This window comes from Shewanella xiamenensis (genome assembly GCF_014647135.1).
GTDB lineage: Bacteria > Pseudomonadota > Gammaproteobacteria > Enterobacterales > Shewanellaceae > Shewanella > Shewanella xiamenensis.
The window spans coordinates 57,672-108,123 of sequence record NZ_BMOP01000014.1 but is presented as its reverse complement, the minus strand read 5'-3'; the positions used below and the strand labels follow the sequence as shown (position 1 = coordinate 108,123).

At 45.2% G+C, this 50,452-nt stretch carries 49 protein-coding genes, 1 tRNA gene and 1 pseudogene (1 of these 51 running past the window's edge); 17 read left to right on the top strand and 34 right to left on the bottom strand.

All coding sequences use genetic code 11. The features are described from left to right. Positions 1 to 266: 266 nt before the first annotated feature. Positions 267 to 935, top strand: a complete 669-nt coding sequence (locus IEY09_RS13390; RefSeq protein ID WP_188871425.1) for a hypothetical protein — start codon at positions 267 to 269, stop codon at positions 933 to 935. 253 nt (positions 936 to 1,188) lie between these two features. On the opposite strand, the pseudogene IEY09_RS20240 reads toward IEY09_RS13390, so the two are convergent. Further along, positions 1,189 to 1,350: pseudogene (locus IEY09_RS20240) on the bottom strand (IS91 family transposase); the annotation flags it as partial. Between IEY09_RS20240 and IEY09_RS13385 the strand changes: the two are divergent. Next, positions 1,316 to 1,762, top strand: a complete 447-nt coding sequence (locus tag IEY09_RS13385) for a site-specific integrase (RefSeq protein ID WP_229777913.1) — start codon at positions 1,316 to 1,318, stop codon at positions 1,760 to 1,762. The pseudogene IEY09_RS20240 and the gene IEY09_RS13385 overlap by 35 nt on opposite strands. Before the next feature lie 157 nt (positions 1,763 to 1,919). Here IEY09_RS13385 and IEY09_RS13380 read toward each other — a convergent pair. Beyond that, positions 1,920 to 1,996 (bottom strand) — tRNA-Pro (locus IEY09_RS13380). A 196-nt stretch (positions 1,997 to 2,192) separates the two neighbouring features. Then, positions 2,193 to 3,668 carry an alpha/beta hydrolase gene (locus tag IEY09_RS13375; protein ID WP_188871423.1) on the bottom strand — a complete coding sequence of 492 codons (1,476 nt, stop codon included), beginning with the start codon at positions 3,666 to 3,668 and terminating at the stop codon, positions 2,193 to 2,195. Positions 3,669 to 3,840: 172 nt separating this feature from the next. Here IEY09_RS13375 and IEY09_RS13370 point away from each other — a divergent pair, with 172 nt between their 5' ends. Beyond that, positions 3,841 to 4,365, top strand: a complete 525-nt coding sequence (locus IEY09_RS13370; protein WP_172589720.1) for a DUF6942 family protein — start codon at positions 3,841 to 3,843, stop codon at positions 4,363 to 4,365. A gap of 89 nt (positions 4,366 to 4,454) precedes the next feature. Here the strand turns inward: IEY09_RS13370 and nadE are convergent, their stop codons facing one another. The 15 genes from nadE to IEY09_RS13300 form a co-directional block, all read right to left on the bottom strand. Then, positions 4,455 to 5,285, bottom strand: a complete 831-nt coding sequence (nadE, locus tag IEY09_RS13365) for an NAD(+) synthase (protein ID WP_037425381.1) — start codon at positions 5,283 to 5,285, stop codon at positions 4,455 to 4,457. 136 nt (positions 5,286 to 5,421) lie between these two features. After that, the gene (locus tag IEY09_RS13360; RefSeq protein WP_088585710.1) at positions 5,422 to 6,726 is read right to left on the bottom strand and encodes an inosine/guanosine kinase; all 1,305 of its coding nucleotides are present in this window, start codon (positions 6,724 to 6,726) and stop codon (positions 5,422 to 5,424) included. Positions 6,727 to 6,916: 190 nt separating this feature from the next. Continuing rightward, positions 6,917 to 7,963, bottom strand: a complete 1,047-nt coding sequence (gene hemH, locus IEY09_RS13355) for a ferrochelatase (protein WP_055647122.1) — start codon at positions 7,961 to 7,963, stop codon at positions 6,917 to 6,919. An 80-nt stretch (positions 7,964 to 8,043) separates the two neighbouring features. Continuing rightward, positions 8,044 to 8,688, bottom strand: coding sequence for an adenylate kinase (gene adk / locus IEY09_RS13350; protein ID WP_037417813.1), 645 nt, complete (start codon positions 8,686 to 8,688; stop codon positions 8,044 to 8,046). 141 nt (positions 8,689 to 8,829) lie between these two features. Next, positions 8,830 to 9,693 (bottom strand): co-chaperone YbbN, encoded by an 864-nt coding sequence (locus IEY09_RS13345; protein ID WP_188871421.1) that lies wholly within the window; start codon positions 9,691 to 9,693, stop codon positions 8,830 to 8,832. Positions 9,694 to 9,810: 117 nt separating this feature from the next. Continuing rightward, entirely contained in the window at positions 9,811 to 11,724 is a 1,914-nt protein-coding gene (gene htpG / locus IEY09_RS13340) for a molecular chaperone HtpG (protein WP_188871419.1), read from the bottom strand. Positions 11,725 to 12,003: 279 nt separating this feature from the next. Next, positions 12,004 to 12,603 (bottom strand): recombination mediator RecR, encoded by a 600-nt coding sequence (gene recR, locus IEY09_RS13335; protein ID WP_055647120.1) that lies wholly within the window; start codon positions 12,601 to 12,603, stop codon positions 12,004 to 12,006. A gap of 12 nt (positions 12,604 to 12,615) precedes the next feature. Continuing rightward, positions 12,616 to 12,945 (bottom strand): YbaB/EbfC family nucleoid-associated protein, encoded by a 330-nt coding sequence (locus IEY09_RS13330; RefSeq protein ID WP_007648738.1) that lies wholly within the window; start codon positions 12,943 to 12,945, stop codon positions 12,616 to 12,618. 169 nt (positions 12,946 to 13,114) lie between these two features. Then, on the bottom strand, positions 13,115 to 16,183 hold the full coding sequence (gene dnaX / locus IEY09_RS13325; RefSeq protein ID WP_188871417.1) for a DNA polymerase III subunit gamma/tau: 3,069 nt from the start codon (positions 16,181 to 16,183) through the stop codon (positions 13,115 to 13,117). 129 nt (positions 16,184 to 16,312) lie between these two features. Beyond that, on the bottom strand, positions 16,313 to 16,864 hold the full coding sequence (gene apt, locus IEY09_RS13320) for an adenine phosphoribosyltransferase (RefSeq protein ID WP_055647118.1): 552 nt from the start codon (positions 16,862 to 16,864) through the stop codon (positions 16,313 to 16,315). 180 nt (positions 16,865 to 17,044) lie between these two features. Continuing rightward, a complete protein-coding gene (locus tag IEY09_RS13315; protein WP_055647117.1) occupies positions 17,045 to 17,413 on the bottom strand; it encodes a YbaN family protein in 369 nt (122 codons plus the stop codon). A 117-nt stretch (positions 17,414 to 17,530) separates the two neighbouring features. Next, positions 17,531 to 17,653 carry a hypothetical protein gene (locus tag IEY09_RS20315; protein ID WP_011072094.1) on the bottom strand — a complete coding sequence of 41 codons (123 nt, stop codon included), beginning with the start codon at positions 17,651 to 17,653 and terminating at the stop codon, positions 17,531 to 17,533. A gap of 157 nt (positions 17,654 to 17,810) precedes the next feature. Beyond that, positions 17,811 to 18,551: an HvfC family RiPP maturation protein gene (locus IEY09_RS13310; protein WP_188871415.1), complete on the bottom strand. Its 741-nt coding sequence runs from the start codon at positions 18,549 to 18,551 to the stop codon at positions 17,811 to 17,813. Further along, positions 18,551 to 19,390 (bottom strand): HvfB family MNIO-type RiPP peptide maturase, encoded by an 840-nt coding sequence (locus IEY09_RS13305; RefSeq protein WP_188871413.1) that lies wholly within the window; start codon positions 19,388 to 19,390, stop codon positions 18,551 to 18,553. The genes IEY09_RS13310 and IEY09_RS13305 overlap by 1 nt, the downstream gene beginning before the upstream one ends. A gap of 92 nt (positions 19,391 to 19,482) precedes the next feature. Then, a complete protein-coding gene (locus tag IEY09_RS13300; RefSeq protein WP_037417772.1) occupies positions 19,483 to 19,911 on the bottom strand; it encodes an HvfA family oxazolone/thioamide-modified RiPP metallophore in 429 nt (142 codons plus the stop codon). A 266-nt stretch (positions 19,912 to 20,177) separates the two neighbouring features. Between IEY09_RS13300 and IEY09_RS13295 the strand changes: the two genes are divergently transcribed. Next, positions 20,178 to 21,125 (top strand): tRNA-dihydrouridine synthase, encoded by a 948-nt coding sequence (locus tag IEY09_RS13295; RefSeq protein WP_037425279.1) that lies wholly within the window; start codon positions 20,178 to 20,180, stop codon positions 21,123 to 21,125. Positions 21,126 to 21,266: 141 nt separating this feature from the next. Continuing rightward, positions 21,267 to 21,626 (top strand): TraR/DksA C4-type zinc finger protein, encoded by a 360-nt coding sequence (locus IEY09_RS13290; protein WP_188871411.1) that lies wholly within the window; start codon positions 21,267 to 21,269, stop codon positions 21,624 to 21,626. Between the two features lie 74 nt (positions 21,627 to 21,700). Here IEY09_RS13290 and IEY09_RS13285 read toward each other — a convergent pair whose 3' ends face one another. From IEY09_RS13285 to IEY09_RS13270, 4 genes are all read right to left on the bottom strand, one after another. Further along, entirely contained in the window at positions 21,701 to 24,358 is a 2,658-nt protein-coding gene (locus IEY09_RS13285; protein ID WP_188871409.1) for a TonB-dependent receptor, read from the bottom strand. A 426-nt stretch (positions 24,359 to 24,784) separates the two neighbouring features. Further along, on the bottom strand, positions 24,785 to 26,494 hold the full coding sequence (gene ushA / locus IEY09_RS13280) for a bifunctional UDP-sugar hydrolase/5'-nucleotidase UshA (RefSeq protein ID WP_069454797.1): 1,710 nt from the start codon (positions 26,492 to 26,494) through the stop codon (positions 24,785 to 24,787). 363 nt (positions 26,495 to 26,857) lie between these two features. Further along, positions 26,858 to 27,523: an alpha/beta hydrolase gene (locus tag IEY09_RS13275; RefSeq protein WP_188871407.1), complete on the bottom strand. Its 666-nt coding sequence runs from the start codon at positions 27,521 to 27,523 to the stop codon at positions 26,858 to 26,860. Positions 27,524 to 27,598: 75 nt separating this feature from the next. After that, positions 27,599 to 27,826, bottom strand: a complete 228-nt coding sequence (locus IEY09_RS13270) for a DUF3389 domain-containing protein (protein ID WP_037425292.1) — start codon at positions 27,824 to 27,826, stop codon at positions 27,599 to 27,601. Between the two features lie 337 nt (positions 27,827 to 28,163). Here IEY09_RS13270 and IEY09_RS13265 point away from each other — a divergent pair, with 337 nt between their 5' ends. Beyond that, complete coding sequence (locus IEY09_RS13265) at positions 28,164 to 30,092, top strand: M1 family metallopeptidase (protein ID WP_188871404.1); 1,929 nt, start codon at positions 28,164 to 28,166, stop codon at positions 30,090 to 30,092. Positions 30,093 to 30,336: 244 nt separating this feature from the next. On the opposite strand, the gene IEY09_RS13260 is transcribed toward IEY09_RS13265, so the two are convergent. Both IEY09_RS13260 and IEY09_RS13255 read right to left on the bottom strand, forming a co-directional pair. After that, positions 30,337 to 30,825 carry an FKBP-type peptidyl-prolyl cis-trans isomerase gene (locus tag IEY09_RS13260; protein WP_037425387.1) on the bottom strand — a complete coding sequence of 163 codons (489 nt, stop codon included), beginning with the start codon at positions 30,823 to 30,825 and terminating at the stop codon, positions 30,337 to 30,339. Between the two features lie 160 nt (positions 30,826 to 30,985). After that, positions 30,986 to 32,278: a lytic murein transglycosylase gene (locus IEY09_RS13255; protein WP_037425298.1), complete on the bottom strand. Its 1,293-nt coding sequence runs from the start codon at positions 32,276 to 32,278 to the stop codon at positions 30,986 to 30,988. A gap of 406 nt (positions 32,279 to 32,684) precedes the next feature. Between IEY09_RS13255 and IEY09_RS13250 the strand changes: the two genes are divergently transcribed. Next, positions 32,685 to 33,044 (top strand): DUF2750 domain-containing protein, encoded by a 360-nt coding sequence (locus tag IEY09_RS13250; protein WP_037425300.1) that lies wholly within the window; start codon positions 32,685 to 32,687, stop codon positions 33,042 to 33,044. Between the two features lie 51 nt (positions 33,045 to 33,095). Then, on the top strand, positions 33,096 to 33,737 hold the full coding sequence (locus IEY09_RS13245) for a hypothetical protein (RefSeq protein WP_144346324.1): 642 nt from the start codon (positions 33,096 to 33,098) through the stop codon (positions 33,735 to 33,737). A gap of 54 nt (positions 33,738 to 33,791) precedes the next feature. Here IEY09_RS13245 and IEY09_RS13240 read toward each other — a convergent pair whose 3' ends face one another. Both IEY09_RS13240 and IEY09_RS13235 read right to left on the bottom strand, forming a co-directional pair. Beyond that, on the bottom strand, positions 33,792 to 34,736 hold the full coding sequence (locus IEY09_RS13240; RefSeq protein WP_037417686.1) for a chemotaxis protein CheV: 945 nt from the start codon (positions 34,734 to 34,736) through the stop codon (positions 33,792 to 33,794). Between the two features lie 225 nt (positions 34,737 to 34,961). Further along, positions 34,962 to 35,576 carry a class I SAM-dependent methyltransferase gene (locus IEY09_RS13235; RefSeq protein WP_144346341.1) on the bottom strand — a complete coding sequence of 205 codons (615 nt, stop codon included), beginning with the start codon at positions 35,574 to 35,576 and terminating at the stop codon, positions 34,962 to 34,964. A 96-nt stretch (positions 35,577 to 35,672) separates the two neighbouring features. Here IEY09_RS13235 and IEY09_RS13230 point away from each other — a divergent pair, with 96 nt between their 5' ends. The 5 genes from IEY09_RS13230 (at position 35,673) to IEY09_RS13210 (ending at position 38,927) form a co-directional block, all read left to right on the top strand. Beyond that, entirely contained in the window at positions 35,673 to 36,224 is a 552-nt protein-coding gene (locus IEY09_RS13230; RefSeq protein WP_188871402.1) for an LON peptidase substrate-binding domain-containing protein, read from the top strand. 122 nt (positions 36,225 to 36,346) lie between these two features. Beyond that, positions 36,347 to 37,015: a sigma-70 family RNA polymerase sigma factor gene (locus IEY09_RS13225; RefSeq protein ID WP_169547731.1), complete on the top strand. Its 669-nt coding sequence runs from the start codon at positions 36,347 to 36,349 to the stop codon at positions 37,013 to 37,015. Continuing rightward, a complete protein-coding gene (locus tag IEY09_RS13220) occupies positions 37,008 to 37,700 on the top strand; it encodes a ChrR family anti-sigma-E factor (protein ID WP_188871400.1) in 693 nt (230 codons plus the stop codon). The genes IEY09_RS13225 and IEY09_RS13220 overlap by 8 nt, the downstream gene beginning before the upstream one ends. Before the next feature lie 522 nt (positions 37,701 to 38,222). Further along, complete coding sequence (locus tag IEY09_RS13215; RefSeq protein WP_011072074.1) at positions 38,223 to 38,396, top strand: hypothetical protein; 174 nt, start codon at positions 38,223 to 38,225, stop codon at positions 38,394 to 38,396. 270 nt (positions 38,397 to 38,666) lie between these two features. Beyond that, on the top strand, positions 38,667 to 38,927 hold the full coding sequence (locus IEY09_RS13210; protein ID WP_037417676.1) for a hypothetical protein: 261 nt from the start codon (positions 38,667 to 38,669) through the stop codon (positions 38,925 to 38,927). 157 nt (positions 38,928 to 39,084) lie between these two features. On the opposite strand, the gene IEY09_RS13205 is transcribed toward IEY09_RS13210, so the two are convergent. From IEY09_RS13205 to IEY09_RS13190, 4 genes are all read right to left on the bottom strand, one after another. Continuing rightward, complete coding sequence (locus IEY09_RS13205; RefSeq protein ID WP_229777911.1) at positions 39,085 to 40,560, bottom strand: nicotinate phosphoribosyltransferase; 1,476 nt, start codon at positions 40,558 to 40,560, stop codon at positions 39,085 to 39,087. Between the two features lie 7 nt (positions 40,561 to 40,567). Then, positions 40,568 to 41,455: a ribose-phosphate diphosphokinase gene (gene prs / locus IEY09_RS13200; protein WP_037417670.1), complete on the bottom strand. Its 888-nt coding sequence runs from the start codon at positions 41,453 to 41,455 to the stop codon at positions 40,568 to 40,570. A gap of 338 nt (positions 41,456 to 41,793) precedes the next feature. Then, positions 41,794 to 42,507 (bottom strand): NrtR DNA-binding winged helix domain-containing protein, encoded by a 714-nt coding sequence (locus IEY09_RS13195; RefSeq protein WP_144346321.1) that lies wholly within the window; start codon positions 42,505 to 42,507, stop codon positions 41,794 to 41,796. 95 nt (positions 42,508 to 42,602) lie between these two features. Next, positions 42,603 to 43,553 (bottom strand): 1-aminocyclopropane-1-carboxylate deaminase/D-cysteine desulfhydrase, encoded by a 951-nt coding sequence (locus IEY09_RS13190; RefSeq protein ID WP_188871399.1) that lies wholly within the window; start codon positions 43,551 to 43,553, stop codon positions 42,603 to 42,605. A gap of 253 nt (positions 43,554 to 43,806) precedes the next feature. Between IEY09_RS13190 and IEY09_RS13185 the strand changes: the two genes are divergently transcribed. After that, complete coding sequence (locus IEY09_RS13185) at positions 43,807 to 44,214, top strand: YccF domain-containing protein (protein WP_011072069.1); 408 nt, start codon at positions 43,807 to 43,809, stop codon at positions 44,212 to 44,214. A 121-nt stretch (positions 44,215 to 44,335) separates the two neighbouring features. Here the strand turns inward: IEY09_RS13185 and IEY09_RS13180 are convergent, their stop codons facing one another. From IEY09_RS13180 to IEY09_RS13165, 4 genes are all read right to left on the bottom strand, one after another. Further along, positions 44,336 to 44,566, bottom strand: a complete 231-nt coding sequence (locus IEY09_RS13180) for an alpha/beta fold hydrolase (protein ID WP_373290368.1) — start codon at positions 44,564 to 44,566, stop codon at positions 44,336 to 44,338. Positions 44,567 to 44,682: 116 nt separating this feature from the next. Continuing rightward, on the bottom strand, positions 44,683 to 45,435 hold the full coding sequence (locus tag IEY09_RS13175) for a substrate-binding periplasmic protein (protein ID WP_188871397.1): 753 nt from the start codon (positions 45,433 to 45,435) through the stop codon (positions 44,683 to 44,685). 314 nt (positions 45,436 to 45,749) lie between these two features. Then, positions 45,750 to 47,486, bottom strand: a complete 1,737-nt coding sequence (locus IEY09_RS13170) for an AMP-binding protein (protein ID WP_188871395.1) — start codon at positions 47,484 to 47,486, stop codon at positions 45,750 to 45,752. A 126-nt stretch (positions 47,487 to 47,612) separates the two neighbouring features. Then, entirely contained in the window at positions 47,613 to 47,993 is a 381-nt protein-coding gene (locus IEY09_RS13165; RefSeq protein WP_188871393.1) for a DUF6508 domain-containing protein, read from the bottom strand. Positions 47,994 to 48,295: 302 nt separating this feature from the next. Between IEY09_RS13165 and IEY09_RS13160 the strand changes: the two genes are divergently transcribed. The 3 genes from IEY09_RS13160 to IEY09_RS13150 all read left to right on the top strand — a co-directional run. Then, positions 48,296 to 48,757, top strand: coding sequence for an EVE domain-containing protein (locus IEY09_RS13160; protein ID WP_188871391.1), 462 nt, complete (start codon positions 48,296 to 48,298; stop codon positions 48,755 to 48,757). A 75-nt stretch (positions 48,758 to 48,832) separates the two neighbouring features. Beyond that, complete coding sequence (locus IEY09_RS13155) at positions 48,833 to 49,165, top strand: hypothetical protein (RefSeq protein ID WP_037425338.1); 333 nt, start codon at positions 48,833 to 48,835, stop codon at positions 49,163 to 49,165. 443 nt (positions 49,166 to 49,608) lie between these two features. Continuing rightward, positions 49,609 to 50,452, top strand: the 5' portion of a protein-coding gene (locus IEY09_RS13150; protein WP_144375961.1) for a lipopolysaccharide biosynthesis protein. It continues 416 nt past the right edge of the window; the window shows 844 of its 1,260 coding nt (coding positions 1–844); its start codon is at positions 49,609 to 49,611; its stop codon lies beyond the right edge, outside the window.

The following is a 50,452-nucleotide window of genomic DNA, read 5'->3' as shown; positions in this document are numbered from 1 at the left end:
GTCCATGATGATACTCCTAGGATTGCGACCGAAGCAGGTCGCGTCTAGCAAGTATTTAGGATGAGGGGCAAAAGGATGGCTTTATCTTTATCTTGTTCCTGCCGCAAAGCGGCTTCGTTCAACAAACTGTTTAAGAGTGATTCGCAACGCGTGACATTTTTACTATGCGTTGTGTTTAGTGTTTAAGGTGGTATGCGGAAGCATCGGTATTGCGTTGCTCACACCTTAACAGGGCGTTAGCCATTGAGGCTGTCATGGAGATTTAAGTGGTCAGGAAACGAAAAAAACGAATTAGGCAAAATCAAACGATCGAGCAGAAGAAACACATTCCTTGGTATAAGAAGGTGTGGGTTGTTGCTGCCGCAACAAGTGCACTTGTGTCTACGATCTTAATTCAAGGTCCTACAATGCTGAAAAATGCTCGGATACTGCCTAAAGAAATTAAAGAAACATCTGATCAGTTCCAATCATGGGTTAAAGAGGATACAGATTGGACAGGGCATTGGTCTTCTTTTCCTGAAGGTATGGTTGATATGGCAGATTTAGATTTATCTGATGTTGATTTGGAAATAACTATACATGCGACCAATGGAAATATTGACGGGACTATAGCAACGAAGAAAATATGTAAATCAATCCCTGTTTTTGACTTTGTTTTATTACGAGGTAAAGTCAACGGAAATCAAGCAGAAGTCGTAGCCTGGGATATTATTGGTGGTAAAAAAACTGACTTTGCCTCACTTACGCTAGTTCGTGATGGATACCTTATGCAAGTAATACCAAAGGAAGGTATGACTAGTTGGTTTCCTACACAGGCAAGAATTGCCAGACGGCCTACTGATTCCAAAGATCCGCAGCCAGACACTTCATATTGTGCTGAAGAGAAAAAAGAACTTTACGAGCAATTTATTGATAAACAAAAAGAACATGGCTAACAAATAAGGATAGGCCGCGCGTAGCCGCGACCTTATCCCAAGTGTTGAACAAGCCCGATGCTGGTTGTGGACACTTTATTATGCAAATAGCGGATTGAGAATGTGTACTGGCGAAGGTCTTATTTTGAAAGAGACTTTTATGCAGACATGACCCGCCCTTAGCGAACGAGCTAATATTTTTATTACCTATTCATCAAGCTGTTATCGAGTCCTCATTCTGTTTGGTTAGCCCGTTATCCTTATACTTCTCGCCTTAGGCGGTGATGTTAGCGCCTGTCGGTCGATGACGCACATGAACGCCCATAAAATGCATAGCTTGATGGCAACAAGGGCAATAGCGCACGGATAAGGCACGTTTGACCTCTGGTAATACGGGGTAAGTGGCTCCTGCGACAGCTAACATCAGTTGGATTTGTGAAGAAAAAGAGGCCAGCCATGTGGCCATACCGATTGGTGAAGTATTAAAGGCCATTATTGATAAAAGCCGCGACGGGTTACTTTGCCCTTATGTGGTTCATCGCCGACCAGACAAACTCAATAAGCAAAGTGTGGCCACAGACCACCGCTATCAGCTTGATCCTAATTACCTTAGCAGAGCCTTTTCGGCATTAAGGGATGAGTTAGGTCTGTGCGACCATTTAGAAATGAGCCAGCGCCCGACCTTCCACGAGATCCGCGCGCTATCTGCCAGATTGTTTTCTGATATGGGTGTTGACCCTCAAGGTCGGATGGCTCACACCGATGCCAAGTCCACCAAAATCAATGTGCGGGATCGCCTGCAATGGACCGAAGTACCACACGCTGAGATTAAAATTAGCCATAAATAAAACTAAGGCAACCAGCATACTTTGCCACTGTTATTTTGAAATCCGTTTCACCCCCATTTCACCACCGTTTCACCACCTCTAAGCAGTAAAATACCAAATTCCAGACACAAAAAAGCCCGCAACTAATTAAGATTGCAGGCTTTATTGTTTATGAATTTGGTCGGTATGAGAGGATTCGAACCTCCGACCCCTGACACCCCATGACAGTGCGCTACCGGGCTGCGCTACATACCGAAATTGTCAGTGTTTAATCGATTATTAAGTTAAACATTAAACACTTATTACTCAAAGTGCGATTAACTGGGGTTCACCTTAAGTGACGCAGACTTTAGCAATTGCCTCGCCTCTGTGCAAGTGCTTAGTGAACTGAGTTTGACTAACTGCTTAGTTTCTGGCCTGAATGACTCTATTTTCAAAATTTTATGCCCTTTCATTGGGCTTTGTTCGGCATATGACGTGCATAATATTGGTCAATGCGCGTCAACATGTAGGGGAAAAACGGATTCCATTTTTGGCGTAACATTTCGGATGCTGGAACACTATAAACACCACGTTCGCCACGGGATGCGGCGGCGCCTATCTGAATTCTCGTTGACTTCTCATTACTGATATTGCCATAAAGACCATCATCTTCAGCAAATGGCACTGCCACATGGGATAAGGAATACACTCCCTGTGGCCAATGCAGAGATAAGCTCTCCACCTCGGTAATGCTCTTTTCTCGAGGTATAAGCCCAAACTCACGCGCTTGAACTTGAGTTGTTTCACTATTGATATTTTCGATCAACGTCCCACGGTATTGAATCTTGTCGCTAGATGTCGGTAGTAAAGCTGGCAGCGGATCATCTGCCATCAATTTACTGTTGATCACAGTGCGGTTCATATCAAACAACACTAACTCATGGCCGTTTTCAGGCAGCACTTGGTAAAGTAGGTTCACTACCGCGGCACTTGACACCGTTGCATCAGCCACGGACTGAAAGCTTAAAATCGATGGGATTTGTTCACGCTGCAAAGGCGTTAATCCGCTTAACAAACTCTGATTACGTAATGCCAATTGGTAGACGACATCCCCGGCATTGACGGCAAAAGACATGTACTTGAAGGGATCGTATTCCATCTGAATACTATTCCATTGCAACTTATCTAAGTCGAGCAGACGACCTATCCAACTTTGCCAGCGAGCCGCGGCCGCAATTGGAGCGAGCCCAATAGCTGGCGACATAAAAATCATCCCTGCATAATCGGGCGCTTTATCTTGATTAATCAGTTCAAGTTCATGGTTAAGTGCCACTGCGGCGCCCGTTGAAAAGCCAATAACAAATAACGGCTTACCTTTAAGCTCTTGTTTCATGTGCGCCGTTGCCAAATTAACTGCGGCGGCTAAGTCTTGCCAGTACAGGCTCGTCAAACCACTAGGAATGGTGCCATGGCCTGGGAGTCTTAATCCAAGTACATGGGCTTTGCCTTTAAAATGTGCTGCCACGTTCGACATGGCATAGGGTGAATCTGACATACCATGGAGCAACAATAAGCCAAAAGGCGCATTGGCTTTAGGCCATTCAAAACTGCGATTCCCGTTTTGTGGCCATCTCGCGGGATCGGCAAGACTGTTTTTAACATAACGATTGACGGGCGATGCATCTGCCGCCGACACTTTTTTGAGTACTTTGTTATCAACCTCGGCAAAGAGCTTATCTTCTAAGGCAATGTAATCACGAAAGTTATCAAGTTTAGTGTTGTAGTGGAATTCGTGTTTTAACTCAGTCGTGTGCCAGAGGGACAGATCGGGTTTAGCATTGAGAAAATAGATTCCAGTCACTAATAAGGCAACAGCAATCCCTAAACAGCCATAAAAGGCAGCGAAAAATAAATGTTTAGTTGAGCCTATGATAATGGCTTTCATTGCTGCCCCATGGTTCCGATAAAATACGCATGCAGATTATACGGTTAGATAAAAATAAACCTCAATATTCATATTTAAGATTTGTTTTGATGGCATTTTAGTTTCGGCGGTTTACTCTATTTAGGTTAATATCCGCTCTACTTTTATTCGATATTCGCAAATTTTACTTATTATGCATATTGGTCCAGCCACAGCGTCCTATGCGTTTTATCTCCCCAATCCCCCACTTATACCTGCATATTGGCATTGGGAGCAGGATAACGCGATAGCAGAACTCATCGCCTTAAACGGTAACCACTGGCGTAAGATCTTCACCATTATGGCCAAAATTTGCGCCCCCAGTGAAGATTGGCGCAATTATCGCGACAACTTATTACTCAAAAAACACCAAATGCTCTTGATAGGTGCTAGTGCCCTATCGCCCCATGCCAATATTCATATTGTGTGTGGGCAAGCTGCCGCGAAGCCTTTGGGATTGAGTGCTGAGCAGTTCAATAAACCACTATCAAACCGGCAAACTGCCTATCAACCGCTGATGCATGCGTCACAGGGTAAGCTGCAAGATGTCACTGAAATAATGCAAACTTCCTCAGTACAGAAGAAACAAGTGCTACTCACGCCCTACTTAGATTACCGCCAATACTCTAATGCCCTGATTGCGCTTACGCGCTCGCATATACAAAACGTATCTGCTTGATAAAATTTCATAAAAAAGCACCCGGATAGGCCGAGTGCTTTAAAAGAAAACCTAGACAGCATTGCCTATGCCAAGGTTAGTGGTAAAAATCAGTCGTAGATGGTTGGAATGGGCTGGCGCTTATGTTGGGTGGCCTTATAGATATTGATAAGCTTCTCTTCGACAGCCTTATCAACGACTTTCCCTTCGAGGAAATCATCAATTTGCTCATAGGTCAGCCCGAGCGCGACTTCATCTTCGAGTAGCGGTTTGTTGTCCTCTAAATCCGCCGTTGGTGCCTTGTAAACTAATGACTCAGGAGCACCGAGGTAGGCCGCTAATTGGCGCACTTGGCGTTTATTGAGGCCAAATAAAGGCGCGAGATCACAGGCACCATCGCCCCATTTGGTATAAAAACCGGTAATGTTTTCGGCGCTATGATCAGTCCCCACCACTAAGCCGCCGACTAATCCCGCTAACTCATACTGGGCAATCATGCGCATCCGCGCTTTAACATTGCCCTTCACAAAATCCACTTTCGCCTCATCCGGCATACTCAGTCCCGCCTCAACAAACGCACTTAAGGTGGCTTGATGCACGCCATCAACACCTTGATGCACATTTACTGTGACTAATTTGGATGGCTGAATAAATTGGCACGCTTGCTGAGCTTCATGCTCATCTTTTTGGATTTGATAGGGTAAACGCACCGCAATAAACTGATAACCGCCCTCGGGATGTTCACTATTGAGGCTATCAACGGCCAACTGGCATAAACGCCCCGCCGTCGATGAATCCACGCCACCGCTGATCCCTAATACCAACGCCTTACTGCGGGCCTCTTTGAGCTTGGTTTTAATAAACGCCACGCGGCGCTGCACTTCAAACTCAGGCTCAATCGCCTTGAGTACCTTCATTTCTCTTAAGATCTGCGCTTTCACCGAAAATTCCACCTTAAATATTCGCTGTTATTGGGAGCGGTAAACCGCCTAACGTTATCATTTATTTGCGCCTAAAAACAACAAGGGCAATAACGGTTTGCCGCTATTGCCCTTATTAACTGAAACCTATGCTGGTTTATCTTTCCCAGTATGATTCTTCTAAGCTGTCTTCACGCTCGGGTAACCCACGGGACAAACGCGGACTGTGCTGCGCTAATACCTCATAGGCCACGCGGTTAGCGTACTTACAAATTTGTGAGAAGGATGAATAACATAAGCCATCACGCTTATGCTTACTTGAGCCTGGCACGTTGGTCTTATGGAAGGTATTGGCCGCCAAGTCGTGCAATAATGCTGACAGCGCGCCATCACCCGCACCATTGGTATTACCTATTTTCTCCGGTCCACCCATGTAAGGGGAAATATGGGCATAGACTTTAATCGGATTTTCACAGTCACTCTTGAGCTTTGGACGTGAGAACTCATAACGGTTAAATTCAGGGATAGCACCTGGCAGCAGCGTATGAGTGGTCTCGCGCTTTTCGGCATCATCGGTATAACCTGCGGTATAAAGCCCGATTGGGCCAGCGGTGGTTAACACCATATCGCACCACTCGAGGGCTCTTTCGCTGGCAAGCAGCGGATCGCGAAACCCAGTTAACGCCTCGCCTTCATCTTCGTTCATCGCCAAAATGGTCACATGCTCTTGGATAAAGTTTTGCCACCAAACCGGATCTTCTTCGATTAAGAAGCGTGTGCCTAAGGTCAATACCACAGGGACTTCGGCTGCTTTGGCATATTCAATCGCGCACATGGCCGCATCGGTGATCCTGTCGCCGCCGCTGGCACGCATTAAATAGGCGGTTAATACCAAGGCAGAGCTGCCCTGTACTACGTCTTTATCAATGTATTCTGGGGTTAACTTATCCATCGCCCCTTTACTGATCGCGAAGGTACGCTCACCGCAATCAGAAATCAGCGTAAAACAACGACCTATGGGGCCATCGACGGGTTGCAGGAAGTTAAGGTCTACTTTAGAGGAGGTGTTGCAAAGATAACGGTAGGCGTAACTGCCGACTTCGATATTTTGGCTCATCACCCCAAACAACACAGAGCGGTCATCGGCCAAAATTGAATAATTGTGCACTGTGTTACCAATAGTGCCGCCCGCAAACTCATCGCTGATCAAACCGTTTTGTTTCAGCTCGGTATACAGGGCGTGCGCTTGCTCATCATTGATAAGCGTCGAATTCCCCTTGGGTAAACCATAACGGCCGAGCAACTCATCCTCTACCTTGGCTTCGATATCCACTAAGGTTTGATCGATACCGCTGATATAAGTCGCAAAAGGTTGAGGTTGCTGCGTTAATTGCTCAAGCAATGGGTCACGGGTTTTGACCGGAAAATAATGTTTCGATTTGCGCTGACCGGGAAACTTCATAGTGGCTCTCTTTTCCTGGCATCCATGCTAATGGGCATTACAACGAGCGTTGGCTCATTGTGTCCTAAAAATAATGAGTCTAGGCTAGAGAGATAAAAAATCCACTCCCGAGCCACAAAGGGCGCAGATTCTACCATAAAATCAGCATGAAACTAGGCCGTGTTTAGGTTTCAACGGGAGAAATTTACCGTCACTCTGCGCGTATCCAAGGTTGAGCTTGTTCTTGTACCAATTGCCTGAGCAGCTCGATATGGAGCTCATCATCATTTAAACAGGGAATAAAGTGATAGGCCTCACCACCCGCATGCAGGAAAGTCTCTTTACCACCAATCGAAATTTCCTCTAAGGTTTCGAGGCAATCAGTGGCAAAGGCTGGGCAAATTATATCAACGCTTTTCACGCCTTGGCGGGGTAAATCGGCCAGCAGTTCATCAGCATAAGGGGTTAACCACTCTTCTTTGCCGAAGCGGGATTGGAAACACACCTGCCATTGTCCATCGGTTAATCCCAGAGCCTGTGCCAGTAACTTGGCGGTAGTGCGACACTGCTCAGGATAGGGATCGCCTTCAGTGGCATACCGCAGCGGAATACCGTGGAAGGATAAAATCAACTTGTCGGCCTGGCCATGGGTTTTCCAATGGCGCTTAACCGAATGCGCTAAAGCCGCGATATAGGCTTCATGGTCAAAATACTGTTTGCTAAAGCGCAGCTCAGGAATATCGCGCACTTTAGCAAAATACTGCGCCACCGCATCGAACACGCTGGCGACAGTTGAGCAGGAATATTGCGGATATAACGGCAGTACGACGATACGCTCGGCGCCTTGGGCTTTGAGTTTGGCAAAGCCGCTATCAATCGAAGGATTGCCATAGCTCATGCCGAGTTCAACGGGAATAGTTTGATTAAAGGTCGCGCTCAGATCCGTGGCTAACTTTTGTGCCTGCTGCTCACTTATCACCATCAGCGGCGAGCCCTGCTCTGTCCACACACTCTGATATAGTTTGGCCACCTTGGCGGGTCGGGTATTAAGGATTATCCCCTGCAAAATCGGCTGCCACAGCCAAGGGGACAAATCGACGACCCGAGGATCACTTAAAAACTGTTTGAGGAATCGCTTAACCGCTTTGGGAGTGGGTTCATCGGGCGTGCCGAGATTGACCAATAACACGCCAAACGCAGGAGAGGGAGAAGTCAATGTGTTACCTTTTATCAGCCTAATACCTCGGCAGGCTAACATTCAGTTGCCAATAAAAAAAGCCTGCAATAGCAGGCTTTTTCTTAATATGAGAACTTGTTCTCGAATTTAGTGAATGATGCTTATTTCAGCACGCTGGCTAACTGTTCACTCACAGCCGCAACCGACTGAGTACCATCAAATTTATGGTATTGAGTGTGACCCGCCGCAGCCACTTTGCCATAGTATTCAACCAATGGCTTAGTTTGTTCGTGGTAAATGCCTAAACGCTTACGCACTGTGGCTTCTTCGTCATCTGGACGAATAGCTAAGTCTTCGCCAGTCACATCGTCTTTGCCTTCCACTTTAGGTGGATTGAATACCACGTGGTAAACACGGCCAGAACCTGGGTGAACGCGACGGCCGCTCATACGCTTAACGATTTCTTCGTCTGGCACATCGATTTCAATCACGTGATCAATGCTGATACCGTTTGCCGCCATCGCATCCGCTTGCGGGATAGTGCGTGGGAAACCGTCTAACAGGAAACCTTTAGCACAGTCGTCCTGTGCGATACGCTCTTTAACCAGTCCAATGATCAGATCATCAGAAACCAGTTGGCCTGCATCCATCACTTTCTTCGCTTCTAAACCCAGCGGAGTACCGGCTTTAACAGCTGCACGTAACATATCGCCAGTAGAAATTTGTGGGATACCATACTGTTCCATAATGAACTGGGCCTGGGTACCTTTACCGGCACCTGGGGCGCCCAATAGGATAATGCGCATCTCAAGAGTCCTCTTTTTCGCATTGATATTCTTCTTAGGGCGGCGATCTTCGCACATCTGACCGCCATTGAGAAGGCTTTTAGCTTCGACTTTAGCCTCAGAAACCGCAAATAAATCGCCGTTTTGTGGCAAATTTTATCCTTAGTAGAGCAAGGTATACAGCTTGCGACGGTACTGGTTAGCAAGACTATTACCTTGACCAAGGGCGGTTAAAATCTCCATAAAGACTTGTTTTACTTTGCCATTTTCGGCATTCAAGTCTTTAGATAACACACCGTATAAATGCGCAAGTGCTTCTTCATCGCGGTGAGCCGAATGCAAGGCTTTACAAAGTTCGAGTAATAACACTAAATCTTGCGGATTATGCTCAAACTTCTGCTGTAAATCACGAATTTCAGGCGTGTCTGCCGCATCCAAGGCAAGGGTTAATTTCGCCTTTAAGCTCTGGTAATAACTGTCTTGATCAGCAAGGCCAATCTGTTCGAGTAAAGTCTGCGCTTGAGCCAGTTCACCCTGCATCAAATACACATCGGCGAGCACCAAACTCACCTCAGCAGCATGATTTGAGGCGCTATAGGCGTCTTTCAGCAACACGGCCGCAGTGGTTAAATCCTCCGCCGATACTTGGCTTAAGGCTAACAGGGCTTTGGCTTGCTCAAGCTGCAATTGCCATAACGGAGGCAAGTGTTTCTCCAGCATAGCGCTCACCTGCGCCGCCTCCTGCATGCCCGCAAAGCCATCGATTGGTTGGCCCTTATCGAGCACTAAGGTGGTCGGCAGTGCTTGAATGCGGAAATAGTTCGCGATTTCCAGCTCAGTTTCACAGTTCACTTTCGCCAGCACAAAACGGCCAGCATGCTGGGTGGCAAGTTGCTCGAGTGTTTGCACCATGGCAACACTCTGCGGCTGTGGCTGGGCCCAAAACACCATCACCACCAGTTGCTGCATTGAAGCATCAACCACTTGCTGAATATTGTCTTTGGTTAGATCGAGGATATTGTCCATGGTTTTCCTTCCTCCCAAACTGGCACCTCTACGGGGAAATGCCCTAGGGTAATGCGACTCTTGGTGCCTAAAAGTGAATCGGGGCACTTGTGTCTTAACCCAAGTGCCCCGAATGTGTTACTTCAGACTTGCCAATAACATTTGGTTCATCAGCTTAATAAAGGCCGATGGGTCTGCTAGGCTGCCCTTCTCCGACAATTGCGCCTGTTGCAATAACAGATTCGACCAATCGGCGAAGGCGGCTTCATCCTGAAGATCATTAAGGCGCGACACTAATGGGTGCGCAGGGTTGATCTCAAACGTCGGCTTGACCTCTGGCACTGGCTGGCCGGCAGCCTGCATCAGTTTGATCATTTGCGTCGACATTTCACCTTCACCCGTGACCACACAGGCTGGGGTATCGGTTAAGCGTGAAGTCACCTTCACATCGGCCACGCTAGCGCCTAATGCCGCTTTAATGCGTTCAATCAGTGGTGCAGACTCTTCGGCGAGTTTCTCCTGCGCTTCCTTCTCGGCCGCATCTTCCAGCTCACCTAATTCCAGCTCGCCACGGGTGACTGAGTGCAATTGTTTTTCTTTGTACTCAGTTAAGTGGTTGATTAACCACTCGTCGATACGTTCTGACATCAGCAACACTTCGATGCCTTTTTTACGCAGCAGTTCTAAGTGTGGGCTGTTAGCCGCGGCTTCGTGGCTATCTGCAACGATATAGTAAATCTTGGTTTGGCCTTCCTTCATGCGGCTAATATAGTCATCGAGTGACACAGTTGGCGCCGCGCTGCCTGTATGGGTAGACGCAAAGCGCAGTAAGCCTGCAATACGCTCACGGTTTGCAAAGTCTTCCGCTGGACCTTCCTTCAACACTTGACCAAATTCGGCCCAGAATTTTTGGTATTTTTCCGCATCGTCTTTTGCCAGTTTTTCCAACATACCCAGCACACGCTTAGTGATACCGGTGCGCATCGCTTTGGTGATGTGGTTGTCCTGCAAAATCTCGCGAGACACGTTTAGCGGCAGATCGTTTGAGTCAATCAAACCCTGCACAAAACGCAGGTAAGATGGCATAAACTGCTCAGCGTCATCCATAATAAACACGCGCTGAACAAAGAGTTTCAGGCCATGCTTACGGTCGCGGTTCCACAGATCCCACGGCGCTTTTGAAGGGATATACAACAGGTTAGTGTATTCCTGTTTACCTTCAACGCGGTTATGACTCCACAGCAGAGCGTCTGTGTAGTCGTGGGAAATATGCTTATAAAATTCTTGGTATTCTTCGTCAGTGATCTCAGACTTATTACGCATCCACAGCGCAGTCGCCTTGTTCATGACCTTCCAATAGCCTTCGGTTGCAGGAATTTTTTCACCGTCTGGGCCATCGCGCTCAGGGGTGCCTTCCTGCCACATTTCTACTGGGATTGAAATATGGTCTGAGTATTTAGTGATGATGGAACGTAGGCGCCACTCATCGGCAAACTCTTTCTCTTCATCACGCAGGTGCAGGGTAATTTCAGTACCACGGCTCGCCTTGGTACTGGTTTCAACGGTGAAGCTACCCTCACCTTCCGATTCCCACAATACGGCTTCATCGGCCTTATGGCCGGCAGCACGGGTACGAACGGTGACTTTTTTCGCTACGATAAAGGCGGAATAGAAGCCCACACCGAATTGACCGATTAGCTGCGAATCCTTTGAGGCTTCACCAGAGAGGTTTTTAAAGAATTCAGCGGTGCCCGATTTGGCGATCGTACCTAAATGCTCAATCACGCCATCGCGGGTCATACCCACGCCGTTGTCTTCGATGGTGACAGTGCCTTTTTCTTTGTCTGCGCTGATACGCACACGTAGCTCACCGTCACCTTCGTATAACGCGTCGTTGGTTAACGCAAGGTAACGCAGCTTATCGGCCGCATCCGCAGCGTTAGAGACCAGTTCACGCAAGAAAATTTCTTTGTTGGAATACAAAGAATGGATCATCAAATGCAACAGCTGTTTGACTTCAGTTTGAAAACCATGAGTTTCTTGTTGTGACATGAAATTTTCCTTATTTGTTACGCAATTTGGTTAAAGCAAACGCTCAGTGTTTTATAAAATGGGGCTGCAAATCCACTTTTCAAGGGGGGAGATAAAATCACAGATCAAATGGCGAAAAATAAGGCAGTATCAAACCGAAATTACGCTATCCCTATGTCAGAATGAAGAAAGGAATGTTAGACCTAGACACGCTAGGGCGTGTTCGCTAAACAAATACAGCCATAAAATAAAAACCCGCGAGCACAGAGCCAGCGGGTTTATTCTTTAGGCCATCACAGGCTACAGCGGGATACGCCCATTGAAGGACAGCGCTAAGGTGGTGCTGTCGACATATTCCAGTTCACCACCCACGGGCACGCCGTGGGCGATGCGGCTGATCAGCACCTTGTGGCGCCTTGCCATATCGGCGATAAAGTGGGCTGTGGCCTCACCTTCAACCGTTGGATTGGTCGCTAAAATCAGCTCAGCAACATCGCCAGAGGCTAAGTGACGCTCTAATAGCGCCAAACCTAACTCTTCAGGCCCCACGCCATCGAGGGGAGATAAATGGCCCAGCAAAACAAAATAGCGACCCGTAAAATGTCCACCTGCTTCAATGGCTAACACATCGGCTGGCGTTTCGACCACACAAATGGTCGAAGACGAGCCGCGCTTATGACTAGCACAAATCGGACATAACGTTTCTTCAGTGTAGGTTCGGCAAGACTGACAATGACCGATATCACTCATGGCACTCGACAGGGCAGAGGCTAATTTAAGCCCCGCTTTCCTGTCTCGCTCAAGTAATTGAAACGCCATACGTTGCGCCGATTTAGGCCCAACCCCTGGTAAACAACGTAGGGACTGAATTAACTCGTCTAGCAGTGGACTAAATTTCATTGTCTATCTCAATTAAAATGGCATTTTCATGCCTGGTGGTAATTGCATACCGCCAGTCACTTCGGCCATTTTAGCTTTTTGATTCTCTTCGATACGACGTGCTGCATCGTTACAGGCTGCCGCGATCAAATCTTCCAGCATTTCTTTGTCGTCTTCCATCAAGCTTGGGTCGATTTCGACTTTACGCACTGTGTGTGCGCCTGTCATGGTCACTTTAACCAGACCTGCACCTGACTCACCGACCATTTCCATGCGGGCAATTTCTTCCTGCATTTTTGCCATTTTTTCTTGCATCATCTGGGCTTGTTTCATCAGATTGCCCATACCGCCTTTTCCAAACATAGTCATTTCTCTTCTATTAGGGTTAGTCGCAAGCTTTTAAGCTGGCTAATCTTACTGAAATAAATGGGATTGGCAATCAATGCCGCGATCCCATCGATAAACTTATGATCTTGATAGCGCGTTTTTAACAAACTCTGCCATTCCACGCAGCATATACATAGAGGAAATATTACTCGGGCTCAGGTAACGCAGGAATAAGCCCGCTGCGCTGATTTAACAGTTCAGGCGGATAGAGCAAGCTATCCTTCTCAAGCTCAGCCCCAAAGCGGTTAACCAGCCATTGCACATTGTCATCCATTATTAGCGACTGCTGCGCCTGTTGCAGTAACTCTTGGTGAAAACGTTTACGCATCTCTAAGGGCGTCTCCCGTGTAGGATCGGTTCCTATGACCACCTCAACTTGCCTTGGGTTCCCAAGGGCTGCGGTTAAGGCTTGCTCGAGCTGCTCAACGGCCACCTGCGCCGCCAAGTGTTTCTGATCGGGTTTTAACAGTAATGGCAAAGGGTTAGCCTGCTGCTGACAAATCGAATTGACCGCTAACTGACGCACACGGCCGCCAATATCGAGGCTCGCCATTAACTTGTACCAATGCAAATCGAGCGGATGACCAGTAATCGATTGCGCCAGTGCTAATGCGGTGGATGACGCCGATGAAACCGTCTCGCTTGGCGGTGACTGTTGGGTCCGTTGCTGCGTCTGTGATAATTCCTGTGTCTGAGACGGTTGCAGCACGGTATTTGCTTCAGTGCGTTGCAGATCAGTCTTAATCTCTTCCACTTCGGTATCGATTGTCGAGGTTTGAGCCGAAGCATGCCCAGATACTGCCGCACCAACTGATTTTTGCGGCGCGCTCACACCACTTTGTAGGTGTGAGCTAGCAGCCAATGGGCTTGCCTCATCCATTGCCACGACAGGCACCTCTTCCCATGGAGGGCGATCGTTTGGATCAAACTGCGGAGTCTGCGTGACATTGGATAGTGACTCAAGATGGAACTCGGCCTCGAAATCGTCGTCAAAGGGCAGCTCAAAGTCGTTATCGGACTCATTAATGACAACTTGCGGCTCGATAGAAGCATCAACTGAAGGCGTTTTATGTGTTGGCGCGTGAGAGACTGGAGCAGTATGCGCACTCTGGCTCGGGGTGTTAACCTTAACTTCCGCTGCCAGCTTTTTTCCATCACCTTCCTTGGTGCTGAGCGCATCAAGATCGGATAACAAAGAGTCGCGCGCCGCTAATACCGCCGATAAAATATCGTCATCATCGAGGGATACTGTAGTTGAAGCCGGAGGAGTTGTTGAAGCCAGAGGGCTTGTTGAAGCAGAGCTTTCGGCAATAGACTGCGACTTTTGCGCTGGTGTCGCAGACGCTTGAGCGGCATGTCCATGAACAGCGGACTCATGCACAACATGACTATGATCAATAGACTGAGCACTGTCGCGATTAAACGAATTATCTTCTATATCAGAGAATGCGCCCTGCTCCTCAGATATAAATTGCGCATAATCATCTTGATATGCATCCAGCGGCGCGGCGGCATAATCGTATTGCCCGTAAGACTCAGCTGAATAAGCATCAAGCGTTAACTTATCTACACTTTCGTTAACACTCGTTTGAGTTTCTTCCTCGACATCATTTTCATTAGATAATGCCACTGTAGGTTCTGTTAACTGGTTGGCGTAAGGCTTAAGGTTAACACTAGCGGTATCAACAACCGCGGCTTGATGATGTTCAGCATCAGTATTTGATGCAGGCATAGAAACAGCACTTACTTCTGTCTCAGTATTCGATACAACATCCACATTTGCGCCAAAGCCCTGACTTTGGGCTTGACTTAAAATCACTTGCTGCTCGGCAATCAATGCGGCATTGAGCACTAACGCTTCATCATCCTCATCGACAGCTAAAACATCCTCATCGGATAAAGCTTGTTGCGATGCTTCAACGAGTGAAGCCGTAGCAAGCGCAGACGTTGCTGCAACTTGTGACAAAGCTAGGGAATCAACGGCGGAAGTTAGCGAAGTTTTTTTTTCAGCCACAGCCTGATTAACCGTCTGTTCTACCGCGGGCATATTTGATGTGGGCGAAGCAGACATTGGCTGCTGAGAAGGCAAACTTACCTTAGCTGGGTCTTCGACTTGCCAACGTTTTACTGGCTTTTCGGGAACAAATGCCACCGCTCGCAGCAGCGCCATTTCGAGGCCCGATTTAGGATCCGGCGCATGGGGTAAGTCTTTACGGCCAGTCAGTAAAATCTGGTAATACAGCTGCACTTGTTCCGGCGCTAACTGCTCAGCAAAGGCCTGAATTTGCGCACTGTAAAGGGATTGCTGCGCGGCGGCTGGCGCAAATTGTGTCAAGGTAATCTGATGCAGTAATTCCAGTAAACTGCGCAGCACTTCTTGGGCGTCCGCGCCATAGGCGAGCACCTGGGCGCAGCTTTGCATCAATACGCCAATATCGGCATCGGTTAAGGCTTTGAGTAAGCCCAGCACATGCTGCTCATCGATGCTGCCCAGCATAGATTGCACTTGGTTAAGCATTACCGTGCCGCCACCGAAGGCAATGGCCTGATCGGTCAAACTTAAAGCATCACGCATGCTGCCATTGGCCGCTTTGGCGAGCAGAGTTAGGGCTTCGTGCTCAAAGGGCAATTGCTCTTGGGTTAAAATATGCTGTAGCTGAGAGCCAATTTCCTGCTGGGTTAAACTCTTTAAGTTAAATTGCAGGCAGCGGGATAACACAGTCACTGGCAGCTTTTGCGGATCAGTGGTCGCCAGCAAAAACTTCACATGCTCAGGCGGTTCTTCAAGGGTTTTTAGCAGCGCATTAAAACTGCTGCGGGAAAGCATGTGTACTTCGTCGATCAGATAAACCTTAAAACGGCCTCGGGTCGGACGATATTGCACATTGTCTAAGAGTTCACGAGTGTCATCGACTTTGGTACGCGAGGCGGCATCGACTTCAATTAAGTCAACAAAACGGCCTTGGGCAATTTCGACACAGCTGCCACACACACCACAGGGGGAAGCCGTTACGCCCTTCTCACAGTTAAGACCTTTGGCAAAGAGACGCGCCAAACTGGTCTTGCCCACTCCGCGCGTGCCAGTAAAAAGATACGCATGGTGTAAACGTTGCTGGGTTAACGCATTGGTTAATGCGTGCAACACATGACTTTGGCCGACCATCTGTTCGAATGTGGCAGGGCGCCATTTTCTGGCTAACACCTGATATGACATGGAACTCCCCAATGTGCATGACAAGAATGTTGGTACAAAAAAGGGGATCGCGCCCCGAGATAGTTGCAAGATAACATGTCAATTAACGACATGCCATTAAACTATCCCTAGGCGCCTTTGGCTGAAGAATTATTCGCCTTCAAACTCACAAAGTTTAACCAACTCAAGACCTAAGGCTGTTAAACGAGCCTCACCACCTAAATCAGGTAACGAAATCACAAAGGCGGCATCTTGCACTTCACCACCGAGTTGGCGGATAAGTTTTACCGTGGCTTCGATAGTACCGCCCGTGGCCAGCAAGTCGTCAACCACTAGCACTTTGTCGTTAGCGGTAATCGCATCGGTATGGATTTCAAGGCTATCGTGGCCATATTCCAGCTCATAGCTTTGGCTAATCGTCGCGCGTGGCAGTTTACCTGGCTTACGAACTGGCACAAAACCAATACCTAATTCCAACGCCAAAGGTGCACCAAACAGAAAACCACGGGCTTCGGTACCCACAATCTTGGTAAAGCCTTTGTTGCGGTAATGCTCAACTAATAAATCAATAGTCGCTTTATAGGCTGCAGCATTTTCCAGCAGACTGGTCACATCGCGAAATAGAATCCCTTCCTTAGGATAATTAGGAATGGTTTTAATGCTTTTCTTTATCAAGGATAAGGTTTCTGTATTCATAGCCATTTAATTTAACTTAATCGTTTCGCCACGCTTATTGCTGGCAGTAAAAACAAAACGTCCACAGCGAGTGTGGACGAGCTTTAATAATTCGCACAAAGCTTATGCCGCTTTGGTTTGAGTTGCAACTAGCAGCGTATTCAAGTGACGAATTGGTTATCAATTTGTGCCTTAGATCAAATGTACTTAGGATTCGATTTCAGGAATCGTTTTCAGATACCAGAGAAGCCCGATTGCCATGGTTAACAGCAACAATTTTACCCATAGGATTGGCACAACAAGAATACTGACACTAAAACTGAGGCCAGAGAGTAGCATAGCTCTGCGTTTAAGGCCTGGGCGCATGGCTCGGTGCTCTTGCCACTGGGTGAGCGCATCAGCAAACCAAGGGTGTGTCATTAACCACTGATGTAAACGAGTGCTTGAACGGGCGAAGCAAAAAGCGGCGAGTAAAATAAACGGCACCGTCGGTAACAGTGGCACGATAATACCTAGCAGTCCAAGACCCAGCGCAAGGCAGCCTATCAATAAAAACAAACCGCGTTTCAATATCATAGCGTGTAAATAATCATAGTTTGTAAATAATCATAGTGTGTAAATGCCTCGAACCTCAAAAACAAAAGCCACTCTCAGAGTGGCCAGTAGTATACTCAATTTGAGATTAAAACCTGCTTAAATTAAGCCTAATTGCTTTAACCAAGTCAGGCTTGCTGGTAGTGTCGGCAACAGTAAGACTAAAATAAAACCAATAAAATACATAACGTTAAATGGGTCTTTAAATGGCTGACTGCTCATTACAGCTCCTCAAATGTGTGCGTAGATAAGTGCGCGGGAATCATACAGTGATTAAGATCACAAAACGGGCGTCATTGTAGCGGTTTGCCACACCAACAAAAACCCTTTTTCTGTATGGTTATTACAATTATTTTGCGTACTTAAGCACCATGTCTTTCTATGTTCCGCGTACGATACCTTTAGCGGTTAGTTGCTCGAGTAACTGTAAACAACCTTGAGTTAAGGTCTCTGTTAGCATTTGCGGATAAGTCGACACCAACCATTGAATCAATTCATCAAAGGTGCTCTGCCCCTTTTCGGCTAAATAACCCAGTACTTGTGCGCTTAAAGGTGTTAATTGCAAAAAGCCTACCTCACCTGCCTCATCCTGATACAGGCAAAAAAACACTGGCTGCGGCAGAGGATCTTCTGGGCGATAATCTTGCCGTATTTGCTGCACAGGATACTGGTATTGCGCCACGGTTGCCGTTGCGGCTAAACATAGATTTTGATGCGTAATTCCCTCTTTACCAATCAGGGCTTGGCGGCTATCTTGCTGCGCAGTTGCCACTCTTAGTTCAAGCCATTCATAGTGCGCAAGTTCCAACATAAAGGGCGGATCAATGTCTATTGGAGAATATTGAAACTGCAGGAACTGTAAAAACTCCCCAGCAATATCGATAAAAATCGGTGATTTACAATCATGTCGACTAAAAAAAGCCTGCACTAAGGTTTGCCACTGCGCATCAGTGTATAAGCTTTTGAGTACGGGGAAAGCATTAGAGACAAAACCCATCACGTTATTAAAAAATAGCTCTCGGTAAACCTGCATCCGCTCAATGGGTACACCGATCGGCACGGAATTGTTAGGATCACGAATATAATCGATAAAGGATTGCTGTACTTGCTTAAAATCCATTAGGCAATCCTCTTCGCTAGATTTTTTTTGGCCTGGGCTTGGTAAGTATGAATTTGATTAATTTCATCTAATAAATGCGCCGTTGCCGGCAGATTAAAGTCACGCTCGAGCAAGGTGGGTAATACGCCATGCATGGCGTAGCAACTATCTAGGAGCGCCCATACAGGGGCGTTGATATCGCTGCCGTGGGTATCAATCAATAATTCTTCTGATTCTTTAAAATGTCCCGCGATATGCAAGTAGGCAATCCGCTCAGTTGGCATCGCCTTTAAAAATGCCGCTGCATCATATTGATGATTTATAGAGTTAACATAAATATTATTCACATCTAGCAGGAGTTTGCAGTCGGCTTCTTCTAGCACTGCCGTCAAAAACGCCAGCTCAGTCATCTGCGCACTGGGCGCCGCATAAAAGGAGACATTTTCCAAAATAAGCGGTCGTTCTAAAATATCTTCGACTTGCTTAACTCGCCGAGCGACATGCTTAACGGCGGCCTCGGTAAAAGGAATAGGCATCAGATCGTATAAATGGCCAGCTCCTGAGCAGTAACTCAAATGCTCTGAATAGACATCAATTTGATGTAAGTCCATAAAAGCTTTGATACGGCGAACAAACTCAAGATCCAACGGCTCAGGGCTACCGATTGAGAGCGACAGACCATGGAAAAAAAAGGTATGTTTTTCAGTTAATTGTCTAAATTGTTTACCGTATTTTCCACCTAGCGTCATCCAGTTTTCAGGGGCAACCTCTAAAAAATCGATAGCACTCGGCAGCGATTGGCAAAATTCACTGAGCATTTCACGCCGTAACCCTAATCCAACTAATCCACGATCTTGCATTGCTTTAACCCCTTTAATTTGGATGCTGCTAAACAAAGGCCAGCATAGGCTGGCCATGTGCTAGGGCAGTACCTCACTAAGTACAACTGAACTTATTTGACTTCCTTTTTTACGGCTTCAGTTTTAGCGTCAACTTTTTCAGCGGCTTTCTTCATATCAGCACCGCATTTACCCTCACCACATTTGCCTTCATGAGCTTTGTCTGCTGCTTTTTTCATATCGGCGCCACATTTTGCTTCACCACACTTACCTTCGTGAGCTTTGTCTGCAGCCGCTTTTTTCATATCGGCGCCACATTTTGCTTCACCGCATTTACCTTCTTTAGCTTTTTCTGCAGCCGCTTTTTTCATATCTGCACCGCATTTACCCTCACCACACTTACCTTCAGAACCAACGAGTTGATATCCTGATTCCATGGTTTCAAAACCAAATAAATTTGTTTGCGCGTTAACAGTAAACGCTGAACCAACCACCACTGTACCTAATGCCACTGCAACCGCGGTTTGCTTAACTGATTTCATATTCTTGCTTCCTTTTATTGATTAATGGTGACCAACAATAGGGTTATCGTTGGCTTACTGCAAAAGACCTGCACCGCTTTAGTTTCATTTCAAAAAATATCACCAAATCACAGAAATTATCAAAATATGCTGATAGGAAGCTGAATTTGGCCAATTAAATAGCCATAAATAGTTGTCATTGTTGCCAAGCCTCTCTGCGCACTTTGTAACAGCAAGCCAATAGGATAGAATGCACGCCCTTTGTTCCTCTATATGGGTTTGTAGCAGTGCGGGTAATTTTGGCTCCGATGGAAGGCGTGGTTGATGACTTAATGCGAGATATTTTGTCGTCGATTAACCCTTACGATTTGCTTGTCACCGAATTTGTGCGCGTCGTTGACCAACTATTACCTGAAAAGGTCTTTCTTAAACTCTGTCCAGAGCTACTGAGCGGTGGCTATACGCCATCAGGTACCCCAGTCCGCGTACAGCTTTTAGGCCAAGAACCTCATTGCATGGCTGAAAACGCCATGCGCGCAATTGAGCTTGGCTCCCACGGTGTAGATGCAAACTTTGGCTGTCCTGCCAAGATGGTCAATCGCAGTAATGGCGGCGCGGTGTTGCTGCAATACCCTAATACCATTCACGATATTGTGCGCGCCATGCGCCAAGCAGTGCCCGCTGAGCATCCGGTGACAGCCAAGATCCGTTTAGGCTACGAAGACAAATCCCTGTTTATGGAAAATGCGCTGGCCGTTTATGAAGCGGGCGCAACAGAGCTTGCTATCCATGCCCGCAGTAAGGTTGATGGTTACAAACCGCCCGCTTATTGGGAATACATCACTGAAGTGCGCAAACGTTTGCCAATACCAGTAATTGCCAACGGTGAGATTTGGAATAGTGACGACGCTAAACGTTGTATGGAAGTAACGGGGTGCGACAGTATCATGATTGGCCGAGGCGCGATCTCGCTCCCCAATCTTGCAGACACCATAAAAACCGGTGCAACGCCCTACAGTTGGGCTGACACGTTACAATTAATGCTCAGTTATACCCAAAGGGAGCTTAGTGGCCGTAAGAGTGATTATTATCCAGCGCGCATTAAGCAGTGGTTTAGTTATCTCAATCGCCAATATCCCGAGGCAGATACCCTATTTCGGGAACTTAGGATCTATAAAACTACTGAAGACATTGTGCGTGTGCTAGAACAAGCGCAACAACATCTTAGCCAGTAACCCCATACAAAAGTGGTGGTTTTTTATGTTAACCACCACGTTACCCCTAAAAATCGTACAGATACTTGATCTTTATCATAGTCGTTGGTAGTGGAACTATTAGACTGAATGCCCAGAGTCAGATAAAACAGGCGATTTTACGTGAGCACCACCCATATCAGACAAGAATTGTCAGAGCTTGAAGCTAATCTAAGGAAGGAAATCGGCGCGCTCCCTCAGTTTATTGAAATACTTGGGATGCATTGTGCCAACCTCAGCCTAGGGGAACTCATCGACCGACTGGCACAGAGCCACCTTGCCGATCACCCGCTATTTTGTCGTTTAAACCGCCTCGATGCCGCATTCTGCCAACTTGACTTAGGTCTTTATGGCCTTTGTTCCGATTGCGAAACTGAAATCGAAGCTGAACGTTTAATGCAAGATCCTACCGAACAACGTTGCAGTTGCTGCGCTGAGCATTACCAGCATGAGCATCGTCATGAACTGCGCCTGAGTCATTAAGCAGCATCTCTATATTCCACAAGCAAAAAAACCTCCGCAAGCGGAGGTTTGAGTTATCCAGGGAGAAGGATAACTTAAAACTTCTGGTTAATTCTCAAATAGTAAGTACGGCCCAACACATCATACAGTCCAACGTTTACATCACGGTAATCAGCATAGGTATAAAAGTTTGGTGCATCGGCATCAAACACATTATTCACCCCAACCGTGATTGAACCATTGTAAGCATGGTTATAGGCAAACTGGATGTTGTGTTTAAAGTAGTTTGAATAATCGACGTAAACATCGGTTTCTTCTAACTGATTGTAGTAATCAGCCGATTGACGACCAATATACACTACGGTCCAGGCCGCAGAAAAATCGTCATATTTCCAGCTGGTTGCAAAATTACCACGCCAATCAGGCGAATCAGTAAGCCCGGCATAATCAATCATTTCTGATTCGGCATTATCTTGCTTTTTAAAATCCAAAACATGGGTTAAATCGAGTCTGAAGTTGAAATCACCGATCCCCGTTTCTAGGTTATAAGCTGTGACAAAATCAATACCTGACGTTTCAACCGTCGCTAAGTTGCGCACACCCGCTTCAATATATTCAATCTTGCCATCGGAACCACGGTGAACATAAGGTGATGAACCATTTTTAATTTCATCACGCAGTATGTCGTTCACACTTATCGACTCAATTTTATTCTCGTAGGCAATCGAAAAGTAGGATAATTCGATATTCCAATTATCAGTAGCATTCCACACGCCACCTAACGTCAATGAGTTACCCTCCTCAGCCTCAAGGTCGGGATTACCACCATACCAAGTTTTGTGTTGATTACTGGTTGCACAATAAACCGCATCCACATTACCTGGCTCATTACACCAAAGCGAATCGACGGCTTTTTCAAAACTTAAAGATTGTGAAGAGAACATTTCACCCATATTGGGTGCTCGGAAGGAGTCACCGTAACTGGCACGCAGTAACAAACTATCCACGGGGCGCCAACTAATACCAAATTTAGGCACTACGGCATCAAAGGTTGATGAATTAACTACTTGCCCTTGGGCACCAGTGAGCGATCCTTCCTGTTCATAGCGCTCGTACCGAACGGCGGCCGATAACTCAACATTCGCGGGTAAGCCAACTTGGAATTCTAAATAAGCTGCACTTCGATCACGGGTTGCATCCACATCATCGCCACCCGAGCCACCTGAGATAATGCCCGAAGCAGACTCTGGATCACTGGTTTGCTTAAACTTAATCATTTCATATTCAAGCCCACCGACCATAGCAACAGAGACATCGCCATTATCAACAAGCAGCGTTGAAGCCAGTCCATCAATTTGAGTGCTTTCAAACTTACCTTGATACACGCCCGTATGAGCCGCCTTACGATACAGCTCAGTCATCTGCTGGTTCCACTGCTCATAACTCATGCCCGTGGTATTAAAAATATCGTACTGTTCAGAATCTATTCCTTGCTGAACTATCTCATCATTAATTAAATTGTAATTAAATGAATTCGTGGTTGAGCGGGAATGCTGTGCATTTAATTCCCAATCAATGCCATTGCCTAAATCCAGCGTACCAATAAAACCACCGAGAATATCGACATTATTGGTCTCAGTTAAGGTATCACGCTCGCCAATTTGGGCAGAGCGCATATAAAGCGTCATATCTTCCCCAACGGGATTGAATTTATTATCAGCACTCATTACTGGATAATTTGTTGATACAGGTGTCCCTGCGTAACGCGTTTCAGTTTCAGCTAACGAGGCCGATGCACGACCGCGAAATTGAATACCGTCGGTAATTTCATAGGTAAAATTGGATAAAAAGGAATTACGGGTCTGATCACCAAATAATTTAGTCACTCTACCTGAATCATATAAACAGCGGCCATTATTATTTCCATCGGTTGTATCGACGGTATTTTCAGTTTGGTCACAAATATCTGAATTGCTATACCAACTGCCATTACCTGTGCCATATTTACCATTTGGCACAGAGCTTAAGCCACTGTAGGTTGCGTAACTCGGATCGTCCATATTCCAAATATCACGATCCATGACGGCTTTGGTATCATAATATTCATAGGTTAAGGTAATATTGCCTTTATCCGTATTATAACCTGTCGCAATGGATAAACGATTAGCATCACCGCCTTCAACACTAGGCTGCTCTGTACTGTAATCTAATTGCAAGCCATCAAATTCTTTTTTGGTAATAATGTTGATCACACCCGCAACAGCATCTGAACCATAAACAGCAGAGGCGCCATCACGTAGGATTTCAATGCGCTCGACTATCGCCATTGGAATTGAGGATGTGTCAGCAACAGAGCCGGAGCTTGAGCTCGTACCAGGCATACGGCGGCCATCGAGCAACACCAAGGTTGCAGACGAGCCTAGCCCGCGAAGATTAACGCTGCTTGTTGAGCTTGCGCCTGAACCATAACCAGAAACGCCCCGCCATGAACCAAAACTATTGATTGCCGAGTTATTCAAAACATCAGCAACGGTTTTTTCACCCGTCATCGCAATATCAGCCGCATTAATCACAGTGACAGGGGAAACGGTTTCCATATCCACCTGTTTAATACGTGATCCAGTGACTTCAATACGTTCAACTTTGGTATTTTCTTCTGCCGCAATCGTTATTCCAGATAATAAAACACTAGCAGAACCCATAGTGATTAGACTAGCGCGCACAGCTCTAGCTGCTAACGTTAGATGATGCATATATCTCTCCTTGAGGCTTAAATGAATAAACCCGTCTTGTTGTTATTTTAGTTAATTTTCAAGTTCCCTTGACGTATCAATACTGTTAATCAAAACGAATATCGACAACAACAAATAACAACAAAAAAACAAATTGATACATACACAGCAAATAAATCTTGAGTTTAAAACGTAAAAAATCAAACCCAAACATAGCGTTAAAGGTCTTTAAGCAAATTTAAGCGATTATTGATAAACCGATACAAATAGAATCAATTGAACACCTCGCGTTACGAAATACCAATCTACTCAATTTAATATACATAGTTAGCAAAATGTATCGCTTTATTTTATGGTGATTTTAGGCTGTATCTAACGGATGGAAAAATAAACGAGCAAAATAAAAATGCCACTCAAATTGAGTGGCATTTTATTAACCGCTGTAGATTACTTAGCAGTAATCTTACAACCTTCTACACTTTCAGAGTTTTCATACACAATGTCACCTACTGGATTATAATCAGCTGCAACAATGGATTGTTTCTCTTTCAGGAAGGAATAAAGTAAATCGGCGTCTACATAACCTGTCTGGATTGGGCTCGCCAGTTTAGGATAACCGTCACCACCTGCAGCGTTAAAGCTAGGTACAGTGAATTTGTAGTTTGCTGTAGCGCTGAACTCTTTACCATTGATTTCATGAACTGTCGCTTTTTTAGCCACGCAGTCAATGGTCATCTTCACGCCGGTAATTTGCGCATAACCACCTGAACCAATTTGTAAACTACCCACAGCCCCTAAATAATCAGCAGCCGCCGCACCAGTCATTTCGTTTAAGGTTACCATGTTGCCGAAAGGTTGAACGGTGAGTACATCACGGTAAGTAATGTTACCCGCTTTAATAGAAGCGCGCACACCACCAGAGTTCATCACGCCAAAATCAGCAGATACTTTAGCACTTTGTGCCATAGCTAACATACGGCCTAAGTTGGTTTGTTTGTTACGTACGTTTGCACGCTCACCATCAAGCAGCGCATCGGTAGTCGCAATCACTTCGTCTAACTTAGCTTGACCTTTCTCTTGATAGTAAGAAAGCAGCTCTTTTAACTCTGTATCAGGCTCAATCTTTTCACCAACGAGTACTTTTTTCTTGTTACCCGCTTCATCAGTGACTTCTTTAACTAAGTTCACTGGCACTAATTTATAGCTGGCTAAGTGAAGTTCACCATTAAAGTATTCAAAGTCCGCACGACCGACATACTTACCCCATTCGTGGGCTTGCATGATCCAAGTGCCATTTTGTTGATCTGGTGCGCAGGCATCGCCCGGTTTGAATGCTGCATAGGCCTTATTACCTGGCTCCATACAGACGGGATTTTGTGAATGACCACCAATCACCACTTGAAGTTCGCCTTCCTTAAGTGAACGGGCTAACGCCACATCACCAGGGGCATTGCTACCATTTTGGCCATCTGCGTAGTGACCCATATGCGTCACAGCAAAAATGATGTCTGCCGACTTAGCATCTTTGATTTCTTTGATGACTTTGGCAACTTCAGTCTTTGGATCTCTGAACTCTAATTCACTAATGTATTCAGGGTTACCGATCTTAGCAGTATCTTCAGTGGTTAGACCGATAACAGCTATTTTGACACCATTAACATCAAATATTTTATAGGCATCGAAATAGCGAGTACCATCAGTCTTATAAATGTTAGCCGCTAACATAGGGAATTCAGCAAGACTACGTTGCATGTCCACAATGGATAATGGATTATCAAACTCATGGTTACCGACCGCCATTGCGTCGTAACCAATTTTGTTCATACCGGTAAAGTCAGGAATCGCATCTTGTAAATCGGATTCAGGCACACCAGTGTTAATATCACCACCAGAAAGCAACAATGTTTGACCACCTTTCTTGCTGACTTCAGCACGAATTTGATCAACCAAAGTTTTCTGAGCAGCTAAACCATATTCACCATCTTTGTTTTCCCAAAAACGGCCATGGTTATCGTTTGTATGTAATACCGTAAATGTTTTACAGGCAGCACCCGCTTCGGCGCAAGTTGTTGGAACTTTGTCATCATCACTATTACAACCTGCTAACGCAGCAAGCACGGCAGTGGCAATTAATCCTTTAATAAGCTTATTTGTCATTACATCAACCCCTTGATTTTAATTATTTTATCATAGATAGATTGTGCGAGTACCATCAACTCTCGCGTCACGCATAATATCAAAGAATAAAGATGAATTGTGTCATTTTTATTAATAAACGTGACTTTAATGTGGGATTTTTGGCGAGTTTTAATACAGTTTTGTTTCAAATAAAAAATAAGCTAATCGACTTATTTTCACTTTTCGAATTTAATGACAATTAAAAATATAATTGTAAATTTAAACGCTTTAATTTAAGTAGCTTACAGAAGTTTCGCAGACAGCCGCATTGTTCTTTATAAAAAACATCAAGCGGCAAAAAATTGTTTACCGCATGATGATTTTATAAGCATTTAGATTTAACTACATTTCAAAACGCTGTTGTAACCAAGCACTAATCGCTTTTAATTGCACTGGAATAACTGAATGTGGCATCGGATAGGTTTGCCATTGCACCGGATATCCACCGGCAATTAACGCCTCTTTTGCCAACAATCCGGCCGATAACGGAACGACATCATCCTGCTCGCCATGCTGCTGCAAAATCGGCGTGTCAGCATTGGCCACACTTAGTTGGCTTGGCAATACATCACCCGTTGGCAAATAGCAGGATAACGCCATAATACCGGCAAGTTTTTGAGGATAGCGTAATCCGGTAAAAAGACTCATCACTCCGCCTTGGCTAAATCCTGCCAGCACAATGCGATCACTAGGAATACCTGCGGCGATCTGTTCATCAATCAGCGTCTGAACACTTAATTCTGATGCCATCACGCCCTGCATATCCGCTCTATCATGCAAGTCCATACTTTTAATGTCATACCAAGCACGCATAATATAACCACCATTGATGGTGACCGCCTGCTCAGGTGCATGGGGAAAAATAAAGCGAATACTGTGATCCGCTGGCAACCCTAGCGCAGGTACAACGGGGGCAAAACCAGCACCAGAATCGCCTAACCCATGAAGCCAGACCACAACCGCGGTCGCCTCAACTTGGGGTTCAATCACAATACGTTCGAGCGTCATACTGATATATCCTTTCTAAATCACATTGAAAATTAAGGTTAAACGTCAAGCACATTTGGCAATAATCAAGTGTGCTTACAAATAATCAATCCCGAGGAGTGCTTGTAACGCATCGAGCTGTTCCGCGTTATCTAATTTCATGCTCCAACGCACGCCGCCACCATTGGCGATGATCATTGGAGGGTCAAGCCTAAGGCTAATATCTTCGGCACTCGCTTGAAGCACAACATTGGCCACGCTTAATCTGATCTGTACTTCAAACTCTGTTGCTATCAGCTTACCCTGTGAAAAATCCAGTACCATAGTTGTCCTGTTGTAGCTATAAGACATTGTGAACACGCGTCATGATAACAAAGTTATATCGCTGGGGATGTACTTTTACATACCCGATAACCTCAATGAGCCAAGTCGCTTTGCATCCCCCTGCAAGAGTTAAATAGCACACTCTGGCGTGCGTTTTCGTAAAAAAGTAACCTTTCCTCAACGTCAACCTCATCCCAAATTAAGTTTGATTACATTTTAGTGTCAGCTAAATAGCCCCAAACCTACTGAGTTCGAGTAAACTCACGCCCCAACGAATACAGTCGCCCGCGGCGATCGCGTTTTACACCATACAAGAATCACAACACTGGGTGGTTATATGTTTTTATCCCGTCGTACCCTCATTAGCAGTGCCCTGTTGCTACTGATGCCATTAGTACAATATGCCAATGCAACCAATAGCTTACATAATAGTAATGTTGCTAGCGTCGCCTCCAGCCAATTGCATACTGCCACCGATGAACTGACCTTTGCCAATTACCAACAAGTAAGTATTCGCCACATTGAACTCGCATTAAATGTGGATTTTGAGCTGCAACAACTTTCGGGCGACGCCATTCTCGAGCTAGATTGGCATAAAGCAGGCAAGATGCTGGTGTTAGATACCCGTGACCTGACGATTAACAGTGTCAGCATGTTAAATGCAAACGGCCAATGGCAATCCGTGCCCTTTAGTTTAGGTGCGGCCGATAAGGTCAAAGGCGCAGCGCTCACCATCAATCTGCCTCAAGAGCGAGTCGCTAAGATCAAAGTTAATTACCATACATCCAAGAATCCATCAGGCATTCAATGGCTGACTCCAGAGCAAACCCAAGGTAAGCAATGGCCATTTATGTTTAGCCAGAGCCAAGCCATCCATGCCAGGAGCTGGATCCCGCTGCAAGATACGCCCGCAGTGCGCCAAACCTACAGCGCCACAGTCACAGCCAAGCAAGGCATTAGCGTCGTGATGAGTGCAGACCGAGAGAGCGTGTCTGCAACTCAAACCCAATTCACTATGCCGCAGGCGATTCCTGCTTACTTGATTGCCATTGCCGCAGGACACCTGCAATTTGCCGCCTTAGACGACACCTCAGGCATTTGGGCCGAGCCCGAAATGCTTGCCAAGGCCAGCAAAGAATTTGCCGATACGCCGGAGATGATCGCCATCGCCGCCAAACGCTACGGCGATTACCGCTGGGGTCGATACGATTTACTGATCCTTCCGCCGAGTTTTCCCTTCGGCGGGATGGAAAACCCGCGATTATCCTTTATTACCCCCACGGTGATCGCAGGAGATAAAAGCCTAGTGAGCTTAATCGCCCACGAGCTGGCCCATTCTTGGTCGGGCAATTTAGTCACTAACGCCACCTGGCGCGATCTCTGGCTTAACGAAGGTTTTACCACTTATGTGGAAAACCGCATTATGGAAGATCTCTATGGCCGCGACCGCGCCCTGATGGAGCAAACCATTGGTTACTCTGAGCTATTGGCCGAATTAGCCGAGTTGCCCGCCGGTGATTCTGTACTGCATATTGACTTAGGCGAGCGCGATCCCGACGATGCCTTTAGCGGCGTCCCCTATGTGAAAGGACAATTATTTTTGCGCTTCCTCGAGCAAAAATTTGGCCGCGAGCGCTTCGACACCTTTGTGAAAAGCTACTTCGATCACTTTGCGTTTCAAAGCATTACCACGGAGCAGTTCCGCAATTACCTCACGCAGCAGTTATTGCAAAAATATCCCAATATCGTCAGCGAGTCCGAAGTGGATACTTGGGTGGAGGGACAAGGTTTACCTAGCTTTTTAGTGCCCCCCAACTCACACGCCTTCGATGATATCGATGCCCAGCGCCAAGCATGGTTAGAAGGCAAGCGTGCCGCCAGCGCCCTAAACACTCAGGACTGGACTGTGCATCAATGGCTACGCTTTATTAATGAAATGCCAAGGCTAAATCTCACTGAGCAACAATTAGCCGAGTTAGATAAGGCCTTTCATTTTACTGGCACCCACAATAATGAAATCGCCTTTGCTTGGTATGCCCTCGCCCTCGATAACGGATACTACAGTGTCTTACCAGCACTGAAACAACATTTAACCGAGATTGGCCGGCGCAGGCTGATTGTGCCCTTGTACCAAAAACTGGCGAGCAGCGAGCACTATGACTGGGCTAAAGCCATCTACCTTGCGGCGCGCAGCGGCTACCATCCACAGACTCAAGCCAGTTTAGATATGATGTTTAGCGATACCCCGATTGAACACGAGCATTAACCGCAAGTGAAGATTGATCTGGAGTGTGAAAACGAAGAATTAAGTCAATTCATCGCAGTAAGCGCGGTAAAGAGCGGTTTGAGGTGAATTTACCGTCACGAAATGAGGTTAAAGCAGAATTCAAATAATAACCCAACAAAAAAGCCCAAACTTAGGTTTGGGCTTTGCTTTATCATCGGCAGGTGATTGTATCGCAGCACTTAAAATGCGCTAGCAGCGCTATCAAACATCACATTCTGACCGATTAGTGGTGATGACCACCGACACCATGAGCATGACCGTGGGCGATTTCTTCATCGGTCGCATCTCGGGCGCCAACCACTTCGATATCGAAGGTTAAGTCACGGCCCGCTAATGGATGGTTAACATCCACGGTCGCCATAAATTTACCGACTTTTACGATTGTCACTTGACGTTGACCGTGGTCAGTATGAACTACCGCCGTCATACCTGGCTTCCAAACACTTGCGCCTAACAGGTGCTTTACCGATACACGTTGCTGCGCCGCTTCACCTTCAATACGTTGACCATAGGTTTCAGTGCATGGCAGCGTCACTGTGAACTTTTCACCAACCGCTTTACCATTAATCGCATTCTCAACACCAGGCATCATGTTGTCATGACCGTGTAAATAAGCGATAGGCTCGCGACCTTCGTTCGTCTCGATCACTTCGCCTTTTTCGTCGCGCAGGGTGTAATTAAACTGCACAACCATATCGTCTTTAATGTTCATCGAATATCCTTTGACTTGCTTCGATTTCAAATGTCGGCCGAGCTTAACAAAACTGGCCTTTGCACTCCACTGTTTTATCCCTACAAAACCACTGCGCCAATGGAGCGCAGTGGTTGCTTCAAGCATTGTCTGCGGGCGATGACCTATAACGAGGCGTCTATCAGAGTGAAATACCTAGGGCAGTAAAGACTTCAGGACTTGGGAAACCATCGGCAATCATATTATTACTGCGTTGGAATGCTTGGATCCCCGCAGTCGAATTGCGGCCTAACACACCATCAGGTTTACCAACATCAAAGCCGGATTCATTCAGTTTGGTTTGTAACTGTTTGATTTGCTCGCGGCTCAAACGTGGCTGCTCGGGCGGCGCGACTTTTAATGGTTCGCCGCCATTAATTCTATCAGCCAAATGGCCCACGGTAATGGCGTAAAACTCCGAGCGATTCCAACGCATAATCACATTGAAGTTTTCATAGCCTAAAAACGCAGGTCCAGTGTGACCTGAAGGCAAATATAGCGCGGCCTTCATATCAATAGCGGGCAAAGACAATCCATTCGTTTGCCGCACAGATTGCGCCGCCCATTGTGACAGAGGCTGCGCCTCTTTAGCCCCAAGATGTTGGTAGCTAAAATTGTTTGGCAATAATACTTCGCGGCCCCAACGCTCGTTACGCTGCCAGCCTAAGTGTTGTAGAAAGTTAGCCGCTGATGTGAGGGCATCCTCTGTGCTATTCCACAGATCCGCTTTACCGTCTCCATCGCCATCGATGGCATATTTAGCATAAGCCGAGGGCATAAATTGAGTATGCCCCATGGCGCCCGCCCAAGAGCCCACCATAGTGCTCTTATCAAAGCCATATTTTTCTTTAAGCTTAAGCGCTTGCATCAGCTCAGTCGTAAAATAATCACTTCGACGAGGCTCACAGGCTAAGGTTGCAAGGGAATCTAAGACGGACATTTTGCCTTTATAAGAACCATAGTTGGTCTCTAGTCCCCAAAAAGACAGAATGTATTGTGGCTGTACGCCGTATTGCTGCGCGAGTTTATCAAGCAATACTCGGTGTTTTTTCAGTAGACGTCGACCTTCATTAACTCGCCAATCCGTTGCCCGTTTGGTGAAATAATTCGTGAAGGTTTGACTAAATTCAGGCTGAGCTTGATCAAGCTCAATCACCTTAGGTACAAACTGTAGGCTTGCCACTGTATTGTTAATCGTCTCTTCAGATAGACCTTCACGTTGCGCGCGCGCCTGAAGGTTTGCAACACACGTAGGAAAGGCGGCCGCATGGCTGGCGATAATCTCGTTCAATTGCACGGCTTGCGCCTGTTCGATAGCAATTTGACTATTATTGTCAGACGTAGCATTAGCGGTAGGCGCGCTAGAACAAGCACTTAAGCTAACACAGGCCGTGATGCTCGCTGCAAGATAGTACATGCCTTTTGCTTTCATCAAATCAATTACTCCTCAATTCAGTGCTAAGGTATGCCTTAGCTGAGCAAGACACGAGTTGGGATCGACTCATGCCAAGAGAGATACGATTTTTAGCCACAAAGCAGTTGCTGGCTTAATTCAAGGATAAACGAGAATGAACAACGGCTAAAAATCCACAAAGGTATTTTCTCCCCCACTGGAAATCCTCCAGATGCGCGTAATTCCGGTTAACCCGATTTACGCCTCTAGAGCGCACATCCTGACCGATAGCGCCCGTCAACACAATGCTCATCACAATAAATACACGGATAAATTCGCTTATTGCTCAGTTAAACAACAGCGAAAAAATCTTAACAAAGAATCCCTTGGTCTATCTAGCCGTTGCCGTATAATGGGTGAGTTAATAGCAACTTCAAAGAGACCTATCATGACTGAAATCAACGCGGCTTTAGCTGGCTTTATCGAAAACGTAAAAGAGCATCAAACACTGTGGGGTTTGATGGATGAAACAGGCGAAGGCTGGGTGGTTTGTGACTCAGGCGAGTTCGAAGACACTGATGTAATGCCTTTGTGGTCAAGCGAAGCGCAGGCAAAATCCCACTGCACCGAAGAATGGAAAGACTACCAAGCCGTTGCGATTAGCCTTGAAGAATTTCTTGAATACTGGGTATTCGATTTAAATGATGATGGCGTGCTCATTGGCGTTGATTGGCAAAGCGATGAAGAATGTTTAGAACTCGATCCTATCGTACTTGCCAAAAATTTAGTTGATGTTGAAGAAGCTTAATTTTCTCAGCGTCATGCTTAACACATCAAGGCCAGAGGAACTCTGGCCTTGATGTTGCCTATTACTTGTATCGATATTCCCTTCGATAAGCGCCACCTTTGCTGGTTTTGTGGCGAACCTTGTAAAGATTTTTTTGAATATCATGCAACGCCGCATGCGCCCCATCCTTCCCTTGCCGTACCATGCTGCAGCGAATGCTTAAAACTGGCGAAACAACATCCCTTAACCTCAATTTGGGACTGCCGAATGGCGGTTAAAGATGCCTTAATGGCCCTTTACGCTAAACATTTAGCCATTGGCATTAATTGGACAGAAGCGGAACTCGCCGAGTCTGAGTTTTCCTGCAAAGTGTTTGAAGGCTTTAAAAAAAGTGCTTGGATGATGTATCAAATTGCCCGCGACAGGATCAACTTTCCCGGATGGCCCATTCTGCTTGAAGGGGTTGACCTCGAATGTCAACAAGACAGTACTCAGTTTGAGTTCGATGGCGTAAGCTATTCATCATTGCCTGCTGCCATTCACTACTACAGCAAACAATTTTGCTTAGATTCAGCCTTTTTTGCAGAATTACTTAGGCTCGTTGGTAAACATCGATTTAGCTACGCACTCAGGCTTGCACGTATCCACATTGCCGCGGCGAAAGAAATGAAGCGCCAAGTGTTAGCCGATGTCAAAGCAGAATTAAGCGAGTAGCCACCCAAACTAAAACCTTATGTTTGTAAAAGCAGCCGACTCGTTTAGATGAAGTTATTTACCGAGAACTTGTTTTAACCTGTCCTGTACGACTTCGACCAGTAAATCAGGTTGGAATTTAGAAATAAAACGATCACAGCCCACCTTCTCCACCATCGCATTGTTAAAGCTACCACTCAGCGAAGTATTTAGCGTGATAAATAAGTCCGCCATAGCCTTATCATTACGGACTTCATAGGTCAGTTTGTAACCATCCATTTCAGGCATTTCGGCATCGGTGATCATCATGAGCAGTTCTTTGGCGACATTCTTACCTTCATCGCGCCATTTTTGCAGTAAATGTAACGCCTGCAACCCATCGGAGGCTTCGATAATTTCAATACCCAATTGGCCAAGCGTTTCACGCACTTGCCGCCTTGCCGTCGATGAATCGTCTACAATCAATATTTTCCGGCCGGGCATTTTGTCTAACAAGCTCTCATCTAACACACCTTCAGATAGGCTAATATCGTAATGGACAATTTCAGCCAGCACCTTCTCCACATCGATAATTGAAACCAATTGCGACTGGCCTTGATACTCGATTCGGGTGATTGCGGTAAGATAATTATTCCGACCCGCCGTTTTCGGCGGCGGCATAATATCACTCCACGTCATATTGATAATATGCTCGACTTTACCGACTAAAAATCCCTGCACACTGCGGTTATATTCAGTGATGATCATATTGGCATTATCATCTGGCGGCACAGGTTTGAAGCCAATGGCCGAACGCAAATCAATCACCGGAATAGACATTCCTCGAATATTGGCTACACCAGAAATATGCGGATGGCTCCCAGGCATAGCGTTAAGGTGTGGTAGTTTAACGACTTCTTTAACTTTAAAGACGTTAATCGCAAATAGCTGCATCGAATTAATGCGAAACAGCAGCAGTTCAAGCCGATTTTCACCGACGAGATTGGTGCGTTGATCTACCGTTGCCAAGACATTTGCCATAATGCGACTTCTCTACTCTGGGGAGGAAGAACTTCCCTCAGCTGCTAAGGATTAAGCTAAATTATAGCGGCAAACTCGCAATGAGAACCATGTGATATGTCGATTTTATCTAAAAATTACAATCACTCTGATGCGAAAACTGCTCATTTCTCGGGCAAGCAGTTTACAGAACAAACAATCAACCCATGCTCAATTCAATATTCAGCGATATAAAGACCTTAAGGTTTAAGCAAAACCCTTTTGAGCCAGCACCATACCGCTCAAATTAAACAGATTCCTGTCACATACAATCTTAAACCCCGCTTGGCGAAGCATATGCAATAATTGCTGATGGTCAAATCGATTCTGCTGCGGATGCTCAAACAACCGGCGACTCAATGGATTACAAATCGCGGCACGGTAAAGATCTTCTATCACAAAATACCCGTTCGGCTTTAATACTCTGGCGACTTCAACAATCGCGGATTGCCAGTCAGGAATATGGTGGAACACCGCAAAATTAAACACGATGTCAAACTGTGCATCCTTAAAAGGTAATGCGGTTGCATCGGCAACACTAAAGTCGAGCTGTTCGAGCCCATGGGCTGAAGACTGCCAGCGGGCCTTAGCAGCACTCACCATCTCAGGGTCGAGGTCCACCGCGGTAACATGCTCGGCACCAAAATGCTCACGGATCAAATGAATACCATTGCCAAAACCACAACCAATTTCGAGCGCCTGTTGAATATACACAAGCGGTTTAGGCATCATTGAGGTCAATAATGGTGCTTCAATATGGTTTTGCAACCAAAAACGCAGCGGATGCTGAACCAGCTTTTTCTCGAATGGATTTAACTTCATCATATCCCCTTAAATGAGTAGGCTGTTGCTTGAAACACTGATCAAATTCTGATGATGGTACGTAATGATAGAAACTTAAGTTCACTCGAGGCCACTATGAAATTACCTCTTTTTCCATTACCCATCTGTTTATTACCTGAGGGATATACTCAATTACGAATTTTTGAACCTCGATATAAACGTTTGGTGGCTGAATCACTTAAATCAGGCGATGGTTTTGGCCTGTGTATGACCTCAGAGGAAAATAGCACGCTTTATCCTATTGGAACGCTAGTTCATATCATTGACTTTGAGACCTTACCTGATGGCATGTTAGGTGTCAGCATTGAAGGGAAACAACGATTTACTCTCGGCGACATCAATGTGGAGTCCGATGGTTTAAAGCGCGCGCAAATCAGTCTAATCGATAACTGGCCAGCAGCAAAGATTCAAAAAAATGAGCGTTATCTCAGTGATATGCTGCAAAATATTCTGAAAGAGTACCCAAAGCACCTACAACAATATCAAGCGGCACAATTTAATGATATCGCATGGGTTTGCCAACGCTGGCTTGAAATTTTACCCATACGTTCAGCCGAAAAGTACACCTGCATTAATGCGCTCGACCACCAGCTCACACTGGATTTATTAAAAACCGTTATAAAATAATTTTCAGTGATCCAATTTCTAGGGCGCTGCGTATTTGTCTGCATGCTTATCGAACATTGACAGCGAAGCGGGATTTGAAGCCATGTTCGAACGGGATTGAACCTTAAATGAAGAGCTCAATAATGGAAAATTTTCAATCACATTCAGCGCAAAATCGCTATGATAGGCAGTTATCGCCCCCTATCGAAATAGCTATGGAAAACGATAACCATAATTTGATTGCCGATGAGCATAAAACGGATGCAGATCCCTTAGTGAGCGCCATCATCAAAGTTGCTAATCAACGGGACAAAGCGGCATTTGGCTATTTGTTCAGTCACTTTATGCCCAAAATTCGGGCATTTGGTCTGCAACGATTAAATCAACAAGGCCTCGCCATGGATTTAGTTCAAGAAACGATGACCATCGTTTGGACTAAATCTCATTTATACAATGCAGATAAAGGTTCTGTCGCAACGTGGGTATTTACCATTATGCGTAACCAATGCTTCGATATGCTTAGACGAGTACAGCACAACCGTGAAGATGCATTTGGCGATGATATCTGGCCACTGTATGACGTTGCGGTTAGCCAAGATAACAACCCTGACCATAAATTGACCGCCAAGTTACTCGCTCATTTAGATGCCCTGCCCCTTGCTCAACGTCAAGTAGTACAAGGCATTTATATGCAAGAACTCACCCAGCAAGAATTGGCTGATGCCTTAAAAGTCCCCATTGGCACCATTAAATCGCGACTCAGATTGGGGTTAGAAAAGCTTAAAAGCTTTTTGGAGACACAACATGATTAAACATCACCCCCATGCAGAATTACTTCAGGCCCATGCACAAGGTCAGCTCCCTTTGTCGATGTCTATCGCTGTTGCTGCGCATTGTGCCTTATGCCAAGAATGCCAAACTCAAGTAGCTAAATTGACTGAAGAAGCGGCCAAACTCGCTTTTATTTCCCCCAGTGATAATGCGGTTCAATACAACACGTCAAATGAGATTGATGCCGTCGATAATGATCCCTGGCAACAAATGTTATCGAACATTATGGCGCTTCCCGAAAGCACTATGCATGAACCTTACATAGAATCTTCAGTGAGTGTTAACCATAAAAATATCCGCTACGAACTGCCTAGGGTGTTTCGGCAGCATATTGCACAGCCATGGCAACAAATTGGTAAAGTCAGTCGGATGCGATTCGACCTAGATGAAAAAAATACTCGCGCCAGTTTATTGCATATTGAAGCGCTAGGTGAAATCCCACAGCATACCCATAAAGGGATTGAGTTGACGTTATTATTGGCGGGCGAATTTTCGGACTCATCAGGTAATTATGTTCCTGGCGACTTTATTCTCTTAGATGGTAATACACAGCATTCTCCCACAACTCAAACGGGATGTTTATGTTACACAGTGTTGGACGCACCGCTCTATTTCACTAAGGGATTAAGCAAATTATTAAACCCTATTGGTGAGCTGATTTACTAAAGTCAGTTACGCATCGAATAGTGAAAAATAGCCAAAAAGTTAACCCACAAAATAGCAACAAAAGAAACAATATAAAAACATTACTCGCTGAGCAAAAATTACACTTGCCAGCGGGTAATTTACTGTTATACTGCACCGCGTTTTGAGAAGTATCTTGTTGTTACCCTTTTTATATCAGTTTGACTTGTATCAAACTTGATCCTCACAAAGAAAGCCTACTACAAGTAAGTCCTGCAAAAATAATGGGTTAATGATTTTCAACATTAACTCAAAAAATGAACTCTTTAATTCGGCCAATGTCATAGTACTGTCACTTGACTATGTTTAACTGGTCTAATTGGGATATTCCATTGACACAATCGCTGATTTGCATTAGTTATCAATACAGCATCTCTTGATTAATCATGGTGGAATGGGTAACCTCAAGACTCATTAGTATCATCTTTCGCAATTATGCTAAGGATATTTTATCGTTATTACTTGCTCACCTAAGGGTGAATTTAATTAAAAGGAGTGTGGCCTATGTCATACAAAATTAACGGACATGAAATCACAGTGAACTTCCCTGTAGATTCAATTTCAGTCAACAAAACTTCAATTGCTTTTACCGATAGACAAGGTAAAAACAGACAGACGTTTTCAAAACGTACCGAAGCCTTAAACTTTATGAAATGGCTTTTGTCGTCAAATAAATAAGTCTGAATTAAGTACTCATCGAGTACACATAATGGCATGTTGGTTTATTCGGTCCCATTTTCCTCGCCATACCGAAATCAACTCGCCTTTATCGATAGCCAAATATCACGATTTGCTATCCCTTCACGTCGATATGACGAACTCGTTTGGTTCAGCCAGTATCTAGCTCACATGGATACACGCTGAACCAAATGTGTATTAATCTAGATCAATTCTATCAATTTTCGCTTCTGCTAATATGTTCACACTTTCTGACTGTGAAGTATTTTTATGTCAAAACCGAATACCAAAACCGCTATGCAACAGCTTATCGCTCAAATCCAGCAAACAATTCCGCTGAATTTAGATGAAGCACAAATGTGCCAAGGCGAATGTTTAGGTTGTTCGAAAAAAATGCTTGAAATGCTCGATGCAGAAATCAGCTATTGGCAATATTCCGATGCGGTACCCAGCCTAAAAGATTTAAAAAACCTCGAAAACATTGGCCGTCGCACCTATAAAATTCTTAAACGAAACCAGCTAGTCTCTTAGCCTTTTGTTCTCACCGTTTTATTATGTGACTAGCGCATTTAGCAATAACAGCCGTCATGACATCCAGTATGATTTAAGTTGACTGGCAAGCGTATTCACATAAAAACCGCATTGCCAGCCTAATTTCTATCTCATTGTAGAAATGGGATTTACATCGTTAACAACGAGACGCTGCCAATCTTGCGCGAATATCAGCCAAAGAATATTCAGTTAATAATTCACCATCGGCAAATACGGGGACAAACTCGCAATGGTTAACATCTTGCCAGCTTGCTTGATCTTTAAGATAAAATTGACCTTGCTCATCTTTAAATACTGCAACCAATCCCTTAGCGGATTTTTTAGTGCCATCATCGGTTTTAGGATCTTTAAATATTTCTCTGTCTTTGCCATCCACTTTCGCAAAGGTTGCTTTCACCGCGTACCCGTCAGTATCTCGGGTCACGTGTTGATAGGTAAAACTGCCAATTCCAAACACAATATTAGTTGATGCAAAACCTTTGGCCTTCAAACCGGCGCAAATGGCTTCAGCCCGTTCAATGGTGATTGAGTCGCCATAAATCAGTCCGACATGGCTATCGAGTAATTTGTAACCTTTGGCAGTTGTGCTGCCCCCAAAGACATCCCACAAACACTCGATAGCGCCTTTATACTCAGGACTCCCCACAGCTGCTTGTGGATCGCCACAAATGATCTTCACCGGACAACCCGTATCAGGCCTAAACACCACTTTGCCCTCACGGGCAAGAATGCGGTCTTTTAAGGCAACGGTGAACTCTGTCATCACCTGCCAAAAATCCCAAGAATCAGAAACGATACTGACAATGCCGCTAGGATAAATATCTTCAATCAGACGGCGGAACGTCTCTAATTCATTCTCCATACCACCCGCACACATCACACTGTGCTCCGTTGCGGCCACACTGCCGCCAACGAGTTCCTTATCACTGTCTGCAAGATAATATTGTTCAAGAAAATCAATCGCGGGAATGGTATCTGTGCCCGTAAAACTGAGTAGATGGGCGGCGCCGCTCATTACCGCAGCCTCTGCACCATACATGCCGCGGAAACTAAAATCATGGCCCTGCCAATCAACAAATGCGATGTCACCATCGGTTTCTAGCGCGTAAGTCTCAAATATTTTGCGGTATTGCAGCGCGGTAGTGGCGCTAGTACACATTCCCCACACATTGGCAGAAAGCATCGTTTCGAGATAATTGGTCAACCAAAAGAACCGCTCATCGGTATTGTACAAAACCAGGCAAGGCACTTTTAAGGGATACACTGAGCCTTCAGGCAATGCCATGATTTTAATGGGTAAATAGCCTAAATCATGTAACGCCTCAATATGCTGAGTACCGACATTATTTGGTCCAAGATAGTTATTAATGCGGCGGGAGAATTGGCGAATCACTTGCTCTTTGGGCTGTTGAAAGAAATCACGGTTCCAACTGTCGATTAAGTAATGCTTGATAAAATATTGCAGACCAAAAAATACCATCTGCTCAGTATAACCACGACGGGATTTACGGGCGGTCAAGTTACTAAAAATCACTTGAGTATTATCAGGATATTGACGACGGTGGTCGACTTTGTAGCCATCAATGGCGGTAACGGGATTCAAGTACATCATATTTTCCTTAATGATTCATAAAACGCAAAACAGCATGGCAATGACAGAACTCGCTCGAAATATGTGTGGGGACACCTAAACTATCGGTACAAAATAATCTGTCTATGCCCGCCTCACGCAGAGCCGATTCGCTGGCCTTATCTTCATAATGTGACACGATCAAAATGACGCTTTGGGCCCCTTTTTGCTTTAACTTGATGGCAAGTTCGATAAAGGTTCTGCCACCAGCACAAATATCATCGACGATTAAGCAGGTTTTACCCGATAAATCATCACAGAACACTTCAGTAGCGATAATATGACCATTGACCACATCACGATGTTTATCGGCCCTGATCACCGGCATTCCCTGTAACGCCTTAGCTAAGCCGAATACTTTCTTATTCGCCCCCGCATCAGGCGAAACTAACACTAGATCACCGGTCAATTGAGCTGCAATCGCGGCGACAAAGCTGTGGTTGTCAATAACTTGCACTCGGTCTAATAATGCCGCGGTGACATCGCTGTGCGGGTCAAAAATACTGACTGAAGCATATTGCTGCTGATTAATCAGGCTGGCATAGACTTTTACCGATAAGGCCTCGCCCACATTACAGACTCTATCTTGGCGGGCGCCTGGCATATAAGGCAGTAACAGATCGATCTGCTCTGCACCGCTGCGGCGTAATGCATCAGTTAACAATAAGAGTTGCATGATGGATTGATCGCCACGATAACCGAAAAAGAGTGTGACGCGTTTCGCTGGAGGAACCCGCAGTTGAACATGATTCTCCCCCGCACCAAATTGAAATAAACGGTAATTAGCCTCATCGCTAGCGGCGGGAAGTCGATAAAAATCAGCTTGCTGATGTGGTGAGTTAACTGTGCCTTGATGCATTTGAATACCTAGAGACATATTCACCTCCTGTCTGTGCAAGATCGCTGTGATATACAGCAATCTTGTTGTCTGCAATCAATAGTGTCTTATAGACACTATTGTGTAAAGTTGATTTTTAGACTATTTTTTATCGGATAATGCTAAGGAATATACCTAAATTGCATATAATGTCTTTAAGACACTATATGCAATTTAGCTTTGATAATGGGGAAATAGATATCGAAAAGCAAAGAATGGACGTATTACGACTACATCGACGGCTACATAAACCCTGATAACTCAAGCTAACTGTATGTACCGCATAATCTGTCACTATTATTGCTATGGGTAACCACTTTAAGCGGCAAACACTTTGACTAACATTCTAAATTTCTTAAGAATCGATACGATGCCGTATCCGACTTCAAACGGTATAAATTGGCTGGACGGCCACGTTCAGTACGTTTTAAGCCCGTATCAATCAATAAATCGGCCTGCTCAACCCGTCGACGGAACGATTTACCTTGGATAGGCTTACCCAGTAAGACTTCATGCACATGTTGTAGTTCTGGCAAGGTAAAAGGTTCAGCCAACGCAAAGCCTGGCACTAAAGAATATAAGGCTTTCTGAGTTAAACGTTCCCGCGCTTGCTCAATTAATTGCAGATGATCAAACGCCAAGGGCATCTGTAACACATCCTCTAACGGCCACCACTTAACATCACTCACTGAATCAATCTGGGTTTGGCAGGCTTGATAACTCATCAACGCGGTATAACACACGGTCACCGACCAGCCTCTCACATCGCGGTGACTATTACCGACAGTGCAAAGCTGCTCAATATAAGGTGGCACTACCGCCGTTTTTTCCTGCAATTTGCGTAACGCCGCTTCCTCTAGGGATTGATCGGAATGTTCATCGATAAATCCTCCGGGTAATCCCCAAAAACCTAAAAAGGGATGATTTGAGCGTTGTACTAAGAGTACTTTAAGTTGCTGATCATGATAGGTAAACAATACGGCATCAACCGTCAGTAGCTGAGCCTTAAAAGCCTTAGGATCGTAATTGGCGAGATATTCCGCTTCAGTCATGAGTATTTTCCATCGTTTGACGTCGTAAGCTTAACTTAGAGATTACGTCGCTTCAAACATATTATGTCTTAGCGTCACTAAGTAAATCATCTGCTCTATAGGGTCGTACGACTTTTACCAAATTTACGCAAATAACGTGGCAACATGGTTTCATTTCCAAGCAAACCACCTTGATGGATATACATCACAGGGCTTGCGCCCCACTGCGGTAAATATTTTTCTAACACCATAAAACCTAAGGGATCGTAGAGTAATTCAAATTGAATACCTGAGGCGCAAATCCGCTGCCACATGGCATAAAACTCAGGATAGAGTTTACCAAAGTGGTATTTCTTCCCCACATTCAAAATCTGTGGATGCTCAGCAGCGTTAGGATTTAACTCATAAAACTGCTGCGCTAAATACTCATCGCCGCCCACCACTGCGCAGGTAAGCACTCGAATGTGACTTTGCTTACGCACAAAATATTGGTTTAAAAATAATGCCGTGGTTCCCGTTCCCGCGGGTAAAAACACTTTCAGTTCAGTCAGTCCCTGTTGCATTGCCCACGTTTCAATTTCAACGGCTAACAGACTGACACCATACTCCGCATACTGGCAGCGCCCGCCTTCCGGAATAAACAAAGCGTCAGGCTCAGCAGCCAAAACTTGATGCTCAATATAGTCATGGCAAGTCCACTTAGACTCACGCTGAAGAAAAGGATTAGCTGCTATCAGGCTTGATAAATCAATAACCTGTGTACCATTGGCGATAGCTGCGGCATAGTTCCCTGTCGGTAAAGTCAGTACGTGGCTAGCAATATGGTCCACATAAAAATCACACTGCCAGCCTTTGAGTTTGGCGAGCGCCGACAGCGAATACAGTGAATTAGCCTGCGCGGAGCCATGACCAATCACCTTAGTCACACCAGCAAAATCATGGTCTAGAAAATAGGCAAACTTACGCGCCTTATTACCACTAAAAGCAGGATGTAATAAATCATCTCTTTTAAGAAAGATCTCTCTGCCTGCAAAAGAAAATGATTCGACGGGACTATTAGCTAGCATTTATTTACTCAAGGGGAGATAAGGTGTTTAGTGTAACGCGGGCTTGGCTAAATTCTTCCTAAGAATTAAGGAAATTCACGAAATATTAGCTTAACTCACAATCCATAGAGGTAAAAACTATAATATACCATTGATTATTAATGAAAAAACTTTTGGCATAATTCTCGCTTATGACATTTAAGCATCAATTAATAATTTCGAGTGTTGATGTTGTTTCTGTCGCACAGATTTTGGATTAGATAAGGAGTTTTCAATGTCATTACTACGGTTAATTTTCAATATTGCTTGGTTTGTCCTTGGTGGATTTGTGATGGGCCTAGCCTGGTGGCTTGCGGGGATTTTGTGTTTTATCAGTATTATCGGTATTCCCTTTGGTCGCGCCTGCTTTGTGATTGGTGAATTGACCTTCTGGCCCTTTGGACAAGAACAAATGAATCGCCGTCATTTAACTGGCCGTGAAGATTTAGGAACAGGCGCCTTTGGCATGGTGGGCAATATCATTTGGTTCTTACTGTTTGGGATTTGGTTGGCCATAGGTCATTTGGCCCATGCTCTTGCCTGCTTTGTGACGATTATCGGTATCCCTTTCGGGATCCAACATCTTAAGCTGGCGCTGTTAAGCCTAACGCCGATTGGGCAAACCATAGTAGCGAAAGCGTAATAACCACAGTAGCGAAAGCGTAATAACCATGATCGCCAAGGCGTAAGGCATATCACTCAGCACTACTCAGCATTGGTGGGTAGTGCTGATGCATAGTTCGGCAGCAATTGCACTAATTCTGCTATTCATTGAGTAAATCAGCGCGATCAGCAAACTGCTCACCCGCATCCTGCTCCGGTGAGCTGATGATTTCAAAGAGATAATGCGCCAGTTTAGCTGGCGCATCTATGGTGATGTCATGACCACAATAGGCCAACACAACTAAGTCGACCTTAAAATATTGTACCAATACCCTGCTGGTTTGGATCTTGACTAACCCATCGCGATCACCCGACAAAATACTCACTGGCACACACAAACATGCTGAGCAGTGATAATGAAATGCCGCCCACAACTGATTACTCGCGGTGTTAGACAAAATGATGAAAAACTTGCCTTCTCACAGCTTTGGTTAGGTGCAAAATAGCATTACTGACTTAAGGCTTCTTGTTGAAATAACAAATCGCCCATAATGCTATCAATATCGAGCTTCGCTAAACCTTGATCAAAAATATCCCGCCAACGCCGCCCCTCTTCTGTATTACGAAACGCGACATAAAGTTGTTTATTGGCAATCAGTTGTCGATTGACCTGTAACTTATCTGCGAGCGGCTGAAGGTGGGGTTGTTTAAGTAGATAATGCAGCACATTAATATCAATCACAGCGCCGTCAATACGACCAGCCGCCACCTTTTTGATATTTTGCTCATCGGATGTTGCCGCTTCAACAGGTTGACTCCCTGAAGCAATCATTACATCCAGCGAGTCGGTATTCACATAATCCTGCACAATACCTAAAGTATAACGATTCAAATCGGCTAAATGATGCCAACTAATGGGACGGGATTTTTGCTCAACAATACCTAATGGGCCAATACCAATCGGTTTAGAAAAAATAAACTTATCGGTTTCAAAATAATATTCTGGAAAATAGCCAATGTAGTCAGAGCCCGGCATAACGGCTAATTTAATCGCACGGCTCCAAGGGTAAAAATCCACGATAAGTTGTTGTTCCATTTGCTCAAACGCCGCCTTAGCCACCGCAACACTCGCGCCTTGGTGCTGGAGTTGATAGCCGGAATACGGCGGCCAAAGTAATGACGTTAGCTTCAGCGTGTCAGCAAATGTCGTATTTGCCACGGTTAATAGGCAACTAAACATCAGTGGGCACCAGCGGATCATAATGCCTCCATCAAAGACTCATCTATTAATCGCTAAAAAAACAAATAGCTCATCGGTTTAACTCTATTCAGTATAATCAGCCATACCTATAGGTACAGCGAATATTTGTTATCTGTTTAGCCTTGTAGAACCACGCTAAGACAGCAATGCTCGGAGTAGGCAGAACTATCGCCGCCAAAAACGACATCTTTACGACAAGGGGAAGACTGAGGAAAACCTGATGGTCATGCGACAATGTTTTCCTTAAGCACAGATGGCCATATAAAAATAAACCCAAGCGTTTAGGCTTGGGTCGGTTTGAAAGTTTATGCCTTTTAGGCATTAATATCTTCGTACAGCTCTTGATACATCAGCTCGCGCATTTTAAATTTTTGGATTTTACCCGTAACGGTCATCGGGTATTGGTCCACAAATTTGATATAACGTGGCACTTTAAAATAGGCGAACTTTTCGGTAAGGAAATGACGAATATCCGCCTCAGTAATCGACGCCCCTGAGCGGACTTTAATCCACGCACAGACTTCCTCACCATATTTATCACTGTGGACGCCAAACACCGCGGCATCCTGCACATCTTTGTGGGTATAGAGTTTTTCTTCAATTTCTCGGGGATAGATATTCTCGCCCCCGCGAATAATCATATCCTTAATCCGCCCCACAATTTGCACGTAACCTTGCTCATCCATTTGGCCAATATCGCCCGAATGTAACCAACCTTCACTGTCAATTGTGGCGGCGGTTTTTTCAGGATCATTCCAATAACATTGCATGATGCAATATCCTCGGCTACAGACTTCACCGGGCTGATTAATCGGCAGCACTTCGCCAAACTCATTGACAATTTTCACTTCAGTATGGGGTAACGCCCGACCAACGGTGAGAACACGCTTCTCCACTGGAGAATCGATTTCAGTAATGTGATTTAACGGACTGCACTCGGTTTGGCCATAGCCGATTAACACCTCCTGCATATACATCAACTGCTGTACACGACGCATAACCTCTTCAGGACAAGTCGCCCCCGCCATCACGCCCGTACGCAACGAACTAAGATCAAAACGTTTAAATTCAGGATGTTCTAACTCGGCAATAAACATGGTGGGAACACCATGTAGTGCGGTGCAGCGCTCACGCTCAATCACTTCTAAGGTAGTGAGAGGATCGAAAGAATCTCCCGGAAATATGGCTGCTGCGCCCTTAGCCAAGCAAACGAGATTACCTAGCACCATACCAAAACAATGGTATAAAGGTACGGGGATACAGAGCTTATCATCACAGGTAAACCTCATTGCTTCGGCCACTAAATAACCGTTATTCAAGATGTTATGGTGCGATAAGGTCGCCCCCTTTGGGCTACCCGTTGTGCCAGAGGTAAATTGGATATTAATCGCATCATAGGGGCTGAGTTCATTGGCAATACGCGCAAGCATTGCTTTATCATCTTCGCTCACCTCGACTAATAAGTCATCGAAGTTCAACATGCCAGGAGACTTTTCAGCTCCCATGCGGATCACAAATTGCAACTCTGGTAATGCCTTAGCCTGCAATTGACCCGCAGCGCACTGCTTAAGTTCAGGCGCAAGCTCGTAGAGCATCTGCAAGTAGTTGCTGGACTTGAATTTATCAGCGCAGATCACCGCGCGACACCCCACATTAGTCAAGGCATATTGTAATTCTTCAGGGCGATAAGCGGGGTTAATACACACCATGATGGCGCCAATTTTGGCAGTAGCAAATTGGGTTAAACACCACTCAATATTATTGGGTGACCAAATACCGACGCGGTCCCCTGGACCTATGCCTAATTTGAGTAAACCTGTTGCAAGCGCGTCGATTTGTGCAAGATATTGACGGTAATTCCAGCGAATATTTTGATGGTTAACGACAACGGCTAACTGTTCGGGATAGGTGTTAGCAATATCGTTAAGGTATTGTCCTATGGTTTTTTCAACAAGTTTTGGGGCATTAGGCCCCCGGAACTCACTGTATTTAAGTGGACTAATGGTTTGATTAGTTGCTTGATTAGTTACTTGAGTCTTTGAAGCAGACATTAAGGCCTCCGTGCTTTTTATTATGGTTAGCGTGGTCCAAACTAACCAATCCACGGAACATGTCACAAGTAAAAAAATCCAGTATTAGACTAAAGAGTAAGGTCATCCCCTTTCCCTAAAGCCCGATTAACGGCTCATAAATACATCCTGGTTATTGGATGTTGGTGCCTCTAGGCACTGCAGACGCTCCATAATCGCCAGTAGCACCCCTTGGCGGCGCATATTCTCTAACACCCCTGGGCTAAAAACCTCTAAACGTGTCATTGCGGTCAATAATAGGCGGCATTGGGCCACACTGGCATCACGGATATAAGCAGGCTTATCCACCAAGTAACTGTTATTATACCAATAATCCCAAGTAAAATTAGCAAGTAACCAGCCCTGAGCGGTTAAATCGCTAATAAATTCCAACATGCGATCACGGTGTAAACTCGCATCACCTGCGGTGAAATCCTTAAGATATTTAGTGTATAAACCACAGTCTGTCGTCATTTTTGAAGCTTCCATAGCACACCTCACTGATTTCAACATTACTTTTGTTTATAAGTCAGGGATTGAAAAATTCGCTTGGGTTTAACCTAAACTCGTCAACTTTGCTTGTATTGAGTTGTGATATTGCATTGCTGCAATTGCAGCATCAGTCATACCAGACTTGATAGGGATGACAGGGTAAGCGGTGTTAACTGAACACTGACTTAACGGTACGAAACACGCAGCCATCAATACAGTTAACTGGGAGGTCAGTAAAAACTAAGATAAACTCAAGGAATTAACGCGATAAGACTGTTATTTCAGTAAAAGGACACAAAATGAATTACTGGCTTATGAAATCGGAACCCGACGAATTTAGTATCGAAGATCTTAAAGCAAGGCCTAATCAAACCGAAGCTTGGTTTGGGATCCGTAACTACCAAGCACGTAACTTTATGCGCGATGCCATGCAAATAGGCGATCAGGTCTTCTTCTATCATTCAAGCTGCAAAGTACCCGGTATTGTCGGCATTGCTGAAGTCGTCACGAGCGCCTACCCCGATAGTTCGGCCTTTGATCCAGAATCAAAGTATTTTGATCCTAAGTCAGATCCTAGCAACCCAAGATGGCTAAGGGTCGATATTCGCTTTGTGGAACAATTTAAAGAAATCATTCCACTGAGTTTAATTAAAAGCTTGCCGCAATTAGCTGATATGTACCTAGTATCGAAAGGCTCACGGCTAAGTATTCAACCCGTTACCGCCGAGCAATGGCAAGCCGTACTGATGCTCAGATGTTAATGGCATATATTCAGCTAAAGTTCATTTAAGCTAAGCTAGATTGGCCCTAACAATGCAATACCCAAGGAAGTGAGTATGAATAAATTAACTGCAACACTAATGGGTGGGGTCGTGCTCAGTCTGCTAGCCCCGTCGGTCACTTTGGCGAAACCTGAACATGACAAGAGAGATACTGGCTTACCTCCTGGCCTACAGAAGAAAGTAGATAAGGGTCAGCCTCTCCCTCCAGGTTGGCAGAAAAAACTGCACCGTGGTGATATCTTAGATTACGATATTTATGACCGCGGACGTATTGTTGTGCCCTTAGATAGAGAGGGAAGGATCAGTATCCAAGTCGAGGGGGCAATTATTAAATTGGATGAAAAGAGTCGCAAGATCCTCGATATCGTCAATATCATTACTGATTAGTGCAGATCATTCGTTGGCACGCTCAACTATTTTTGAGAGTGCCAACATTTTAGCCAATGCTTTTATCTCACCTTAAGTTGATTCCGATGACTACATCGTTATCGGCACATTAATAACAAGTGTTACATCTAAGCAACATGCTGATATTTATCATATCTTTACGCTCTGCTGTTTGGTCGAAAATCGGTAGGATGTTAGACTCTGCAAATATTAAGCTGCGCATAAATATAAGATGAAACGGCTGCCGTGGCGTGCAATAACTGAAGCCGTATCGATGCTAAGCATCTTAAAACCTTCGCGTACAACACAGCTTAAACTCAATAAAACAAGCATCAAAAAAGCCGTTATGTCGCCAATCTAAAGGGATGATGCGCTTGAAGCATAAGCCGAATTGCATGCATCCCATCCTAATAATGATCGCAAACTAACGCTGGATTTTGAATATGGAACAAACTTCACTTCAACGGGTTAAGCAAGCGATTGTTGCAGGTTTTTGGGCATCGCTAGCCAGTATTGTCGTGGGTTTTCTATTTAAACTTTGGTTAGCACAATGGGTAGTCAAAGCTGATCTTGCACTCTATCACACTGTTATCGATATCATTTCGTTATCACTGATCTTGATGACAGGGTTTCGCTCTTCTATGGTAGTAACCTACTCTCAAACCAAGCAAGATGTGGATATCACTAATATATTCCGCTACAGCTTAATCGCAATGGTGCTACTCGCGTGGGGCGTTGTGTTGCCTTATATCAAACACAAACTCCAGCTTAATGTAGAATATTTTCAATTGGTTGGGATTATTTTGAGTATGGGGCTCAAGGTCTATTTTACCAATCAAATTGCCATGTACCGGCTATATGCCATTTCCAATCGAGTCACTTGGTTAGAGCCACTCGCGCAAGTCACCAGCTTTTTATTCTGTTTTTATGGGTTACAACAAACTGCCATTGCATCACTCTTTTACAGTATGACACTGTCATCACTCATCGTTGCCTTCTATATGTACTTCAAACGGCGCAAGGATATCGCCACACCGCCCTTAACTGCGGTGCATTTTGATACGGATTTACGCAATTTTATGAAGAAAAGTCTGACCGCCTCAATGGAAGCGGGTGCCAGTATCTTGATGATTTACATTACAGTACTACTGACTATTGCTTATTTCAGCATAGACGAATTGGGTGATTTCCAAGTGGTAGTGCGGCCGATGATCACATACCTCACCCTACTTTTTGTCTTCCCCATTTACCGTTTTGTACTACCCGAAGTCGCAGTGTGCGTGCGAG

What these genes read in the sequence shown, in the direction of transcription:
- IEY09_RS13375 (WP_188871423.1), bottom strand. Translation starts at nt 3,668, where the DNA reads ATGAAAGCCATTATCATAGGCTCAACTAAACATTTATTTTTCGCTGCC.
- IEY09_RS13370 (WP_172589720.1), top strand. Translation starts at nt 3,841, where the DNA reads ATGCATATTGGTCCAGCCACAGCGTCCTATGCGTTTTATCTCCCCAAT.
- IEY09_RS13360 (WP_088585710.1), bottom strand. Translation starts at nt 6,726, where the DNA reads ATGAAGTTTCCCGGTCAGCGCAAATCGAAACATTATTTTCCGGTCAAA.
- hemH (WP_055647122.1), bottom strand. Translation starts at nt 7,963, where the DNA reads ATGTTAGCCTGCCGAGGTATTAGGCTGATAAAAGGTAACACATTGACT.
- adk (WP_037417813.1), bottom strand. Translation starts at nt 8,688, where the DNA reads ATGCGCATTATCCTATTGGGCGCCCCAGGTGCCGGTAAAGGTACCCAG.
- IEY09_RS13345 (WP_188871421.1), bottom strand. Translation starts at nt 9,693, where the DNA reads ATGGACAATATCCTCGATCTAACCAAAGACAATATTCAGCAAGTGGTT.
- htpG (WP_188871419.1), bottom strand. Translation starts at nt 11,724, where the DNA reads ATGTCACAACAAGAAACTCATGGTTTTCAAACTGAAGTCAAACAGCTG.
- recR (WP_055647120.1), bottom strand. Translation starts at nt 12,603, where the DNA reads ATGAAATTTAGTCCACTGCTAGACGAGTTAATTCAGTCCCTACGTTGT.
- IEY09_RS13330 (WP_007648738.1), bottom strand. Translation starts at nt 12,945, where the DNA reads ATGTTTGGAAAAGGCGGTATGGGCAATCTGATGAAACAAGCCCAGATG.
- dnaX (WP_188871417.1), bottom strand. Translation starts at nt 16,183, where the DNA reads ATGTCATATCAGGTGTTAGCCAGAAAATGGCGCCCTGCCACATTCGAA.
- apt (WP_055647118.1), bottom strand. Translation starts at nt 16,864, where the DNA reads ATGGCTATGAATACAGAAACCTTATCCTTGATAAAGAAAAGCATTAAA.
- IEY09_RS13315 (WP_055647117.1), bottom strand. Translation starts at nt 17,413, where the DNA reads ATGATATTGAAACGCGGTTTGTTTTTATTGATAGGCTGCCTTGCGCTG.
- IEY09_RS20315 (WP_011072094.1), bottom strand. Translation starts at nt 17,653, where the DNA reads ATGAGCAGTCAGCCATTTAAAGACCCATTTAACGTTATGTATTTTATT.
- IEY09_RS13310 (WP_188871415.1), bottom strand. Translation starts at nt 18,551, where the DNA reads ATGGATTTTAAGCAAGTACAGCAATCCTTTATCGATTATATTCGTGAT.
- IEY09_RS13305 (WP_188871413.1), bottom strand. Translation starts at nt 19,390, where the DNA reads ATGCAAGATCGTGGATTAGTTGGATTAGGGTTACGGCGTGAAATGCTC.
- IEY09_RS13300 (WP_037417772.1), bottom strand. Translation starts at nt 19,911, where the DNA reads ATGAAATCAGTTAAGCAAACCGCGGTTGCAGTGGCATTAGGTACAGTG.
- IEY09_RS13285 (WP_188871409.1), bottom strand. Translation starts at nt 24,358, where the DNA reads ATGCATCATCTAACGTTAGCAGCTAGAGCTGTGCGCGCTAGTCTAATC.
- ushA (WP_069454797.1), bottom strand. Translation starts at nt 26,494, where the DNA reads ATGACAAATAAGCTTATTAAAGGATTAATTGCCACTGCCGTGCTTGCT.
- IEY09_RS13275 (WP_188871407.1), bottom strand. Translation starts at nt 27,523, where the DNA reads ATGACGCTCGAACGTATTGTGATTGAACCCCAAGTTGAGGCGACCGCG.
- IEY09_RS13270 (WP_037425292.1), bottom strand. Translation starts at nt 27,826, where the DNA reads ATGGTACTGGATTTTTCACAGGGTAAGCTGATAGCAACAGAGTTTGAA.
- IEY09_RS13265 (WP_188871404.1), top strand. Translation starts at nt 28,164, where the DNA reads ATGTTTTTATCCCGTCGTACCCTCATTAGCAGTGCCCTGTTGCTACTG.
- IEY09_RS13260 (WP_037425387.1), bottom strand. Translation starts at nt 30,825, where the DNA reads ATGAACATTAAAGACGATATGGTTGTGCAGTTTAATTACACCCTGCGC.
- IEY09_RS13250 (WP_037425300.1), top strand. Translation starts at nt 32,685, where the DNA reads ATGACTGAAATCAACGCGGCTTTAGCTGGCTTTATCGAAAACGTAAAA.
- IEY09_RS13245 (WP_144346324.1), top strand. Translation starts at nt 33,096, where the DNA reads ATGTTGCCTATTACTTGTATCGATATTCCCTTCGATAAGCGCCACCTT.
- IEY09_RS13240 (WP_037417686.1), bottom strand. Translation starts at nt 34,736, where the DNA reads ATGGCAAATGTCTTGGCAACGGTAGATCAACGCACCAATCTCGTCGGT.
- IEY09_RS13235 (WP_144346341.1), bottom strand. Translation starts at nt 35,576, where the DNA reads ATGAAGTTAAATCCATTCGAGAAAAAGCTGGTTCAGCATCCGCTGCGT.
- IEY09_RS13230 (WP_188871402.1), top strand. Translation starts at nt 35,673, where the DNA reads ATGAAATTACCTCTTTTTCCATTACCCATCTGTTTATTACCTGAGGGA.
- IEY09_RS13225 (WP_169547731.1), top strand. Translation starts at nt 36,347, where the DNA reads ATGGAAAATTTTCAATCACATTCAGCGCAAAATCGCTATGATAGGCAG.
- IEY09_RS13220 (WP_188871400.1), top strand. Translation starts at nt 37,008, where the DNA reads ATGATTAAACATCACCCCCATGCAGAATTACTTCAGGCCCATGCACAA.
- IEY09_RS13215 (WP_011072074.1), top strand. Translation starts at nt 38,223, where the DNA reads ATGTCATACAAAATTAACGGACATGAAATCACAGTGAACTTCCCTGTA.
- IEY09_RS13210 (WP_037417676.1), top strand. Translation starts at nt 38,667, where the DNA reads ATGTCAAAACCGAATACCAAAACCGCTATGCAACAGCTTATCGCTCAA.
- IEY09_RS13205 (WP_229777911.1), bottom strand. Translation starts at nt 40,560, where the DNA reads ATGATGTACTTGAATCCCGTTACCGCCATTGATGGCTACAAAGTCGAC.
- prs (WP_037417670.1), bottom strand. Translation starts at nt 41,455, where the DNA reads ATGTCTCTAGGTATTCAAATGCATCAAGGCACAGTTAACTCACCACAT.
- IEY09_RS13195 (WP_144346321.1), bottom strand. Translation starts at nt 42,507, where the DNA reads ATGACTGAAGCGGAATATCTCGCCAATTACGATCCTAAGGCTTTTAAG.
- IEY09_RS13190 (WP_188871399.1), bottom strand. Translation starts at nt 43,553, where the DNA reads ATGCTAGCTAATAGTCCCGTCGAATCATTTTCTTTTGCAGGCAGAGAG.
- IEY09_RS13185 (WP_011072069.1), top strand. Translation starts at nt 43,807, where the DNA reads ATGTCATTACTACGGTTAATTTTCAATATTGCTTGGTTTGTCCTTGGT.
- IEY09_RS13175 (WP_188871397.1), bottom strand. Translation starts at nt 45,435, where the DNA reads ATGATCCGCTGGTGCCCACTGATGTTTAGTTGCCTATTAACCGTGGCA.
- IEY09_RS13170 (WP_188871395.1), bottom strand. Translation starts at nt 47,486, where the DNA reads ATGTCTGCTTCAAAGACTCAAGTAACTAATCAAGCAACTAATCAAACC.
- IEY09_RS13165 (WP_188871393.1), bottom strand. Translation starts at nt 47,993, where the DNA reads ATGGAAGCTTCAAAAATGACGACAGACTGTGGTTTATACACTAAATAT.
- IEY09_RS13160 (WP_188871391.1), top strand. Translation starts at nt 48,296, where the DNA reads ATGAATTACTGGCTTATGAAATCGGAACCCGACGAATTTAGTATCGAA.
- IEY09_RS13155 (WP_037425338.1), top strand. Translation starts at nt 48,833, where the DNA reads ATGAATAAATTAACTGCAACACTAATGGGTGGGGTCGTGCTCAGTCTG.